A 48,858-nucleotide genomic window follows, 5' to 3' on the forward strand; every position below is an offset into this window, starting at 1 on the left:
AAGATCAGCAGGCGGCTTGAACTCAGGATGGGCAGTAACAGCACGATCCCCGCGAACGGCACCCCCACGCCCACGCCGACACGCCAGACATCTCTCATGCTGCCCCCGATCGATCGTAGTTTCAGTGTGGTGTCCTCCCTTGCGATCTCGTTCCGTTTCCAGTCATGGCACACAGTAGTCTGCCAGTATGCTCTCCATCCGCCCATCCCCATCTCACGCGCCTGAACACCCGATCGCCCAAGGTCCCTTCCCCAATGAAAAGACGCATGTTTCTCGGCCTCACGGCCACGCTGCCCATGCTGGCAACCCGCAGGACAGGAGCCCGTGCAGACGAGGGCACCCCGCTGCATCCCGGCCCCGGCTATGTCGGCCCCACCAACCTCATCACCGATGTCACCGGCCTGACGGTCGGCGAGGCGCATGACACCAGATCCCGCACCGGGGTCACGGTCATCCTGCCCGACCAGCGGGTGGCCTGCGCGGTGGACGTGCGCGGCGGCGGCCCCGGCACGCGCGAGACCGATGCACTCACGGCCGGCAATCTGGTGCGCAGCGTCGACGCCATCGTGCTGTCCGGCGGCTCGGTCTACGGGCTGGGCTCGGCCGACGGCGTCGCCGCCTGGCTGGGCGCGCGCGGACGCGGCTTCTCCATGACGAAGCAACCCGGCGTGCCGCCCTCGCCCATCGTCCCCACCGCGATCCTGTTCGATCTCGCCAACGGCGGCGACAAGCACTGGGGCCTCAATCCGCCCTATCGTGACCTGGCATTGAAGGCCATGGACCACCCGTCCCGCAGCGTCACCCTCGGCACCGCTGGCGCAGGCTATGGGGCGCAGGCCGGCGCGCTCAAGGGGGGCCTGGGCTCGGCCTCATTCGTCACCGCCGACGGGCTGACCATCGGCGCGCTGGTAGCGGTCAACAGCCTCGGCTCGGTGGTCGTACCGGGCACACGCCATTTCTGGGCCGGCCCTTTCGAAATAGGCCGCGAATTCGGCGGATTGGGCGCCAGCGCCGCCCATGTCGATCCCGAGGATTGGGGCCGGGCCAAACTCAACCCGGCTGCCCGCGCCAACACCACCATTGCCTGCATCGCCACCGATGCCGATATCGATGCCGACGACCTCAAGCGCGTAGCCATGATGGCACAGGACGGCCTGGCCCGCGCGATCCGCCCGGTCCACTCCCCCTTCGATGGCGATGTCATTTTCGCGCTGTCCACAGGCCACCACTCGCTTCCCCCCGGCCCGCGTCCGCTCCATGTCGCCCGGCTGGGCGCATTGGCAGCCGATGTGCTGGCCCGCGCAGTCGCACGCGGCGTCTACGAGGCTAACCTGCCCCCAGACATGGACGGACCGACCTGGAAAAGCCTGCCGGGATGAGGAACAGGCAGGCGCTCTCACCCACGGTCACAATCCAAGCTCACTGAGCGACGGATGATCATCGGGCCGCCTGCCGGACGGCCAGTGGAATTTTCGGTCTTCCTCCCGGATAGCCAGATCGTTGATCGAGGCGATCCGCCGACGCATCAACCCGTCCGTGCCGAATTCCCAGTTCTCGTTGCCGTACGAGCGATACCACTGGCCACCGCCATCATGCCACTCATAGGCAAAGCGAACGGCCATCCGGTCGTCGGCATAGGCCCAGACTTCCTTGATCAACCGGTAATCCTGTTCCCTCTCCCACTTGCGCTGCAGGAACACCACGATCTCCTCGCGCCCCTGGATGAATTCGGCCCGGTTCCGCCACCGGCAATCCGGCGCATAAGCCAGCGACACGCGCTGCGGATCCCGACTGTTCCATGCATCTTCGGCCAGTCGGGCCTTCTGCCGCGCCGTTTCGGCCGTAAAGGGAGGAAACGGTGGAAGAGGCATTGCATTTTTCCTGGCAATGAACAGTGATATGTGCCGAATTACGGTACAGAAACCCGCCCAGGAAGCAAGCCTACCGGCGCACGATCCGCCGGAGCATATGTGCACTCACCTGTCCGAACCAACCCGGCACGCCGGGGGCAATATGCAGCATCTCATGCCCTCCCACGTCGCGGTCGAAGGCGCCGACATTGCCGCGCTTCCGCCAGACATGCACCCCGAACCCGCTTTCCTCCAGCCAGTCATGGAACGCCCACATCACGGATGCACGGCGCCGACCGATCGCCCGGATGCGCCACAGATCAATCAAGGGCGCAAAGAAGGGATTGCCCCGTTCATACGCCCAAATCTCCACCCGAATACCCGGCTGCGCGCTGACACCTCGCGCATGAAAGCCGCCTGTGTCGGCGACGATCAACGTATTGGCGGGCACGGCCACGGCGCGCGGGGCCGCGTAGCCCATCGCAGCGATCGCATCTGCGTCGACACGGAAAGATCCGCGTCCGCTCAGACGATCGCCGGAACCTGCCGCCTCCAGGCTCATCCGCTTTTCCCAGGCCTGCCGCGCCGGGTTCAGCCGATGCGATCCGGGAACGTACACAAAGGGGCCACTCTCATCCGCCGTCTCGGTGAGGGTGAACCATGCCTTGACGGTAGGGTGGAACGTATCGGCATGAAACTGAAGCTGCGGATCGGGGTCGCCGGTAACGGCATGAGGCAGAATCGTCTGGACATAATAAAGTGGCTCACAATCCCGGCTGCCAGCCAGCCGGATCAGCCGTCCCAGAAGCGGCAGGTCCAGCAACCGTCGCACGCCGGGCATGCGGGTCAGAACACAGGGTTCCAGCGCGATGCGACGCGTCACCGTATCGCCCTGAATGGTCTCACGCGCTTCCCCGCGATACTGCCGGACATCCTCCAGAATCTGCCTGAACATCTCCGCCGGCAGGAAATCGCGGATAACGACAAATCCGTCGCGATCGAACTCGGCGAGTAGATGCGGAGGAATCCCGCGCTTCAGCCGCCGCCGCCGCCAGGCAGCAGCCCGATGGGCCAGACTCTGGCGCACCACGTGCAGGCCCGTCTCATTCAGCCGGCGGCTAGCGATCAAGGGATTGTCGCGAAAGGATTTCGTGCCGGTGAAAAGCTGAAATACCCACACGGGATAGGTCAGAACAGTCTTGATGATCTTATGCATAATATCCGGTCGGCCATAACGGCGAAGGAACGCTCCCCGTCTCCTGAAGTTGCAGTCTCGCTGCACCACGCAAGATGCAATAGCATCATCAGAATATGATGCAAAATCGTGCGCTAATGCACTTGAATCATGAAAGAAATTTCCACCAGAAAAACGACGCACCCAGGCGCGATCCCGCCCCGTTCCTCCTCACCGACCCTGCATGCCGATCAGGCACCCAGACAGGATAAAAGCTCTTCCACCGGCCGGGGCCGCGCGAACAGATAGCCCTGGACCTCATCGCAGCCCATCCCGGCGAGAAGCCTATGCTGTTCGTCCGTTTCCACCCCTTCAGCCGTGACACACAGTTCCAGAGAATGGGCGAGGCTGAGAATGGTCTGCGTGATCCTGAGAACCTTGTCCTGCGACATCGCCTGGACAAATCCGCAATCGATCTTGATCTTGCTAAACGGAAAGGACCAGAGATATTTCAGCGAGGAATAGCCGGTCCCAAAATCGTCCAGTACCAGTCGGCAACCAATCTCGACCAGCCTGCGCAGCGCGGCCTGATTCGATTTTTCATTTTTCAGGAAAGATGTTTCGGTAATCTCGATTTCCAGCCGATGCGCCGGCAGGCCGGTCTGCTGCAAGATTCTCAACACCATGTCGGGAAAGGCCGCATCGCCGAGTTGGATTGGCGACACGTTCACCGCCACCCTCACGCCGGCAGGCCAGGCTACCGCCTCGCGGCACGCGGCCTGTAGAACCCACTGCCCCAGCGTGTGGATCAGCCCGTTCTGCTCGGCCAGCGCAATGAACTGGTCCGGCATGATCAGCCCATGCACCGGATGCCGCCAGCGTACCAGGGCCTCGCAACTCGTCACCTGGCGGCCCGTGCGATCGTAGATCGGCTGGAAATGCACGGTCAGGGCATCGGTCGCCAGCGCATCGCGCAACTCCCCGGTCAGGATCGCGGCACTTCTCACCTCTTCGCTCAACGCGGCCTGGAACTGGGCGAAGCGGTTCCGCCCCCGGGCCTTCGCGCGATACATCGCCATGTCAGCATGCTGCAGCAGGGTCTCCGCACTGTCGGCATCTTCGGGAAAACGGGCAGACCCGATACTGGCCCCGATCACGATCCGCTTGCCATCCACCTGATAGGGCGCGCTCAGCGACGCCAGGAGCGGCGTCATCCGCCCGTCGATTTCCAACGGCGAGGAGGTATTGGGCCATAGAATGGCGAATTCATCCCCACCAAGACGGGCAATCAGGTCGCCGGGCCGGCTGTGCTCACGCAGACGGCCGGCCACCAGGCGCAGCAGGGCGTCTCCCGCTGCATGACCATGGACATCATTTACGGTCTTGAAATAATCAAGGTCGATATAGAATAGAACGCCCTGCCTGTTTTCGCCGCACAACGCCTCCAGTTGCACGCTGAACAGCCGGCGATTGCACAGGTCGGTCACCTTATCATAATGAGCCAGCCGCTCGATCTGCCGCTCGTTATCGCGGTAAACCGTCACGTCATCAAAAACATACAGATCCCATAACGGCGTCCCCGACTGATCAGCGATCAGCAGGCGATTGATGATCAGGTCCCGCCGGTTTCCCTGCGGGTCGTCCAGGGAACACTCCATGGTCGCCTGCCCGTCACCCGCCGGCACCCCATCCGTCATGCAGGATGCCATACCGATCATCTTTTCAGACAGGGCGGAGTCCCCGAACCGCTTTGCCGCGCGGTTCATCAGAATGACGTCCCCGTCCACAACCGAGCGGACGATCAGCGGCGACGGCACATTCTGGACGATCCGGTCGATGAACAGCTTGTCACGCAGGATCTTCTCATTCGCCTCATGCAACCTGTCCGTCGCCATGCGCAGTTCGGAGAGCGCCGTCTGTTTGGCGGCATGCGCGTGACGAACCAGATCAATAGCCGACCCTACCCCCAGGCAGAACCCGCGTTCGACCACAATGAAGCCCAGCAGAAGTTCCGAGGCGTTCGCCCCCAGTGCCTGCGGTAGAAAGTCCGCCACCAGCACGTCAGCCTCGACGATGGTCGGGCGGGGGTCCATCAGCAGCGTGACCGGGCGCCGATGATAGACCGAATATCCATACTGACCGGCCATCCGCACATGAAAAGTGTGACGGTCGACAAGCCCCAGCGCGCGTCCGCCGTGATCGACGATCACAATATACAGCAGGTCGGGATCACGCTCGAAATACTGCATGACATCCCCGCCAACGGCCGTTTCCGGCAGGATGGGCACCACGGCCGCGATATCGCGCATCGTCTGCGCGGCCACCGCACCATTCTCCTGCATCGTCATCGTGGAACCTTCAAATGCATTCGCAGCGAATTACAGAACACCCTATTTAAAGAAAAAAAATATAGAACCCCGCGCAAACAATTATGCATATCCGACCTGAACAAGAATTTTTTATTTCAGCCAGACTCCCATGATCATCTGGCCGGAACGTCATCCGAACGGGTCAATGCTGTCCTGATTATATATCGCAACTGACGATTTCATTGTCCACTCTCTCATACCCGATCTCCGCCGGTGCCACCTGCACAACAACGCCGCTTACGAGCACATCCCTGTCAGATGCAGCGCCAGATCGCGAGCCTGCTGCCGGATCTCGGGAATCGCCGTTGTTTCGAACAGGGTCCCCGCCCGCATCGGCCCGATCGCATACAGGACGCGCGAACAGGCGCCAGATGCATCCTCAAGCGCGCCGTGCGCATCAGTCGCCAACGTCGCCTCCATATCCCCCGCAACCGCGTATCCTTCAAGGAACAACGTCCGCAGCAAAGGAGATTCGACTCGACGGTAGTCGGTGACCGGCCCCGTGCAGTTAATGACGCACGAGGCAACCAAACTCTCAGTCCCCCGTGATGTCACGATCGTCAGCCGCCCGGCACCGCCCGAGATCACCAGGTCCCGCACATGGCCCCGACGGACGACCAGATGCCCCGATCGCCGTTCCCGCGCCACCTGTTCGGCGATGGATGGCGCCATACGATGCCGCGCGACACTCCAATAATGAAAGAGACGCCGCCTGAACCGCATTTTCTCGCCTGCCGGCAGGCGTGCCCATAGCGTGTTGCTGGTCGCACGCAGGCTGTCGATGGCCGCCCGCCAAGGCACCCCATCCCGCACGGCATCGCGGAACGCCTTGAGATAGGCACGGGCGGAAGGCATCGTCCCTTCCAGCACGACAGGCCGCGCACACGGCTCGCAGGCCGCATGTCCCAGGCTCAACAGACCGTGCCGAGACACCATGGTCACCGGCCCGCGATGCCCCTGCTCCCGCAGGCGCAGCACCATATCCACCGACGTCAACCCGGTCCCGATCAGAACGACCGGCGCATCACGATCGGACGGCAGCAAAAAATCACGCCATGGATCACGATGATAGAGGCCCGCCGACAGTGCTTCGGCACTGATACGCGGCAGGTCGACCGGTGGAAAATGCCCCAGTGCCAGCACAACGCGCTCGGCCCGCACGCTCTCACCATCAGCCAGGACAACCGACGCTGCATCGGCCTCCACCTTCAATCCCACCGCCGCCTGCTGGCAATGAACAGCCCCGGAGCCAGCCACCAGGGAACGGAGATAGCGCCCATACACCATGCGCGGCGCAAAGACACCCGCATCCGCCGACGGATCATCTTCCCCCCGCAACCAGTCCAGAAAATGATCCGGCGCATCGGGAAAGGCACTCATGTTCCCCGCACGCACGTTCAGCAGGTGACTGGGGCTGTGGGTCGCATAGGCAATGCCCAGGCCCAGTTCGGCGCTGGGCTCCATCACCACCAGCCTCGGCGGATTCACCTGTTGCGCCAGATGGGTCGCCACCAACGCGCCACTCGCTCCCCCACCGACGATTGCGACCATCCCTGCCATGGCCGTCCTTCAGCCCTGGCGACTGCGGCAGGGCCAACCGTGCACGGTCGTCTTCATGATGTCATATCTCCGCTCCATTCCAGCCCTTCTTCGCAGATCCGACAGCAGGGCGGAAAGGACGGAGAGGGTAACGAATGATAACAGCGCAAGATCGATCCAGACGTGCCTGAAAAAGGCAACAGACCGTCTGACGCGGTATCCTTGATCCGTACGATCCAGTCCAGGAGCTCGATATGGTCGCCCCCCGTTCCTATTGCCGACAATCCCGTTCGAAATACACACCCGCGCGTCGCGATCATGCCCTGGACGGGCATTATGCCCGCCGCTGCCTCAAAACTTGAGAATCAGATACCCTCTGCCTTGACGGATTATACCCCTCGACACATGTGCCACCAGGCATCGGAAGTTACGGCAGACCCGCCACGTTCAGTTCGCAACACCCGAAGGGAACTATGAGGTTCTTCGCATCGTTTCTCGCATATCCGGTGAAGGGTGGGATCCTCCGGCCACGGCCGCGGTTCGGAGACGAAAAATAAAAAATATATCCGCCACAGTTCAATTGCCGGCAATTTAACAATTTTATTCTTATATATTAACGGTAATGGCAATTATTTCATTATATATTAAAAATACCGTTAAATATTAATTCTACGCTTTATCGAAGACATCCGTTTTTCGAACATTCGGCATTAAATTAATTTTTACTCTTATGACCAAAAAGTGATCTTCTCTACTTTTCCCCAAGAGGGGAATATAAAATTTTATAAATCAACAACTTACTGGAAAACACACTACCATGAAGCGTCTCCTCCATCGAGCGTGCTTCATGCGGAAGGAGGGTGATATGGTAAACATACGCCAAAAAAAGCCAGTATTCAGAATGGTTGTAGCCGGATCTCTGATCGCCGCCCTGGCCAGCCAGACAGCGTTCGCGCAATCAACGCCGGATGCTAGGCGCGAGGCCCTCCGTGTCGGCCCTCATCCGGGCATGATGCCCCATGCGGGCCGGATGTTCCCTGGGCGTTCGCTGGCCGGCGTGCCGGGCTTCCCACTACCGACACTCCACACCCAACGCGCCTATGCGCCGGACGGAACCTTCACGTCGCGCTGGACTCGCGCCGACGCGCTGCAGATCAAGGCACATTCAAGCACATCGGTCCCGGCAGGGCAGAATTCACTCCCTGCACAACTGATCATGCCTGATATTCCAGCAGATTTTCCAACGATCAATCCCGATGTCTGGGTATGGGATACTTGGACCCTGATCGACAGACACGCCAATCAATTCAGCTATAATGGCTGGGAAGTCATCTTCTGCCTGACAGCGGACAAGAATGCCGGCTACGGCTTCGACGATCGCCACACCCATGCCCGCATCGGGTTCTTCTATCGCCGGGCCGGAATCCCGGTTTCCAGGCGGCCCGCAAACGGCGGCTGGATCTATGGCGGGCTTTTGATTCCCGAAGGGGCACAGGAACAGGTCTTTGCCGGCACCACCTATACGCTCACGGCGGAATGGTCGGGCTCGTTGCGCCTGCTGGACCCACACGATAACAGAGTGTCGCTGTTCTATACCGACATGGCTTTCAACCGCGATGCGAACGGCCAGGATATCACCCCTGCCCAGGCGGTCATCACCCAGAGCCTCGGCCAGATCCACGCCGATTTCCGGCACGTCTGGTTCACCGGCTTCACCACCCACACAGCGCTTCTGCGCCCCGATGGTGTGCTTTACCAGAACGGGGAACAGAACCCGTTCTATAATTTCCGCGATCCGTTCACCTTCGAAGATCCCGAACATCCCGGTGTCAACTACATGGTGTTCGAGGGCAATACCGCCGGCCAGAGAGGCACGCCGAACTGTACTACCGAGGATCTGGGCTACCGCCCGAACGATCCGCACGCCGAAACCCTTCAGCAGGTGCTCGATAGCGGCGCCTATTACCAGAAGGCATCGATCGGTCTGGCAGTTGCCGAAAATGCCTCGATGTCCAAGTGGAAGTTCCTATCGCCGCTGATCTCGGCCAACTGCGTCAACGATCAGACCGAACGCCCACAGGTGTACATAAAGAACGGAAAATACTACATCTTCACCATCAGCCACCGCACGACATACGCGGCGGGCGTAGATGGGCCGGACGGCGTATACGGCTTCGTCGGCAACGGTATCCGTAGTGATTTCCAGCCCATGAACTACGGCAGCGGCCTGGTGCTCGGCAACCCAACGGACCTCAACCAGGCACCGGGCACCGATTATGATCCCAATCCACAGCAGAACCCGCGGGCGTTCCAGTCCTATTCTCACTATGTGATGCCAGGCGGCCTGGTCGAATCCTTTATCGACACGGTTGAAACCCGTCGCGGCGGCACGCTGTCACCAACGGTGAAGGTGGCGATCCGCTCCGACGCATCGGTTGTCGATTTGCGCTACGGCAATGGTGGCCTGGGTGGATATGGCGATATCCCTGCCAACCGAGCGGCCATCAATGTCCGTGCCTTCATCTTGGACCTGATCGGGCAGAATATCCCGATTCGATCGAACACCAATGGCCAGATCAACAGTTTCGTCAACACGAACCAATGATCCCAGGCCAGACCGGCTCTTTCCGGGGCGATCCCAGAAGGGGCCGGTCTTCCGGTTCCTGATAGTCATGCCGCAGAAAATGAAAAGCTCCGATCATATAGCCCGGTTGGATACGGCTCGTCGATATCACGGTCTGGCAGCAGCATGCCTTGTTCTGACTCTTTTGCCACACGCACTACAAGCACAGGAACCCGCAACGCCCCAATGGCGGCCTGCACTGCATTTCTCCCCCGCTGAACACTGGATGAACGATCCGAACGGTCCATTCTTCCTCGACGGTACCTATCATCTTTTCTACCAGTACAATCCGGCGGGTATGGTCTGGGGGCCGATGTCCTGGGGGCACGCCACCAGCACCGATCTGCTGCACTGGCACGAGGAAAGCGTGGCTATCCGTTCCACCCCGAACGAAGACATCTTTTCCGGCACGGTCGTCTATGACAGCCAGAATAGATCGGGGTTGGGCAGCAACGCTACGCCGCCGCTGCTGGCCTTCCATACCTCGGTTTTCCACGGCGATCCCGCGCACCCCGATGACACACAGGCCCAGTCCCTATCATACAGTCTGGATGGCGGTGCACACTGGCAAGCCTACGAGCACAATCCGATTCTCACCCTGGAGCCGGAATCCCGGCAGTTCCGCGACCCTTCGGTGGTCTGGTATCCGCAGGGTCAATGCTGGATCATGACGACGGTGGTCGCAGATGCCCAACTCGTGAAGTTCTACCGCTCGACCGACCTGCTGCACTGGTCGTTCCTGAGTGATTTCCAGCCCTCCGGCTATCGCAAGCCCGGCATGTTATGGGAAATGCCGCTGCTGATCCCACTTTCCCTCGACGGCAACCCGCACGATCCACGCTGGGTGATGATCGTCAGCGTCAACCCCTGGAGCATTGCAGGCGGATCCGGCGTGCAATATTTTGTCGGCCGGTTCGACGGCACCCGCTTCACTCCCGACGCCTTGCCTCCCGACGGCTCCGATCCCTCCGCCTATGCCTGGCTGGATCACGGCGCCGACCAGTACGCGACAATCCGTTTCGACAATACCGGAACGGAAGCGCCATTGCTGATCGGATGGATGAACAACTGGGATTACGCTTCCGCGCTCCCCACGGCCCCCTGGCGTGGGCAAGCGACGCTACCGGTCCAACTGGACCTGAAGACGGTCGACGGACGCCCGACACTGACCCAGACTCCAACCCCGACCTATGAAGCTCTGATACGCCGACAAGGCATCGCCGCTTTCGCCGATAGGGACCTCGGTCCCAATCAGACGTGGCGCGCCCCCATGGGCGGCGACGTACTCGACGTCCGCGTCACGTTGCATCGCGGCGACGCGACGCGCGCCGGCATCGCGGTGCGACAGAGTCCGGACGGCAGGACAGCAACCGTCATCAGCTACGATTTCACCTCGGGAAATCTGACACTCGATCGCAGCCGGTCAGGCGAAGTAGGATTTTCCCCTCGTTTCAGTCTGGTGCATATCGCCCACCTGTCCGCACCCGGCGGCGTGCTGTCACTCCATGTGGTGGTCGACCGCAATTCGGTCGAACTCTTCGCCAATCGCGGCACACTCCGCATGACCGACCTAGTATTTCCCCCGGCGGGCAGCGACCGCATGTCGCTATTTTCCAATGGCGGCCACACGTATTTCACCGGAATCCGCATCTCGGCACCAGCCCGATGACAACTCGATCTTCATGGCTGTCCCGGCTGGAACAGACGCCGTGCCCACTTCAGCACCATCGCCTGGTACGATTGGTTCAAAAGAACGGTATGAGAATGATAATTGCCAACCGCCCGCATCAGGTCGCCGCGCGTTTCGTTCAGATACAGGCGCATGATCGCCCCTGCCGCGCTGATATTATAGCAGGGCTGCTCCAGCAGATTCCGATAGACGACCTGCGGGGCGACATGGGTGAACCGGGCGATCGGATCGATCCAGCGCGTGTTGACCTGCATCACCCCCAGATCGTCCGTACCGTTTGCGTTGTGATGCACCAACCCGTTCCGCCCGGCCTCCACCGCCTGGATCGATGGCAGGATGCGCGGAGGCAGATGGTACAGCGACGCCGCAAACACCATGCAGCCGACATATGCAATCGCCATGGCGGGGTCAGCCCCTTCCGTTCCGGATGCCGGCCCTGATGCGACGGCCTCGTTCCATATCACAGCAAAGCGGGTTCAAGATGCCGAAATCTGCTCCCCCATCTCCCTCCCGCCGTGACGAAGGCTTCACCCTTCTCGAACTGCTGGTCGTGATCGCGATCCTCGGCCTGCTGATCGGCCTGGTCGCACCGGCCGCGCTACGCCAGTTGGGCGGCGCGCGCAATTCGGTAGCCCGCCAGTCGATCCAGCGGCTGAGCGAGGTTCTGGACCTGTACCGGCTGGACACAGGCAGCTATCCCGGCACCGAAGACGGATTGCACGCCCTGATCGCCCGACCGGCCAGCGCCGAGAACTGGAACGGCCCCTATGTAAAGGACGGCACTGATCCGCTGGATCCCTGGCATCATCCCTACATCTATCGCAATCCGTCCGATCGACCGGGACATGACTATGATCTGTGCTCGGCAGGCTCCAGCGGCAATACCGCCGATCGGGCCACGATGATCTGCAATCCCTGACGCACCGCCGATGCTGCTCTCCCCCACCCTGCCGCTCGTGCTGGCACCTTTCATCGGGTCGTTCCTGGGCGTACTGGCCTGGCGCCTACCCCGCGCCGAACCCGTGATGCTGGCACGCTCGGCCTGTCCCCGCTGCGGCACCCGACTGAGAGCATGGGAACTGGTGCCCTTGTTCAGTTATCTGGCGCAGAAGGGCCATTGCCGCACATGTCGCGCTCCGATCGACCGTTCCCACCCGACCATGGAAGTCCTCGCCCTGGCAGTTGCCGCCCTGACCGTGCTGGCAACCCGGCAGAACGATGCGATGATGGAGCCATTCGCGGCGGCGACTGTCTGGCGCGGCTGCCTATTCGGCTGGTGGCTACTGGTCCTGGCTGCGATCGACCTCAAGACCTTCTGCCTGCCCGATATCCTGACCTTACCGCTGACGGCAGCGGGACTGATCCTGGCGGTAACGAACGGATGGCCCATGGTCCTGACGCACGCCACGGCAGCCCTGCTCGGCTATGGCGTCTTCACCGGCGTCGCACTGGCCTACCGCCGTCTGCGCGGCCATGAGGGGTTGGGGCTGGGCGACGCGAAACTACTTGCGGCGGGCGGAGCATGGCTGGGGCCGACCGCGCTGCCGATGGTGGTTTTCTCGGCGGCGCTCCTGACGCTGGTCGCCGTCCTCGTCACCACACGTGACAGGATCAACCGCAACACACCAATCCCCTTCGGCCCCGGCCTCGCCGCATCATTATGGGGAACCTGGCTGTGGCAAACGGCTTACCAGATGCATGGATAGCCCCATCAAAGCCGATGCCCTCTCGATGGCCGCACAGATCAACGACCTGGCCGACCTGCTGGTCGCGCGCGGACGCTGCGACCAACGTGCTGTCGAACGCGCCCGCCGCGCGGCGGAACAGAGCGGCGGGCGGCTCGACCAGATCCTGCTGCACCTGGGCCTAGTCTCGGAACAGGAAATGGCACAGGCCTACGCCGACCTACTGCACATCCCTCTGGCAGCACCCGACCACTACCCCGAGGAACCGGTGCTGGCGGACACACTCGGCATGCGCTTCCTGCGCGACGCCCACGCGGTGCCGTTGGCCGTGCATGGCGATATCCTGTTGCTGGCACTGCGAGACCCCCTGGATGGGTTCACGTCGGCTGCGATCGGGGCCGCCACCGGGCTACACGTAGCCTGCCATGTCGGCGTGCCGATCGAACTGGAAGCCGCACTCGACCGGCTCTACCCTCGCGCCGAGGAAAATGCCCCCCCGCCCGAGGATCACGACGCCCCGCTGGAGGACGACGCGGAGCGTCTGAAAGACCTCGCCTCCGAAGCACCGGTCATCCGCCTGGTCAACCAGATCATTGGCCGCGCGGTAGAAAATCACGCCTCCGACATCCATATCGAACCGTTCGAGGACAGGCTGCGCGTGCGCTGCCGCTATGACGGCGTGCTGCGCGAAGTCGAGAGCCCGCCAGCCCAACTTATCCCCGCCATCATCTCGCGTATCAAGATCATGGCCCGCCTGGACATCGCCGAACGACGCCTGCCGCAGGACGGCCGAATCAAGCTGGCCGTCCGCGGTCACGAGATCGATTTCCGCGTCTCCACCATTCCGTCTCTGTACGGCGAGACGGTGGTATTGCGCGTACTCGACCGCTCCAGCGTCCGCTTCGACTACACGACGCTGGGCCTGGCGCCTGATATCGTTACCCGCATGCGTGCCCTGATGGCGCAGCCAAACGGCATCGTGCTGGTCACCGGCCCAACCGGCTCGGGCAAGACCACGACGCTCTATACGGGCCTAGCAGACCTCAATGCCGTCACGCGCAAGGTCGTGACGATCGAAGATCCGATCGAATACCAGCTTGACGGTATCAACCAGGTTCAGGTCCGCCCGCAGATCGGCCTCACCTTCGCCACCCTGCTGCGCGCCATCCTGCGTCAGGACCCCGACGTCATCATGGTGGGCGAAATCCGCGACATCGAAACCGCCCAGATCGCGGTGCAGGCGGCGCTGACAGGGCATCTGGTCCTGTCCACGCTGCACACCAACTCGGCCGCCGCCGCGATCATCCGCCTGCGCGACATGGGGGTGGAGGATTACTTGCTGACGGCAGTACTGCGCGGCGTGCTGGCGCAGCGACTGGTTCGCCGACTGTGCAATGTATGCAAGACGCCCTATACCCCGCCACCCGAACTGGTGGAACGGCTCAACCTGCACCGCCTGGCCGGCGACGCCCCCGTGACCTTGTTCCACGCCGTCGGCTGCGCCCGATGCCGCCATACCGGCTATAGCGGCCGCCAGGCGATCGCCGAACTGCTGGCACCCGACGAGACGATCGAGCGCCTGATCTTCTCGCGCAGCGATCACATGGCGATCGAACGGGCGGCCATCGCCGCCGGCATGGTGCCGATCTTCACCACCGGTCTGACGGCCGCCCTGCACGGCGAAACGACGATCGAGGATGTAACCCGCAGCGTCCGCGCCGGTACCTGACGGAGAGGCAATCGCATGGTCGAATTCGCCTACACCGCCATCGATACGCAGGGCACGGTAATCCGCGGCACACTGGAGGCCGAGAGCGAAGGCGCGGTCCTGACAATCCTGCGCCGCCGGGGGCATATCCCGATGCGGATCGGTGCCCCCACGCATTTCGCCCCGACAAGGCTAATGTGCGGCCTGACACTTCGCCGTCCCGACCTACGCCGCGCCGAACTGGCGGCCATCACGCGCGAACTCGCGGTCATGCTCGGGGCCGGGCAGGATATCGACCGCGCCCTGCGCTTCCTGGCCGAAACCAGCGTCCGCCTGCGGGTGCGCCGCGTAATGGAAGGCGTACGCACGATGGTGCGCGACGGTCGCGCATTGCACGCAGCCATGGGCCACTATCCGGGCAGTTTCCCCCGCCTGTATCTCGGCATGGTCCGCGCGGCCGAAGCCACCGGCGACCTAGCCCCGACCATGGAACGACTGGCGCTGCTGCTGGAACGCGAACGGGCTCTGACCAGCACTGTACAGTCGGCGATGATCTATCCTGCCATCCTCACCCTGGCGGCCATCGGCTCGATCACCCTGCTGCTCACCACCGTCCTCCCCCAGTTCACCCCCCTGTTCACCCAGAACGGCGTTGCGCTACCGGCCTCCACACGGATGCTGATCCAGGCCGGAAACTGGCTGAGTCGTGACGGGCTGGCCATACCGCCGATCCTGCTGGTACTCACCCTGCTCGGCCGCGCACTCATCCACCGCGCACCCCTCCGCTTGAGGGTAGATCGCTGGCTGCTGGCCCTGCCGATCGCGGGCCCGCTGATCGGCGAAATCCTGGCCGCCCGCTTCGCTCGCCTCCTGGGCACGCTGCTGGAAAACGGCGTGCCGATCCTCACGGCGCTGGCCATCATCCGCGAGGCCACCACCAACCGCGCCGCCATCGCCGCGATCGACGCAGCAACGCAGAACGCCAAGGCCGGATATGGGCTGGCCACCACACTGGAAGCCGCAAAGGTCTTTCCCGCCCGCATGGTCCACCTGCTGCGGCTGGGCGAAGAAACGGCGCAACTCGGGCCCATGGCATTGCGAGCCGCCAATATTCACGAGGATCAGGGCCGCATAGCCATCCAGCGGCTGGTCGCGCTTCTGGTACCCGCGATCACCATCATCATGGGCCTGCTGGTAGCCGGGATCGTGTCCTCGCTGCTGCTGGCCATGCTGAGCTTGAACGACCTTGCACAATAAACGTCCCACCCACCCCAGAGAGACCGGCTTCACGCTGATCGAAATGATCGTGGTCGTTCTGATCCTTGGCCTGATCGGCGCAATCATGATCGGGCATGGACCGTTTCATTCGGTCACGCTGGACCTACGCGGCACGGCACAGCAGATCGCATCCGCCATGCGTGAGGCACGGATGCTGGCCATCTATTCCGGCACGACGCAGATCTTCGTCCTTGATTCGGCCCATCGGAATTACGGGCTGCAACAGGGCATCCGCCATGCCCTGCCCGCGGAGGTGTCGATCGCCGATCCGTCCCGTTTCGCCTTCTACCCCGACGGCAGCGCAAATGGCTCCACAACCACGCTGCTCGAAAGCAACCGGTATGTCGTGTTGCGGGTCAACTGGCTGACCGGCGCCATCAGCGTGGAGGGGCCATGACCGCCCTCCGCCAGTCCGACCGTCAAGCCGGCTTTACCCTGATCGAGGTCTTGGTCGCCTTCGCCATCGTGACGCTGGCACTGACAGTCGCCTATCGGGGCATGCTGGACGGTGTCACTGCCACGCAATTGTCCAACCACACGCAGGATGCTCTCTCTCGCGCCCAATCGCACATGGCAGCAATCGGCCACGGCATGCAACTCGCGCCACTGGAGCAGGGTGGCGACGACGGCAGCACCTTTCGCTGGCATGTCCGGATCACGCCCGCACAGACGGCAACCGGCATATCTTCCAGCTTGGTCCTGTATCATGTGCAGGTCACCGAATCCTGGTCAGATCCCACGGCCGGTTCCGGTCGACGGGCAGTCGTCCTCAAATCCCTGCGACTGGCCGCACGGGCGGCCGGTCCATGACCGTCCTCCGCAGGCAGGCAGGCTTCACCCTGCTTGAAATCCTGATCGCTCTGGTGGTGTTCTCATTGGTACTGCTGGTCCTGCAACAGGGGTTCAGGACGGCAACAATGCTGTTCGAACGCCAGCACGGCTTGCTGGCTTCCCAAGCCGAACTTGGCGCCGTCGATCGCCTACTACGCGGGTTGGTCACGCGCGCCGATCCCGGAGCGGGCCGGGAAGGCCCCCTCTTCGTCGGACAATCACACGGGCTGGTACTGCGCGGCACGCTACCAATCCCCCTGAGCGGACAGCCCGACATAGAGGCCGACATCCGCCTATCGGTCGATGACCGGCATCGTCTGCTCCTGATCTGGCTCCCTTATCGCCATGTGATCGCCCCTCCTGCACAGGAACGGCAGCAAACACTGCTGACAAACGTTGCGGATCTGGAGTGCACCTATTTCTCGAACGGACACTGGAACACGACATGGGAAGCCGACCGCCTTCCGATCTTGGTGCGTATCCGCATCCGCTTCCCCGACGGCGATCCCCGGCGCTGGCCGGACATCGTCGCATCCCCCCTGCTGGACCCAATGCCGCAATAGCGGCCACCATTCTGAAGCACCCCTCATGATCGGCAGAATTCTGCTCGCCTGGTGGTGGCGACAGATCCTCAGTCTGATCCCGGAACGAATTCGGCAGGCACGACTATCGTCCCGCCCCCGACTGGTCGCCGCATGGAACGGACACATGCTGGTCCTCTCGCTGGAGCGGCAGGGCAATCACACAGCGCTGGGCACCCTCGGCCTGTCCGAAGCCGAAGATACCGAAACACAGGTCGCCTGCCAGGCCCTCCTGTCAGGCCGGGGCAACCCGCATGAGACGATCCTGTACCTGCCGCCCGGAATGGTCATGCAGCGCGAACTCACCCTACCCGCCGCAGCCGAACCCGATCTCGACGGTGTCCTGACCTATGAGATGGACCGACTGACCCCCTTTTCCGCCGATGCGATCTTCTACAGCCACACCATCCTCCGGCGGGATACCGCGTTGAATCAACTGCGCGTCCTGCTGTCGCTCACACTCCGTGCCCCCATCGCCCCGGCCCTGCGCCTGCTCGCGCCGCTCGGCATCCAGCCGAACCATTTGGAAGACGCAACCCGCTCCATACGCATCCCGCTGAGGACCAACAGATCATCCTGGCAGAACCTGAAAGACTCCCGGATCTTGGCAGCAACAGGTGTCGCCCTTCTAACGGCGATGGTGATCGCACTTGTGTTCTGGCGCCAATCCACCGAACAGGCGGCCCTGTCAGCCCGGATCACAGCCCTGCGCCCGGCGGCAACGGAGGCAACCATACTGCGCCGCCAAGCCGAGGATCGCCAAGCAGGCGAGAGGGTCATCGCCACCACACGCCGGCAATGGGGCGACCCAATGGCGGTACTGGCGGCAACCACGCAGATGCTGCCCGACAACAGTTTCCTGACCGACCTGAGCCTCCGTCAGGGGCAACTGATCATCAGTGGCCAGTCGCCCGAGGCGACAGGACTGATCCAGGTCCTTAGCCGTACACCGGTTTTTCGCAACCCCGCCTTCGTCGCACCGGTCATCCGCGTGACCGGCCGGGATGCCAGCGTGTTCTCCATTCGCGTCGATGTCGGACAATGAACGGGCCGAGCATGAACCATGAAACGACATCCCTGCCGACGCTGGCACGCACCCTCCCCGAAGGCCGATGGGGGCAGGCGCTGGCGCTAGGCATGCTGGGCCTTGCGCTAGGGCTGGCATGGCTTCTGGTGCTGGATCCAGTCTGGAACCTCTATGCCGACCGCGTACAGAGGCTGGACCTGCAACGCGCCACACTCACCCGCATGGAGCGGTTAGCCAGCGCCCTGCCAGCGCTGCGGCAGACGACCGCCACATCTTCCCCAAATCCCTCGCAACTGATCGACGGCACGACCGACGCCATCGCCAGCGCCAACCTGCAAGACATCCTGCAAACGATCGCTACCACCACGGAAACCGAAATCACGAGCGTCGAGAACGTGCCTTCGGCAGCGGCCGGGCGCTACCGGCGCATCGGGCTGCATGTCGTCGTCACCGCTCCGTTCCCCACGCTTATCCGGCTGCTCACCCGGCTGGAACAATCCACGCCGGCAATCGTGATCGACGGGCTCCATCTGCGCAGCGCCGAAGACACAAACAGCGCATCCGCCCCCCCTGGATTGCGACATGATCCTCCACGCCTTCCGGCGGACGGACGCCCCATGACTGGCACCCCCCATCTCCACCCTACCCTCACCGCCTGCCTGACGACGATGATGCTCAGCCTCGGCACAATGCCGACACTCGCGGCTCCGCCTCAGCAGGACCGCAGCCAAATCGACTCATGGCAGCAGACGATCTTGGCGCGCCCTCTGTTCAGTCCTACCCGCCGCCCGACCAACATGCCCGGCACGGGCGACACCATGCCCCGTCTGACGGGCATTGTCGTCGGCAGCAGCCGGCGGCGCGCCATCTTCATGATTCCGGGGCAGGATCGCGGGCGGATCGCCGATGTGGGCGACCTCATCGGCCCTTGGCGGATCGTCGCGATCGAGAACGACACGATCCGGGTCCGTGACATGGCGGGCGAACATATCATGCGCCCAGACCGCAACCGCCTGACCGACACCCGGATGGGTGCCCCCCAGGCCACGCCCGCCCCTGCCCGCTCAGAAGAGCAATAACGAGGTCCCATGCGATGCATATCCTGATCCGCATCCTCGAAGGTATGGCGACGTCCCGCCGCAGGCCCAAAGGCACGATACCTCGCGGTATAACGCCCTTTCGGGCGATGCTAGCCCTGTGCCTTTCAGCGGCGGGATGTGACAATAGTCCACAACGGGTCAGGCCGTTGCCCGGCGCCTTCCCCCTGGCCACCCCCGCTCCCGATAGCGCCCAGGGACGGATCGGCACGACCGACGCGTCCGGCCAGGTGCAGTACAGTTACGGCCGCAATACCATACCATCGTTGCGTCCTTCGGGTGTTGCGGCCGACGAAGGTCAGATCTCGCTGAATTTTGTCGACACCGACATCCGCGATGCCACGGCTCAGATCCTAAACGATATCCTGCATGTAAACTACACGATCGATCCAGCGGTGCACGGAACGGTCACCCTGCATACTTCCGCCCCACTCACAAACACACAGGTACTCCCAGCCTTGCAGATGATCCTGGCCCAGGTCCAAGCCGTTCTGTTGCACAGCGATGGGCTTTACCGCATCGTCCCCAGCCAAGGCCAACCGGCCGGATCCCAACCCGGCAACCCTCAGTCTGGCGTAGCCGGAATGACCGACAACCCTGCACTGGGCGGCAATATCCTGGTCCCGCTGCGCTACGCCGAGGCCGCCAGCCTGACACGCGCCTTGCAACCTTTCGTCCAGTCCGGCGCCCGCCTCACCCCGATCGACAGTAGTAACGCGGTTATCGTCAGCGGCGATCCGGCAGCACGCAACGCACTGGTCGAGGTCATCCGCGCATTCGATGTGGACTGGCTCAGCAGTCAGTCCTACGCACTGCTTCCGGTCGAATCGGGAACAGCCAAGGATATGGCATCGGTCCTGCAGACAGCCCTGCACGGCAGCGGCGGCTCCCTGGCGCAGATCGTGCAGGTCCTGCCGCTCACCCGCGTCAACGCGGTGCTGATCGTGGCACGCAATACGCGCTATATCGACGACGCACGCCGCCTGTTCGCGCTGATCGAACGCAACCGCCGCACCACGATCCGGTCCTGGCACATCTTCTACGTGCAGAATTCCAACGTGAACGACGTCACCTACACGCTGCAACAGGCCTTCACGCCGGACAACATCACCGCGCTCCCTCCCGGCAATGCTTCCGGCACAGCCTCGCAACTGGCCCAGACCGGCTTCACCGGCGGCATGAGCAACGCCATGGGCAATCTGGGCGGCGGCGCCACAGGCGCGACGACAGGCATGGGCGGCGGTATGGGTGGTCTGGGTGGCAACACGGGCATGGCAGGCGGACTGGGCGCCAACGCCTCGACCGGCCTTCCCCAGACAGGCGCACAGGGCGCAAGCCAAGCCACAACAAGCACCGGTCAGCAGGCAGCGCCCTTCAACAACCCCCTGCTGGGTGGACTGGACAGTTCCGCGAACACCGAATCCCGCCCCCAGGGGATGCGGATCATCTCCAACGGCCAGCACAATGCAATCCTCATCTACGCCACCGATCAGGAAAGCGACAATGTAGAGTTGATGCTGAACCGCATCGACGTCATGCCCCTCCAGGTGCGGATCGACGCCGTGGTGGCAGAGGTCCAGCTCAACGACGCACTGCAATACGGCACGCAGTTCTTCTTCAAATCCGGCGGCATCAATGGTGTGCTCAGCACCAACAGTCAGACGATCACCACCGGTACACTGGCCACTGCCGCCTTCAGCCACACCCTGCCCGGGTTCATCATCGGCGGCGCCAGCGGCGGCGGCGCGCCGTTCGCAATCGACGCGCTGCAGAACGTCACCACGGTGCACGTTCTGTCCTCGCCCCAGCTGATGGTGCAGGACAACCATCCAGCCCGGTTGCAGGTCGGGCAACTGGTACCGGTCCAGATCGGCTCGCAATCCAGCACCATCGGCACATCGATCTACAATCAGTTCACCTACCAGCCGACGGGCGTGATCATGGAAGTGACCCCCCATGTCAGCCATGCCGGCCTCGTCACTCTGGACATCGCGCAGGAAGTCAGTTCGGTCAGCAACACGTCGCCGGTCACGACCACCAGCACCAGCACCAATCCGACCTTCAACGACCGCTCGGTCAGTTCACGCGTCGTGGTGCAGGACGGGCAAACCGTCGGGCTGGCCGGACTGATCACCGAGAACTCCAGCCGCGCCAACAGCGGCATTCCCTGGCTGAAGAACATTCCGATCCTGGGTTTCCTGGCCGGCAACCAGAACAACAGCCGCCAGCGCACCGAACTGCTGATCCTGATCACCCCCCACGTCATCCATGATGAGCGGGATGCGGTCAGCCTGATGGAAGATCTGCGCGACACGCACCCCAACGCCGCAAACGTGCCCGATGAACTGACACCGATGCACACGACCGGCAGTGCAGACCCCCTGCGGCCGCTCCGCCGACGGGTCGGGCTGGATCGGTGACCAGCCGCGTCCACGCACGGAGCAGACACACCCGTCAGGGCGGCTTCGCCCTGCTGATCGTGCTGTGGACGCTGGCAGGGCTGTCGCTGCTCGTCTCCATCGTCATCGCGACAGCCGGCACCGAACTCCGCGGCGTCCGTGCGCTGAGGCTTTCGGCCCAGATGCAGGAAGCCGCGGATGGAGCCGTCTGGCAGGCGATCTTTCATGCCATGGACCGCTCCGCCGCTCGCTGGGCCCTGGACGGCCGCGCCTATGTCACGCAGATGGAGGGGCTGACTTTCACCACGCGGCTGCACAGCGAAGCCGGCCTGATCAATCCCAACACCGCTCCCCGCCCCCTGCTGGCCGCCCTGATCGAGGCATGCGGCGGCACCGCCACCCAGGCGGCATCAATCGCAGCCAGCATGGTGGAATGGCGCAGCAGTGCGCAGGGAAACGTCGCGGCCATGCGCGCCCGCTATCTGGCTGCGGGGCTGACCTACCGTCCGCCGCAGGCCGCCTTCCAGACGATCGGCGAAATCGGGCTGGTTCTGGGCATGAATCCGGACCTGCTGCGTGCGCTCACGCCCCATCTTTCCGTCACGCAGCCAAACGATCCGGACATCACACAGGCCGACGCCACAGTGCGACAGGCCCTGCGCAGGTCAGGCGAGTTCCCGCCCCCGTCGCCCTCAGGCGACAAGAACCGCCCCAATAGTTTCCGGGTCGAGATTACCGTCCAGGACGGCCATGGTGGCCGCGCCGCCCGTCAGGCGGTCATCCTGCTCACCCCGGCGACACAACCCGGCACCCCTCTCACCGATATGGTGCATATCGTGCAGCTACAGCAGGAGAAGTAAGAGAATACTGAACAATCTCTTATTCAGACAGTCAGATTGCATATTCTATCGGTGGCAGACTCTGGTCCATCGTCAGTGAGGGCAAACCCCGATGCGGCGCACCGACAACCCGTGCAGGATTGCCCACCACGGTCGTAAACGGTGCAACGGGCTTGAGCACGATCGACCCCGCACCAACCTTGGCACCCTCGCCGATTTCGATATTGCCCAGCACTTTGGCCCCGGTTCCAATCAACGCGCCCCGTCGCACCTTGGGATGCCGATCGCCGGCTTCCTTCCCGGTTCCACCCAGCGTGACGTTCTGCAACAGGGCCGCGTCATCCTCGATCACTGCCGTCTCACCCACAACGATGCCGGTTCCGTGGTCGAACATGATCCGCTGCCCCAGCCGCGCCGCAGGATGAATATCCACGGCAAAGACTTCCGACGCCCGCCCCTGAATGTAATGCGCCAGCGGCCGACGGTTCTCATGCCATAGCCAATGCGAGACCCGATAGGACTGGATCGCATGAAAGCCCTTGAAGAACAGGAACGGCACAAGCAGCCCGCTCGCTGCCGGATCGCGCTCGCGGAGCGATGCCAGATCGGCAACTGCCATGTCGACAGACAGCGGATGGCTGATCTGAAAATCCCTGATCAGCGCAAAGAGCGTCGCCTTGCGCACCAGATCGTTGCTGAGCTTGCGCGAGAGCAGATAGGCCAGCGCAGCCGCGAAATCCGGCTGGTCAAGAATACTCGGCCGCGTCAGGTCCCGCAAAACCGGGTCGCGATGCGCCCGGGCCTCACCGCGGATCAATTCCCATAAACCCGCCGGCGAAACGGAGGGAGCGACGGCATTCACCGCCGCCGCATCCACCCCGCCCCGCTCGAAATAGGCATGCAGGCTGGTGACATCCGCATCCGTCTCCTGTCCCCGCTCCAGGGACGGAAGAGATCGCATCCGGATCACCGCGCCTGAGCCAACCCGTCCGCATGGGCGCGACGGAACTGCCACACCACCTGCCGTGTCAGTTCGTCCGGCTCGGCCAGAACGCGATTATGAAGCGGGCGTACGCTGTCATGCGCGGCATAGAAGCGCCGCGTCTTGCGGTCAGCTTCCACGATCAGCGCCCCCAGAAACGTGCCTTCGATTTCGACGATCCGTGATTCAAACATTTCCTGCTGCCTTGTCGTTCCGCTTGCGCGGGTCCGCCGGCAGCATTCACCGCCGGCGCGTTATCGGGCGGGCGCCGGTCCCATACGACCGGCCAATTCCCCACTACATCGGTCATTGCGATACATTCGCGCATTCATGAGCGTCATCGGACTCCACACTCCGGATGATCGCGCCATATCCCTATGGCGACAGAGGAAACGATACTGGCTTCCTGCTTCCCGTCAAGGTTAAAACACCACATATTCGTATGATAAATTATACCACAAAATTTTATGACATTAATAATGTCACCCCCAAAACAACCCATACATCTAATTGTTTTACATATATTTTTAATATCCTTCACTATCTTGCCCGAACACAAAAGGCAGCCCCTTCATACCCCCACCCAAGGAACGGCATTACCCCGCACATTGATTGAGGTTCCTATAATACCAAATTTTACGTTGAATATCCCATATAACGATATATGCTCGTTATCGACACCCATCAGATCGGGGTCAGGCTGGAAGGATAACGGCATCATGGGCATTCATCTCGGCGACGTCGCACCGGATTTCGAGCAGGAAACGACCATCGGGCCAATCAGCTTCCACAAATGGCTGGGAAACTCATGGGGTATCCTGTTCAGCCACCCCAAGGATTTCACCCCGGTCTGCACCACCGAACTTGGCGCCGTCGCAAAGCTCGCTCCTGAATGGGCGAAGCGAAACACCAAGGTCATCGGTCTGTCCGTCGATCCGGTAGGCAGTCACGCCGAATGGGAGGCTGACATCGCCGAGACCCAGGGCGCAAAAGTCGATTTTCCGATCATCGCGGATTCCGACGGCAAGGTCGCAGCCCTCTACGACATGATCCACCCGGCGGCAGACCCCAAGGTGACCGTCCGCACGGTGTTCATCATCGACCCCGCGAAGAAGGTCCGGCTGACCCTGACCTATCCGCCATCGGCAGGCCGCAATTTCGATGAAATCCTGCGTGTGCTGGACAGCCTGCAACTGACGGATCGCCACAAGGTCACAACCCCCGCCAACTGGCACGAGGGCGACGACGTGATCATCGCCCCCTCGGTCACGGATGAGCAGGCCCGCGCCCTTTTCCCCAATGGCTGGAAGACTCTGCGCCCCTATCTGCGCCTGGTCCCCCAGCCTCGCTGAACAGGAGACCCCGCGATGACGCTGTTCCCAGGGCGGCAGGTCCCTGACTTCACGGCACAGACGACGGCGGGCCAGATCCATTTACATGCCTGGCTGCGCGGAAGTTGGGGCATCGTCATCACCCACCCGGCCGATTACGATCTGGATGGCCTGCGCCGCGCCGGTGCATGGGCGCTTACCCGCGCCCAACCGGTCCGACTGCTCGGTCTTTCTCCCTGCCATCACGACGACAGTCCGCACGCCCCAGGCTTCACGATCGTCAGCCGGCAGGATGCAAGCCGTGTCGCCAGGAACTGGCAGGGTAAGGCACCGGATATCGGCGACACCCTTCCCGCCGCACCGATGGCAGAGCGCGCGGTGTATGTGATCGGTCCCGACCTGACGATCCGCACCGTCCTGTCCCATCCGCCCGCGCGCGGCAGGCATTTCACCGACATCATTCAGGCGGCAGAAGCCTTCGGGCTGGACGATATCCCCCTCCGCCCAGTCCGGGCGGCCTGAATCACCCGCTGCCTTACCGCGTTTCACTCACAGGAAAAGGGACAAGATCCGCGGCAGGTTCCCTGAAAAGCATATAGCCATCACGACCGGCCGCCTTTGTCGCATAGAGGGCGGTATCGGCGCGATGGATCAGTTCATCGGCGGTGATGCGGTCCATTCCGGTCATCACCGCACCGATGCTCGCCGTAACCGACCGCGTGACGCCTGCAATGCAGTAAGGCGTCCGCAGCGCATCCGAGACCATGACGCACAGTGCCTCACATTCCACGGCGGAAAACGCACCTGGAATGAATGCGGCAAACTCATCGCCGCCAAACCGGCCGACACAGCCGCCACGCCACGTCACAAGGTCGCGCAGCCGGACACTGAACGCCTTGAGGAATGCATCTCCCGCCTGATGCCCCAGACTGTCATTGACCCCCTTGAAATCGTCGATGTCGATGAACAGAACCACACCCGGCTGCAGCGCCTCGACCACCGACTTCAGCACCGCCTCGAATTTCTGGCGATTCATGGTCGATGTCAGCATGTCATGGGTCGCGGCATGTTCCAGATTGGCCTTCATCATCATCAGCCGCCGGGTATCACGCCGCTTTTCACCTACCGCATTGTTGATCGGCAGCACGACCAGCAGCAGCGAGAACAGGTACGGCTGCATCATGCCCTCACGCATCAGGCTGCCGTCCGGCGACAGTCGGGCGATCGGCCCCAGTCCCCACGCCGTCAGGGCCGAGGCAAAGGTCGAGACGAAGAAAACCGCCGTCAGGCTCCACGCCGGTCTGGCATGAAAGGCGAGCATCGCCAGCGCTGGATAGAGAAACAGAAACAGCGGAGAACGTCCCCAGGCGAAGCTGAGGATCGTCAACACGATACACGACACCAGCAGGGCAACGTTCTCTTTCTCGACCCGCCAGACCACCTGCCCCGGGCGTGCATAGCGGAGTAGCGTCAGAACGGCGGGCGTAGCCAGCAGCAGCCCCAACGCATCGCACAGAACCCATTGCATCCATTCACGGACTGGTGGCGTGGCGTCACCCAGCAGCATATACTCGATAGCGACTCCAATCGCCGCCTCAATGGCCGCAGACAGCAGCGCGATGATGGTAAACGCCGCAAACCGGCGCGGTCGGGTGAGATCGATCGTCGCCCCGCAGAATCGGCGCGTCATCGGTGCCGCGACAAGCACCTGCACGACATTGAGCGCACAGGCAAGAAAGCTCTCGGTTGGCGACAAGCCGCCGGCAAAACTGTTGATCTCGAAATTAAGAGCAAGACACGCCACCAGCACCAAAGCGGCCATACGCGGGCGCAAGCTCAACAGAGCGACCAACATCGCCGCATTCGGTGGCCAGAAGGAAGAATAGCCGAATGCATCCGTGACGAAGAAACGGGAGATCAGGCAACTTAGGCCAAAAACCGCCACAAGCATCGCGGCCGTTGCACTACCGCGCCTGATTTCCGCTGAACGATAAGGTCTCCAGCCCAATCCCCCCCCCACGCGCAGCGTGTCTGGTACAAATAGTACCCCGATAAGCATCAAAAATAAATGCTATTCAACACACGCGCGATTCCGCTTGTCATCCGCTTCCCAGATCAGGCGTTCAGATGGTCGCGCCTTCCCCGCCGATGGCAGGATCGGTGCGGCTGGGCCGCCCGCTCTCGCAATGACCGGCGAAGCGGAAAACACGGCCGCCCCCTGGCTCCAATTCCACCGTCAGGTCATACCAATGGTCGCTCCGGCCGATATCGATCGTGACATCGACCGATCCCTGAGGGGGTACCACGATCTCCCGCCGCATTTCCCCGTATGCGTCCGCGATCACAACTTTACCCGCAACGCCGACATGCTGGCCCAACCGCAGCACGACGACATTCGAAGATACCCCCACTTCCAAAATCGCAGCAAACCCGACACAGACCGCAAAGCGACGATAGAAGCCGTTAGGGCCATGTATCGTCACCGGTTCGTTTCCCGTGCACGCAAAGACATGGCTGTCCCCGGCCCCGACCGTGTAATGGCGCACGCCCGCGCCATCACGTACCCGGAACACAGCCCCCTGGTGACCGGCACAGCCCAGCCGAATCCTGCCATCAGCTTCCAGATCGGCATGAAGATCGTAAGGGAGGGGCCGAGCCGGGCGTGACCCGACTTCCTGCCGGGGCAGAACCTGCGGATCGGGAATGCCTGGCGGTGCTAGGCCACACGAAGCCCGGGTTCGAGCCGGATAGGAAGCCGTATCCGGTAGGGCCTCTGGCCATACCGGATCCCGACGTGTGAAGTCGAAGGCCGAAGTCAGGTCTCCACAGACCGCGCGACGCCAGGGCGTGATGTTCGGCGCAGTGACACCGAACCGCACCTCCAGAAAGCGCAGAACCGAGGTATGATCGAAGACCTGCGAATTAACCCAACCTCCCGTAATCCAGGGCGAGATCAGAAGAGCCGGCACCCTGGGGCCAAGGCCGACCGGTACGCCATCATACACCTCACCCGTCAGCGGAACGCTACTCGCTCCCCGCGCCTCCCCCACGGCTGGAACAGGAGGCGGAACATGGTCAAAAAAACCGTCATTTTCATCATAATTCAGGATAAAAACCGTCTTCGCCCATACATCCGGATGCCGCACGAAAACATCCATCAAGTGCGAAATCAGGACTTCCCCATAGCCGGGCGGCGCGTCGGGGTGTTCCGAGAGAGCCGTAGGCGGCACGATCCACGACACTTGCGGCAGGCGGCCGCTCGACACATCCCGCTCGAACGCCTCGACCAGGTACCGGCCCTCCGAACTGTTCATGTTCGCTCGATTGGACCCGGGAACGATCTGCCGCGCGCACTGATATTGCCAAGAACGCAGGTCCAGGTCACGAAAGGCGGCGAACGAGGCAATCGGGTTGTCACCGAAATTGTCGTATTCCTGATAAACCCGCCACGAGACCCCGGCGGCCTGCAGCCGTTCAGGATAGGTCTCCCAGCGGAACGGCACAAAAGATGCGCGGTCATGCGCCATGTCGGCGGTCCAGTTGCCGTCATCGACATTCTCGATCGTCTGTCGCCCCTGATCGCCCACGGCCAGCCCATTGGTACCGCTAAACAAATAGAGCCGGTTCGGATTGGTGGGCCCGAAGATCGAGGCATGGTAGGCGTCGCAGATCGTGAATGCATCTGCCAACGCGTAGTAATAGGGAATGTCCGCTCGAGTGAAATGGCCCATCGTCATGGCCGTCTTGCGCGGTACCCAGATATTCCAGTCGTCCCATGCCGACTGCGTACCTTTCCAGCTATGGTCAAGGCTGGCAAGGCACGCGCTGGACGTATGATCCGTATCGAAACGAAAGGGCAGTACGCGGCCGCCCTTCCCATCCGGCTGGGCGAAGACCGAACTCCCGTCCATCAGGCGCTCGGCCTTGGGATCGCCGTAGCCACGCACCCCGTTCAGGCAGCCGAAATAATGATCAAACGAGCGGTTCTCCTGCATCAGGATCACCACATGCTCCACATCCGCGATCGTGCCAGTCACATTATGCGGGGGAACGGCCATGGCCCGACGAAGGTTGTCGGGCAAAGCTTCCCCGGCCGCTAGGCCTGCACTGCATTGCAGAAAACGGCGGCGTCCGAGGGTAAGTGCCATCAATCTGTCAGAAATGCTTACGCAGGGTAAAGAACACCATGCGCGGCGCACCCGCCTGCAACGTGGCAAATGTATGCGCGGGATCCGAGAACACGAACCCGTTGGTGCCCACTGATGCCACATAACGCTTGTCGAACAGATTGCTCACATTCACCTGCGCATCCACGCCACGCAACACCCAGTTGTTGCTATGGAAACGATAGCCCACATTCAGGTTGAACACGTCATTCGCCGGCACCCATGCATCGTTCAGATACGTATAAGACCGCTTGTCCTGAAACTGCATATTGATGTTACCCCAGATCGACCCGTCATCATAGCCGATCTGCACATTCGCCAGGTTGCGCGGCATGCCCACCACGTCCTTGCCCCTGGTGGCGTAAATGGTCCCACCGCTATTGACGTTGTCGTTATATTTCGAGTCGTTGAAAGCATAGGAGGCATAAATCGACCAATTGGGCGCGAACTGGTAGTTGAAGGCGAGATCGACGCCGCGTGCGGTCACACCACCGACATTGGCCAGAGCCGAGGCGTTGCCCTGCACGCCAGTGCCCTGAGTGATAGTCAGCAGCCGGTTTTCGAACTCGACATAATAGCCCGTGATCGAGGCCTGGATATTATGGTCGTGATAGCGATAACCGATTTCCTCGGAATAGGACATTTCCGGCTTAAGCTTGTTCCTGATCGCTTCATAGCCTGCGATCGTCGTGGCGAACGGACTGGTCGCCCCGGTGTTAGAATTGTCGAACGCCGCCATGTTGCGCGCGAAATCCGCGAACACCTCATTATGCGCATTGACGCGATAATTGGCACCGACCTGCGGCAGAAACCCGTTACTCGCCTCTATCGAACCAGACGGATAGCCGTCATCCCCCTTCACACCAAAGATATTGCTCCCGATCTGGCGCGCCTTGTTGTCCACGATCAGCGACCGGAAACCGTAATTCAGTTTCAAGGCCGGCGTGATCTGCCACGTATCCTGTAGGTGGACCTGATAGGTCTTGGTATTGAATGCGCCCTGCCACTGGGTGGCAAACCAGTTATTCTGGTACCAATAGGTGCTGCTTGGCGTTCCATCCAGACCCAGAGGATAGAAGCGGCGGGCCTGTTCGAAATCGTTATTCTCGAACCAGAATCCACCTTCGATCGTATGATGGCCAGCCTTGTATGTCAGGCCGCCGAGAAAACCTTCACGATGGATATCATACTCGGTGGTCCGCACCGAAAGCGGCGAGCCACCCAATGCCGCCGGCGTCGCCTGATACGGTGTTGCCCACACGCCTTCACCGCTATTGGTATGGCCATAAACCGACGCAAACCCGGTGAGGTTGGGGGCTAGGTCGAAATCCAACCGTCCATAACCCATCGCGTCCTGACGCAGCCCCGCCGCATTGTAATAGACAAAATCCGGATAGCTGCCGTAATTGGTATTACCGATTCCCGCCGGATAAGGCGTACCGTTTTGGTAAGCATAACCGATCTGCTTGGCCAGATTATAATTTCCGGTAATATTGTCGACTCGGTATCCGTATTTCGCAATCGTCGCCAATGACAGGTCCTGATAATCGTTTTCCTGTCGCAGCGACCAGTCCCCGAACAGCGTCAGCTTCACATGCTCACCGAACGGCTGGATGAACTTGGCGTTGGCCTGCTGCTGGCGCTGGATACCATCGCCCTTCCACTTGTTGGCATCCTGATAATCATAGGAGACATAGAACTTCCCGCCACCGGGCAGCATGCCGCTATTGACCCGCATGAACGTGCGCCAGGTTCCGGCGGAGCCAACCGTTCCCGCCACATCCACGCCAAACTTGCTGGTCGGGTCGATCGAGGTGAATTCCAGCGCACCACCTAGGTTGTTCGAAGCCGCTACACCCACCGACCCGGCTCCCTGGGTCAGAGTTGCACGCCCGTTATTCTCGGTCTGGAGCGCCCGGCCGATCGACAACCCGTTATCATTCCCATAAGCCAGATTACCCAGCGGCACGCCATCCATCGTGAAGCCCAGCCGGCTCTGGTCGAACCCGCGGATAATGATCTGCTGCGACCATTCATAAGACCCCAGAGGGTCCGACGAAGTGAACATGACGCCCGGCAGTTTCGAAAGTGCCTTGAAAGGGCTGGTGCCCGGCACATATTGCTGGATAGCCAGATGCGACACAGTCTGCGTTTCACGCGCGGCCCCCGCCCCCAGCACCACGATCGCCTCGTTCCCGCTGGCCACATGCGCTACCGGGGCCGGCACGGCGGCGAGACGCGCCACCGCAACCGGCGCCGCAGCTTTCGGCGCGGCCTGGGTCTGCACGGGAATTGCCCGCGCATGCGTGATGGGCTTGCGAACCTTGTTTTTCTGGCTCGCAGTGGCCGCTGTCGCCCCCTGATGAATCATCGTGGCGGCAAGGCAGGTGGTCACGAAAAGGACTGCGCTCTTGTTCATATCGCTCCATCCAACTGGCTGCGCCTCGTCAGGAAGCGGCCTCCGGCTGATAATGGCTTAATATGATTGGCGCCCGAGCAGGTCTCGTTATGATTTCATGACAATCATTTCTTTTCCATCCGACTTATTTGTGTAACATTATATTCAGAACAGGTAAAAATAAGAACAAACTCATCGAGATGACGGGCAACGAAACGAAACAGGATCGCGACGTTTGCATTTCCCCTGCTGATCGGATCAGCAACCCATACGCCTTTCCAGGCAATTGATTGGCTTCCGAGAAAAAGGGGTGCGGACGCTTGGTTTGGTCTCAAGCACGTCCAGAAGTATCCTGATGCCCGCACCCGGAAAACAATCGGATAGCCACCCTCTTGACCGGCCTGTCTGGCAGGCCCTGATAGCTCGTCAGAGCAGTCTCGCCATCACCTGCGGTGAGGTCCTACGATTCGATCCCGCCAATGGCCCGTTCGCGGCGGCCTGCGACGGAGTCTGCAGCTGCTCTGCGCGATCTGGCCCATCTGGCGGCGGAGGGAGAAATCTGGCTGCTGGAAAAACACCGCCCCTGGCCATCCCCGGACAGACCCTGCTCGAGCGGGCCGACTCCACGCAGATAATGGCCTGCATGACCACTACTGCCCCACGCCGCTTTCAGATCTTGGAAGAGGGCATCGACGAGGCGGAGGAAATGCTGGCGCTGGTAACAATGACGACACAACCCGGCGCCTATCGCCCCCGCACACACGCACCAGGCCATTTCATGGGTATCCGCGACAAAGGCCGCCTGGTAGCGATGGTCGGCGAACGCACGTAACCGGCAGAATTTGCCGAAGTCAGCGGCGTATGCACCTATCCCGAGCATCGCGGGCGCGGTTATGCCGGATTCCTGATGCGGGAAGTCGCTACCCGCATCCTGGCGCGTGGAACCACGTCCTTCCTGCATTGCTACGCAACCAATGCCGGCACGATCACCCTGTACGAATCCCTGGGATTCGCGCCCTTCCAGACTGTCGCCGCCGCCGTCTTCTCGTCCGCCTGACTGGTGGGCCTAATATTTTTCCACGGCACGGACGTGAAAAAGGCGGGGCGACAAGATCACCCCGCCCCTCTGGCTTCCCCGTCCGTTATCGCGCGCTAGCGCCGGTTCTGTACCGGTGCCGTTCCGGTAGTGAGTGCCGGGGCCCCGCCGCTCAGATTGTCGAACGGTGTCTCGTCCCGCACGCTGTCGATGCCACCGGCCGGAGCGGGATGATGCAGCCCGTCATATTGCAGCACCGAGAACGTCATCGTCTGGTCCGGCGTCGGCAGCAGCCGGTCGTTCCAGCCACCGCCAAGCGCGCGGATCAGCCCGATTTCCGCCTGGAAATAGCGTGTCTCGACCTGCACCTGCGCAATCTGGGCCTCCAGTGCCGCTTCCTGGGCGATGATCGCGTCCAGATAGGCGGACACTCCCCCCTTATAGAGGGTCATGGTCATGGTCTGCATATCCAGCGCCGCAGACGTTGCCGCCTTCAGGCGGTCATTCTCGGCCCACAGCCGGTTGGTGCGCGAAAGCCCGTCTTCCACCTCGCGGAACGCCGCGAGAACCGAAGACCGGTAATGATCGCGCGTCTCGCGATAGCTGGCCCAGGATGCCTGCAAGGCCGCGCGGCGCATGCCGCCCTCGAAGATCGGCATCGAGGCGGAAGCACCATAGGACCACATGCTGTTTGCCAGATTGGCCAGATCGAACCCATTGGCATCGAACCCGCCATTGGCATGGAGCGAGATATGCGGATAGAACGCCGCCCGCGAAACCCCGATGGCGCGATTGGCCTGTGCCATCTCGCGTTCCGCCGAAGCGACGTCCGGGCGCCTCTGCAACAGGTCGGAGGGCACACCGACCGGGATATGGGCGCGCACGAACGTCAATGTATCGGTCGGCGCGATGTGGAAATCGGACGGTGCGCTGTTGGTCAGTACCGCGATCGCATGTTCCGTCACCTCACGCTCGGCCTGGATGTCCAGTTCCGCCGCCTGGGTCACATACAGGCGGTTCTGGGCACGGGCGAGGTCGAGACGCGGCGCCGCCTGGTTGACGAGCTGCGTCTGCGTCACCTTCAGGGCCTGCTGGTAATAGGCGATGGATTTGCGATAGATCGCATCCTGCGCGTCATAGCCACGCAATGCGACGTAATCGCTGGCCAGTTCCGACTGCAGGCTCAGTCGCGCACCGGCGTAATCGGCTGCCTTCTCCTGGGCGGAAAACTTCGCCATGCGCACCTGGTTGCGGATCTCCGACCAGAAATCCGGCTCCCACGACGCCAGGCCGCCATAGAACTCGTCGGTCTGCGTCAACGCTCCCTTGTAACGGAACAGCCGGTCGGCCGACTGCTTGTTGTCCGACGCCCCGAAGGCCAGACCGAAATGCGGCAGCAGGTCCGCGCGCGCGCTCATGACCATGGCCCGCGCCTGGACGAAGCGCTCGGCCGCCGCCTGCAAATCCGCGTTCGCGGCAACGGCCCTGTCTTCCAGAGCGTCGAGCTGCGGATCATGCAGCAGCGTCCACCAGTCGGAAGGCAGTTGCGTGTCCGCCGGCGTCGCTGTGGCGAACGCCCCCTGACCATGCCAGCTTGCGGGCACGATATAGGTCGGGGGATGGTAGGCGGGCGCCAGATCGCAGGCGGACAGCGCCGCCAGCGACAGCATCGCCCCGCCGGACAGCATGGTCCGGCGCAGAGACCGCATGATCATCCCTCGATTTCCTCGTCTTCCTGGTCGTACCCCTTGGCCGGCTGGACGACATGCACCTTCTGCCCCTCCAGCAGGTCCGCCGGCGGGTTGTTGATGATCCGGTCAGAGGGCGAGACCCCCGACGTCACGTCGGTCTCGGCATCGGCCATCCGCCCCACCTGGATGTTGTGGTAATGCACCACATCGTTGGCATCCAGCACCGCGACCTGCATGCCCTTCTCTTCGAACACGAGGGCGGCCGTCGGAATCTGGAACACGCCTGGCGTCGAGGGTGCGGTCATCTTCACCGACGCGAAGGTGCCCGGCCACAGCTCATGCCTGTCGTTATCTATGGTAAATTCCGTAATCGCCGTGCGGGTGTTGGGATCATATCCCCGCGCGATGGTCAGGAAATCGGCCTTGAAGGTCCGGTTTGCAAACTGCGGAACGCTGACCTCCGCCGTCATGCCCGGCTTGAGAATATAGGAGAACGTCTCGGGCACCGACACGAACAGGCGCATCTTGTGCATGTCCGATACGGTGAAGAGCTGGCTGGCATCGCCGTTGCTGCCATGCTCCCCTGCCCCGCTGCTGACATAGTCGCCCACATTGATGTCGCGCGACGTCACCACACCGTCGAAGGGGGCTACGATGGTCTTGAAGCGTTCCAGCGCCTCGAACTGATCGACCTTGTGCTCGGCCGCCTGCATCTGCGCCAGCCCGGCCTTCTCGTTCGCATCGGCCACCGAGACCGACTGGCCCGACACCGCCTGCGACTTGCCCATGGCCCGCCAGCGGTTGGCACTGACCACGGTGAGGTTGTACTTGGCCTGGGCTTCCGCCAGATCGGCCTTGGCCTGGGCGTATTGGGCGTCCAGGCTGGGCGCGTTGATTTCGGCCAGTACGTCGCCGGTCTTCACCTCGGCGCCGTAATCCTTGTACCACATCTTCACATAGCCCGATGCCTGCGGGAAAAGCGGGGCCTGATACCAGGCATCGATATTCCCCGGCAGCGTCAGGGTGACGGTCTTCGGCGAAGGCTTCGCCTGGATCACCGCGACATCGGGCAGCGCATTGCGCACTGTCTCGGCGCGCAGTTCCGTCACCGCATGAACCCGGGTGACCACCTGATAGCCGACCAGCCCGACCAGGACACATGCCCCGGTGGCCAGAAGGGTGTTGCGTGACAGGGAAGCCATCAGACGGTCTCCTTCCGGCTCGACGAGCGGTTGTAGATAATCGCGTATACACAAGGGACGAACAGAAGCGTGGAGATGGTGGCGACGATCAGCCCGCCGATCACCGCCTTGCCCAGCGGCGCGTTCTGCGAGTTGCTGATCGACATCGGCACCATGCCCACGATCATGGCGGCGGCCGTCATCAGCACGGGGCGTATGCGCCCGTATCCGGCCTCCAGCGCCGCCTTCAGCGCATCGCCGTGCACCTCCATCCGCTCGCTGGCATAGGACACGACCAGGATCGAGTTCGCGGTGGCTGTGCCCATGCACATGATGGCGCCGGTCAAGGCAGGCACGGACAGATGCGTATGCGTCAGGAACAGGCTCCAGGCGATGCCTGCCAGGGCCCCCGGCAGAGCCGAGATGATGATGAACGGATCGAGCCAGGACTGGAAATTGACGACGATCAGCAGGTAGATCAGCGCGATCGAGATCGCCAGCCCGCCGATAAGCTGCGCATAGGCGCTGCGCATCGTCGTCGCCTGGCCTTCCACATCCACCGCTGCCCCGCGCGGCACGTCACCCGCCGTCTGGGCAATCACCTTGTTCACGCCCGAGAGCACGGTGCCCAGATCGGTGCCTTCGGCCGACACATAGATGTCGAACGCCGGCATCGAGTTGAAGTGCGAGACCTGTCCCGGCGTGCCGGTGGCGCTGATGGTGCTGACGGCGCCCAGCAACTGCATGCCCTTGCCGGTCGGATTGCCGTCTCCCTTGTCGACCGGGATCGACAGCAGGTCGTTGAAGTGGGTCAGTTGGTTCTGCGTCACGTAGGTGTTCAGCAGGAAGGTCACGCCCCAGACCGGATCGTACCAATATTGCGGATCGACGGTCGAACTGCCCGACAGCGTCATCAGCTCATTGTCGGCCAGGTCGGCGGCATCGATGCCGGTGGCCTGGCTGAAGGTCCGGTCCCCCTTCACGAACAGGGTCGGCGTCTTCATCGTCTGTTGCAGTGACACGTCGGTGGCACCGGGGACAAGGCGCAGCTTGTTCGTCAGTTGGAGTGCGTAATGATAGCTCTTGCTGAGTTCCGGCCCCGTGATCTTGATATCGATCGGCGAAGGCGAGCCGAAATTGAGGATCTTGGCCGTCAGGTCGGCCGGCTGGAAGGTAAAGACCGTGCCGGGGAAACTGGCCGACAGCCCCTTGCGCAGCACGGCACGATAATCCCACACCGGCGCTTCCGCCTCGGTCAGCGTGATCGTCAGGTCGCAATCCTGCGTGCCGATGCTCGGCGTTGGAATGAAGGCCTGGTTATGCGGTGCCTCGGCCAGGCCGCAATTGCTGACCACGTCATCCACCTTGCCTGGCAGCAGCTCATGAATCCGGTCGCTGACCAATGTCGCGATCCGGCCTGCCACCTCGATCCGGGTGCCCAGCGGCGCGCGCATGTGCATCTGCAACTGGTCGGACTTGATCTCGGGGAAGAAGTCGCGCCCGGCCACCAGATACAGCCCCATCGACAGCACCGACACGCCAAGGAAGATCGAGGCGAACCGCACCCGGTTGGCAATGGCGCGCCCCAGGAACGCGCCATAGGCCTCGCGGAAGCTGGTGAAGCGGCGCTCGAACCCGCGCTGGAAGCGCGAGAAGATATTGCCGCCCTGCAGATGGTCCGCATGCGTGTCATGTCCGTGCGCGCCATGGGTTTGCCCTGCCAGCAGGAACTTTGCCATGGTCGGCACAAGAGTGCGCGACAGGATGAAGGAGGCGATCATCGCGAAGATGATGGCTTCGGCCATCGGCATGAACAGCCAGCCGGCAACGCCGCCCAATTCGAACAGCGGCAGCCAGACGATGCAGATGCACGTCGTGGAAACGAAGGTCGCAATCACGATCTGGTTGGCCGCGTCGATGATCGCGACCTCCAGTTCCTTGCCCATTTCCAGATGGGTATCGATGTTCTCGATCATCACGGTGGCATCATCGACCAGGATGCCGACCGCCAGCGCGAGGCCGCCCAAGGTCATGACATTGATCGTCTGCCCGGCCCAGCCCAGACCGATGACCGCGCACAGGATCGCCAGCGGGATCGAAGTGGCGATGATGACCGTCGAGCGCCACGAGCCCAGGAACAGCAGCACCACCAGCCCGGTCAGGAATGCCGCCGTCACCATCTCGCGCAGCACGTCCGTAATCGAATCCTTCACGAAACCGGAAGCATCGTTGAGGATCGAGAGATGCGCGCTCGCCGGGATCACCTTCTGCAGCCGCGGCATCAGCGCCTTCACGCCCGACACCACGTCCAGAGTGGATGCCTCGCCACTCTTCATCACCACCATCACGACCGCCTGCCGGCCCTTGACGAGCACGAGGTTGGTCTGCGGATGGCCGCCGCGATAAACCTGCCCCAGATCGTGCATGTAGACGACCGAATTGCCGACGCGCTTGATGGGGATGTTGCTCAGTTCCTCCATCGTGCGTGGCTGGGCGTTGGTCGCCACCATCCAGTCCGTGGCGCCAATTTTCTGGTCGCCGGCCGGACGCACGATGTTCTGCTTGTCCAGGACGTTCTGCACGTCCATCGCCGAGAGATGGTGCGCCTGCAACTGCTTCTGGTCGAGCGCGAACATCACGAAGGCGTCCATGCCGCCATAGGGATGCGGCACGATGGCGCCGGGCACCGTCACCAGCAGGGTACGGATACGGATCTGCGCCAGCTTGAACAGGTCTGACGGCGTCATGGTCGGCGAGGTCAGTTCCAGCGTGATGACGGGAACCGAGGACGCTTCCAGCTTCATGATCATCGGTGCCGGAATCTTCTCCGGCAACTGCATCAGCACGGTCTGCGAGATCGCGGTCACATCCGCCTCGGCCGACCCGATATCCGTGCCGGGCTGGAAGAAGATCTTCACGATGCCACGGCCGTAATAGGAATCGGACTCCATGTGCTCGATTCCCTCGACCGTCGAGGTCACGCCCTGTTCGTAATTGTACATGACGCGCGCGGCGAATTCGTCGGGCAACAGACCGGCATAGGTCCATACCACGGCGATCGCCGGAATCTTGATATTGGGAAAGACGTCTGTCGGCGTCTTGAGGGCGGACATGACGCCGAACAAGACGATCAGGATCGACAGAACGACAAAGGTGTACGGCCGCCGCAGCGCCGTCACGACGATTGCATTCATATGTGAGCTTTTCCCCGTCCAGGGCTTTTACCAGCATCAGGAAGAAACAGGCCGCACGACCGCATCCGGAAGACGGGATGTGCCAAATTATTTCTTATCAGAAACAATTATCGGCGCACCTGCTGCCGCCAGGGCCGCGTCGGCCAGGTCGCCGCGCCGGGCGCGGGACAAGTTTCCTGCTTAGATCAGGGATTATGCAGTGTGATAGTCATCTCGAGCTCCCCGTGCGTGCGTGCCCGCAAGAGCGACGCTGTCTCTCAACAGCCTATACATAGGTATATTTCAAAACATGTATGAAAAAATGTCCATGTTCTGAAAACAAATTTCATGAAACCCGCGTCATCACACGGATAGGGCCAATTTATGCCCAACTCTTCATCATTTTATGGAAATTTATTGCGCAACGTAACATAAAACAGACATCATTACGTTGTAATGACAAGAAAGCGGCCGAGTTTCCCCGGCCGCTTTCTTTACCCGACATATTATCCGCGGCGGCGAAGCTGCCCCACATCGCGCACCGCGCCGCGCGCGGCGCTGGTGGTCAGCGCGGCATAGGCCTGCAACGCGACCGACACGGAGCGTGTGCGATCGGGCTGCCAGGCGGCCTCGCCCGTTTCTTCCATCTGCAACCGGCGCGCGGAGAGTTCCGCGTCCGGCAGGTCGACGCGCAGGACCCGGCCGGGAATGTCGATCTCGATCACATCCCCTTCGCGCAGCAGGCCGATCGCGCCGCCCTCAGCAGCCTCGGGCGAGATATGGCCGATGGACAGGCCCGAACTGCCGCCCGAGAAGCGGCCATCGGTGATCAAAGCGCAGGATTCGGCCAGCCCCTTCGATTTCAGGTAGCTGGTCGGATACAGCATTTCCTGCATGCCGGGACCGCCCTTGGGGCCTTCATAGCGGATCACGACCACATCGCCTGCCACGATCCGGTTGCCCAGGATGGCCGACACGGCGTCGTCCTGGCTCTCGAAGATCCGCGCCGGACCCTTGAAGCGCAGCAGGCCCGCCGCCACGCCGGCCGTCTTCACGATCGCACCGTCTTCGGCGATGTTGCCGTACAGCACTGCCAACCCGCCATCCTGGCTGAAGGCGTGCGCGCCATCGCGAATCGCACCGTCCGCCCGGTCGAGGTCGAGCGCGTGGTATCGGCTGGCCTGCGAGAATGCCTGCGTGGTGCGCACCCCGCCCGGTGCCGCGCGGAACAGGGTCTTCGCCACATCGGCCGCGTCAGGCGCCGTCACGTCCCACTGTTCCAGTGCCTGAGCCAGCGAGGGTGCATGCACCATCGACACCTCGCGATGCAGCAGACCCAGCCGGTTCAGCTCGCCCATGATGGCGAAGATACCGCCCGCATGATGTACGTCTTCCATATGCACGTCGGCCTTCGACGGCGCGACCTTGCACAGATGCGGCACCCGACGCGACAGCCGGTCGATATCGGCCATGGTGAACGGCACCCCGCCCTCATGAGCGGCAGCCAGCAGATGCAGCACGGTGTTGGTCGAGCCGCCCATGGCGATATCGACCGTCATCGCGTTCTCAAACGCTTCCATGGTGGCGATGCCGCGCGGCAGGGCACTTGCATCGTCCTGTTCGTACCAGCGGCGGGCCAGCCCGACGATCTGCCGCCCGGCCTCCAGGAACAGGTCGCGCCGGTCGGCATGGGTCGCCACCAGACTGCCATTGCCCGGGAGCGCCAGGCCCAGCGCCTCGGTCAGGCAGTTCATCGAATTGGCGGTGAACATGCCCGAGCACGATCCGCAGGTCGGGCAGGCCGACCGTTCGATCGACTGGGATTCGGCATCGCTGACGCGCGGATCGGCCGCCGAGACCATCGACGTCACCAGGTCCACATGGCGTTCGATGCCATCTTCCGTTATCCGTCCGGCCTCCATCGGGCCGCCCGAGACGAAGATGGTGGGGATGTTCAGCCGCATCGCGGCCATCAGCATGCCGGGCGTGATCTTGTCGCAATTGCTGATGCACACCAGCGCGTCGGCGCAATGGGCGTTGCACATATATTCCACCGCATCGGCGATCAACTCGCGCGAAGGCAGGCTGTACAACATGCCGCCATGCCCCATGGCGATACCGTCATCGACCGCGATCGTATTGAATTCACGACCGATTCCACCCGCTTCGGCAACTGCGCCGGCGACAAGCTGGCCCAGATCCTTCAGGTGGACATGCCCCGGCACGAACTGGGTGAAGGAATTGGCGATGGCGATGATCGGCTTGCCGAAATCGGAATCCTGCATGCCCGTGGCACGCCACAGGCTGCGGGCCCCGGCCATGTTGCGGCCATGCGTGGTGGTGCGGGAGCGATAGGCGGGCATGATATGTAAAGCCTTTCCGGACAGGGGCGGATCGTTGCGGGGATACGGCCCCGGTGCGCCGCGTCCCGGCGCGCCCCCTTATATGAGACGTTTCCCCCCGCCGTGAAGCACCACGCTATCCCCGCCCTGTTCTCACGCCGTCATGAACGGATGCAGCCATTGTTCCGCGGCCGGCAACCCCCATGTGCAGACGGCTGCACCACGCCCCCCATGAAGCGTGGACCCAAAAGGAGGAAATACCCCGTGAGCATCCCCGTACTGCATATCCTCAACGACAAGGGCCCTGCCGTCATCACCGTCGGTGTCGAGGAACCCGTCACGGCGATCGCCCGCCTGCTGGCCGAACGCCATATCGGCGCCGTACCGGTCGTCGACGCGGCGGGGCACCTTGCCGGCATGGTCTCGGAGCGCTCGATCGTCGATGCCCTGGCGCATCACGGCGCGCAGATCGAGGGCCTGACGGCGCGCGACATCATGACCCGCGAGGTCCCTACCGCGACCCGATCGGAGGATATTCACTCGGTTGCCCGCAAGATGACGCGCCGCCATAGCCGCCATGTGCCCGTCCTGGATGGCAGCGGCCATCTGGTCGGGCTGGTCAGCATCGGCGACATCGTGAAAATGCGGCTGGAGGAAGCCGAGAGTCTGGCCCGCGAGATGCGCGCCTACGTCATGCAGGAGGGCGGCCACGCCTCGGTGCCGCCCCAGCCGTTCGCCTCCTGAAACCCTGAACGCGGGCACGCGGACCGCCGGCAAATAGCATCCCGCCGCCGGACCATGGTATGCACCCTTCCTCGCAGAGAGGAAGGATGCTCCCCTTGGCCGATCCCCGGCGCGGGCCTGCCCCGGTCCGTTCCCCCCAGGGCTTTTCCGGCCAGTTGGCCGAAGTCGATCTGCGCCTGCTGCGTGTATTCCGCACCGTGGCGACGCTTGGCGGTTTCGCCGCCGCCGAACTGGCGCTGGGCAAGAGCAAGTCGTCGATCAGCATCGATATTTCGTCCCTGGAGCAGCGGCTGCGCATGCGCCTGTGCCGCCGGGGCCGTGGCGGATTCTCCCTGACGCCGGAAGGCCGCGAGGTGCTGCGCGCGACCGACGACCTGCTGCGCGACATCGACCGCTTCCGCGACCGGATCAACATCGCCAGCGGCGTGCTGTCCGGCCGTTTCGCGCTCTATGTCATCGATAACATACTGATCTATGGCGAAACCGGCATCATCCATGCGCTGGAGATGTTCGGCCGCCAGCATCCAGAGGTCTTTATCAGCATGACCTCCGCCTCGGCGGCCGATATCGAGCATGCGCTGCTCGACGGACGTGCGACAGCCGCGCTGACCCTGCTGCCGGATGCCCAGCCGGGCCTGAGCGCGAGCATACTGATCTCGGAAACGCTGCATCTTTATTGCGGTCGCCGGCACGCCCTGTTCGACCATGATGGCCCGTTGACGCTGCCGATGCTCGAAGAGGAACGGCTGATCGACGCCTCCGATGCCGCCACGGCATCCGACTGGCCCGCCATCCGCCGCTTGACATTCTCCGCCTCGGCCGAAACCATTGATTCGCGCGCGATGCTGATCCTGACCGGCGCCTATCTCGGCGTCCTGCCCGAAGCATTCGCCGCCCCGATGGTCCAAGACGGTCAATTGCGTCAATTGCGTCAATTGTCCTGCGTCGATCTGCCCCGCTGATGACCCAATGACATTGCGTCGTTAAAAAGAACGCGGAAGCAGCCTGATGGCCGACGCGTTCCGCACGGCCCTGCATGCGGTATCCGACAACGACGCCTGACCTCTATCTATCCTCAAGACATAAAAACGAAGGGCTCGCGGATAGCATTCCGCAAGCCCTTCATTCCGTCAGCACGGTCAGGAGAGGCGATGCGCAGTCGAACGCGCACCGCCCTCTGTTCTTTTAGAACGTTGCCTGCACGCGGGCTTCAACCGAGTCACCCGTACGACCGAGCGTGTTGGTCGCCTGCTGGTTACGCGACACGATGAAGTGGCTGTAGTCCGCCTTAATCGCAAAATGACGGTTCGGGTACCAGTTCAGACCACCCTGCCAGACCGTCTGCTGACCGCCATTGACACCATAGAGATTGGCCGTGCCGACGGCCCGCGGATCATGCTCGTTGGAATTCAGGTCGATCACGCTGTAGTGGCCGACAACTTCCAGCGCACCCCACTTGTCGTGAGCCGGATCGAACTCCTCCGTCTCCTTGACACCAGGGGCGCCCCAGGCACCTGCCTTGTAGTTATACATACGCGGCGTACCGAAGATGGTGTAGGCAGCCGAACCATACCAACCCTGGAAGTTCAACGTCGGCAGAGTAGCCTGCGACCGCTCGATACCAACATTGTAGAATTCGCCCTTCACGAGCAGGCGACGCCAGCGAACACCGAGTTCCGGACCGGCCGCCCAGACATGCGAGACGTACGGGATGGTACCGGTAGCAGCCAGGCTGCCTTCACCGATATCAAATTCCGGACGCTGACCGAACGACGCCGTGCGGTTGTTGGTGCCAGTCCCCTGGACCTTGAACGCCGACATCGCCGAGATGCCCATATGCACGTCCCAATCCTTCGTCGCGACCGGACGACCGGCAACGCGGAAGACGCCGCCCGTCTGGCTATCGACGATCGAACCGCTACCACCGCCATAATAGGTGGCTCCGTTGTCGGACGGATTACGATGACCCCATTCCTGCCCGGTGAAGTAGCCAGCGATCCACCAACGCTTTTCGTAATGCATGGCCCCTACGCTGAAGCGCGCATCGCCTGCGGCGATATTGCGCACCATGTCGGTGATGCTCGGGCGCTCAAGCGTCATGAAGTCGTTGGAGCTTTCCGCGTCCTCTTCGGTCACGCGCGGCTGGAAGTAACCAACCGTCAGCACCGTGTTACGCAGACCGGTATAGTTCAGGTTACCCTCATACAGGCCGACGTAACCATCATTATGGTTGGCACCGAAATCAGGCGTAACTGCTGCGACCCAGTTCTTGTAGCGGAACATGAACGGAATACGCAGGCGGCGCTGATTGGTCGTGAACGCGTTGAACGCGCCCTTCGCCTCGTGGATATTTCCACTGCTGCGCGGATTGTTGGTGATGAACCCACCGAAATCCTCATGGAAGGCCAGACCGATCGACAGCGCATATTCGCCATCCTTCGACTGGACCGTGAAGCGCCCGTTGGGGAAGCCGATCTTCATGCCGCCGACCGCGACTTCCTCATCGCTCTTCGTTGCGGCCTGGAAATCCTTCCAGGATTCCACCACGGCGCGATCGGACGGCGGCGTGCCGGCACCGCTCGCGTTCAGCACACCGACGCTCGGCCGGACGGCGTCGCCAATGTTGATGTCGTGCGCCATACGGTTGGACATTTCGGAACGATGTGCCGCAGCGGCCACCCGGGCTGTCCGGGTATTCGTGGTCTCGGGCTCGTTCAAGCGAGATTTCAGAGCCTTGATCTGGCTCCGCATCTCCAGCATTTCCCGACGCAGTTCGCGCAATTGCGCGTCCTGCGAGTCGGCTGCCGCAGCGGGATGCATAAGAGAGACGGTGCCCAGCAATGCTGTGGTGCAGAACAAGGCAGAAAGAGAGGATCGCAGACGCATGTCATCCGTTCCGAAGGAGAAGATGACGACTTCGTAAACTGGCCTGCTTTTTTTCGGTGTGATGATTTTATAACTGACTCATGACAGAACGATGACAAAGCACCATAAGTCATTGAAATTAAATGATACACACACTGTTGCAAACACACAACACCGCTGGCGGAACAAGCCGCACCCGATGAGACATTTGAAGTATGACAGAAATATTTAAAAGCCACGGAGTACAAATGGATAAAAAATAATCCTCTCCCGGACAGGAGAGGACCAATAAAAAAGGCGGGGACCGAGATCCCCGCCTTTTCCACATTTAAGAACCCTGCCTGTTACCAGGCTGCGCGCACAGCGGCCTTCACCGAAGCCGGCAGGACGACATAATCCAGGCGGCGGGCAGCCGAATCGCCATTATCGAAGGCCCAGCCGAAGAATTTCCGCACCGCAGCGCCCTTGTCCGCATCTTTCGGCGGCTTCGGCACCAGCACGTAGGTCGCGGAAACGATCGGCCAGGCGCCTTGGCCCGGCGTGTCCAGCAGGTCGACCGCGAAGTTCGTCGCGCCCTTCCAGTCGGCGGCGCCGGCGGCCTTGGCAAAGCTGTCGAGGTTGGCGGTGACGAAATCACCGGCCTTGCTCTTGAGCTGCACCGTCGTCATGTGGTTGCGGCTGGCATAGGCGTATTCGACATAGCCAATGCCGCCTTCGGTGTTGCGGACGGAAGCCGCCACGCCGTCATTGCCACGGGCGCCCACGCCACCCGGCCAGGCGATCGAGCTGCCGGCACCGGCGGCATCGTGCCAGGACTGCGATTCACGCGACAGATAGGAGGTGAACACGAAGGTCGTGCCCGAACCATCCGCGCGATGAACCGTCGCGATGGGCAGGTCCGGCAGCTTCAGCCCCGGGTTCAGTGCCGTGATCTTCGGGTCGTTCCAGGAGGAAATCGTGCCTGCATAGATGCCGGCCAGCACATCGCCCGTCAGGCGCAGCGCATTGGCGTTCACACCCGGGATGTTCACCACGGGCACGATGCCGCCCATCACGGTGGGGAACTGGAACAGCGAGCCTTTTTCCAGCTTGGCGGCATCCATCGGGGCGTCGGACGCACCGAAATCGACCGTGCCGGCCAGGACCTGGTTCTGGCCCGCGCTGGAACCGACGCTCTGATAGTTCACGGCAACGCCGGTGGCGTTCTTGGCGGCCGCGCCCCAGGCTTCATAGATCGGGGCGGCGAAACTGGAGCCGGCTCCGGTGATGTCGGCGGCGTGCGCGACGGAAAGGGCAGCCGGACCGGCCGCAACCATAAGAGCGGCAAGGAATTTGACAGGACGACGCATCGGGTTCCGTTCCTGGACGAGCGTGGCAGACAAACCCGGCAGCGGCGACAAGGCGTTGTGGCACGCTTCTCCCGGGTGCCCCCTCCTAGCCCGGATCAGCAGGCTGAGGGAATGATGTGTCCATGACAGTTTCATGACGTTTCGGAGACACGCCATCGCCGAACGGAAACCAGACGGTAAAGGCCGTTCCCTTCCCTACCGTGCTGTCCACCGTCAGCCGCCCCTCGTGCCGGTCGATGATATGCTTGACGATCGCCAGGCCCAGCCCGGTCCCGGTCCGCCGGGGCGAGTTGCCCTCCACACGGTAAAAGCGTTCGGTCAGGCGGGGCAGATGGCGTGCCTCGATCCCCGGCCCGTTGTCGGTTACCGTAAAGGCGATTCCCTGCCTGACCCCGCCACCTGGGGCCGCCCCCTGGATCTTGCCCGCGCCCACCACGCCCATCAGCGCCGCCGGCACCGTCTGGCGCACGCGCAGGCCGATCGTCACCGCACGATCGCGTTCATCCGATCCATATTTGATCGCATTCTCGATCAGGTTCAGCAGCACCTGCACCACCTGATCGGCATCGCCGGCAAAATCCGGAAGGCCGGCGGGCAGATCGACGTTCAGGGTGGCCGGCCCCCCATCCAGCAGGGGCGCGGCTTCGTCGCGCACCCGGGAGACGATCGCGGCCGGGCTGACCGTGCCGCGCGGCTTGCGATGCTCGATCATCTGCACGCGCGACAGCATCAGCAACCGGTCCAGCAGGCGCTGCATGCGGGCCGCCTGCCCGGCCATGACCCCAAGAAAGCGCTGCTGTGCCTGCGGGTCGTCGGCGGCCGGGCCGCGCAGCGTCTCGATAAACCCCGTCAACGCCGCCAGAGGGGTGCGCAGTTCGTGGCTGGCATAGGCCACGAAATCGGTCCGCATGCGTTCCAGCGCATCGCGTTCGCTGCCGTCCTGAAGGGTTGCCAGCACGACCGACTGGCCCGCCCCGATACTGATCCGGCGGAACTGCCCGCGCACCGCGCGGCGGATCGGCACATCCAGCATCATGTCCACTTCGACCCGCTCACCGTCCCGCAATTCGAGCACAGCGGAGAGCGGAGCCGGATGGCGCATGATCGCGCCGAGACTGTCGCCGAACAATTCCCACGCGCCCGGCCCGGCATGCAGGATTCGCCCCCCCGCATCCAGAACGAGGACGGCCGCCGGCACCAGGTCCAGCGTCTCGATCATGCGTGACAGGACATCGGCCGAGGGCGGCACCGCACGCACGGAATCCCCCCTGGCCACCGACATGGTGGCGGCCCGCCGGCTGGCGATCATGCGCCACCCCATGACGGCCGCCGTCAGCACGCCCATGCCCGCCACGATATTCTCGGCCACGATTGCGGACATGGTTCAGCTCCCGACGCGCGAAGGCCCCGCAATCAGGGGCGCGGGTCGTCCAGGGCATAGCCCGCGGCCCGGACGGTCCGGACGATATCGCCCTCGCCCGGCCCGTTCAGGATAAGCCGCAGGCGCCGGATATGCACGTCGACCGTCCGCAATTCCACATGCACCCCACGTTCCCATACCCGTTGCAACAGATCCTCACGCGAGAAGACCTGGCGCGGATTGCGCAGGAAGAACTCCAGTATCCGATATTCGGTCGGCCCCAGCGCCAGGGCGCGGCCGTTGCGCTCGGCCCGATGGGCGACGGTATCCATCGTCACGTCGCCAAAACGCAGAACCTGCTCCAGCGGCGGCGCACGGCGCAGCAACGCGCGGATACGCGCCTGCAACGCCTCGATACTGACAGGCTTGACGACATAATCGTCGGCACCGACATCGAGCCCGCGAATATTGTCGGCCTCGCCGGCCCGGGCGGTGAGCATCAGGATCGGCAGCGCGCGGGTGGCCTCCTGCTCGCGCAGGCGGCGGCACACATCCAGCCCCGAGAGGCCCGGCAGCATCCAGTCCAGAATCATCAGGTCGGGCCGGCGTTCCGCGACCCGCGCCAGCGCCTGGTGCCCGTCCTCGGCCACGCCGACCTCGTATCCCATCTTTTCCAGATTATACCGCACCAGCATCAGCAGCGCGTCGTCATCCTCGACCACCAGGACATATGTCCGCCGGCCGCCGCCCGCGGTGCCTTCACCCGTATCCGTCATCGTACCCGACATCATTTCGCTTCCGTCACACCACCGGGAGACCACGCGGCCTCGCCACCGGCAGTTGCTCGCCTGTCGCGGCGAAATAGACCCGCTCGGCGATATTGGTGGCATGATCGCCGATCCGCTCCAGGTTCTTGGCGATGAACAGCAGATGGGTGCAGGACCGGATGGTGCGCGGGTCCTCCATCATGTAGGTCACCAGCTCGCGGAACATGGCGGTATAAAGCTCGTCCACCGCCGCGTCGGACTGCCAGACTTCGACCGCGCGCTCGCTGTCCTGCTGGCTCATCGCGTCGATCGCCCGGCGCAGGTTCTCCTGCACCAGGCGCCCCATGGTGCGCAGGCCACCCGGCGAAAGCCTGGCATCCCCGGCTTCCAGCCGCAGAGTGCGGCGCGCGATGCTGGCGGCGCAATCGCCGATGCGCTCCAGATCGCCCGAGATCTTCATCGCCGCCACGATCTCGCGCAGGTCGCCCGCCATCGGCGCCCGCAGCGCCAGCAGGCGGATCGACAGGGTTTCGATCTCGCGCTCCAGTTCGTCCACCTGCGGGTCGCGTTCCGATGCCTCCACCGCCGCGTCCTCGTCGCGATCGACGATCGCGGCCATCGCCATCGCCATCTGGCTTTCGACGATTCCCCCCATGCGGACCAGCATGCCCCGGACCTGATCCAGTTCCTGCTCGTAGCTGCTGACGGTGTGCGCCTGTTCCTTCACCATGCTGCCTTTCCCCCTGCCCGCCGAACTCAGCCGAACCGGCCGGTGATGTAATC

General features: G+C 62.5%; 39 protein-coding genes and 1 pseudogene (1 of these 40 cut by a window edge). 20 read left to right on the forward strand and 20 right to left on the reverse strand.

The window, feature by feature from the left end:
* Positions 1–98, reverse strand: the beginning of a protein-coding gene (locus C7453_RS18925) for a DUF3311 domain-containing protein (protein WP_170143179.1). 106 nt of this gene lie to the left of the window's left edge; only the first 98 of its 204 coding nucleotides appear in the window; it begins with the start codon at positions 96–98; the stop codon falls past the left edge of the window.
* A 168-nt stretch (positions 99–266) separates the two neighbouring features.
* Between C7453_RS18925 and C7453_RS09590 the strand changes: the two genes are divergently transcribed.
* Entirely contained in the window at positions 267–1,379 is a 1,113-nt protein-coding gene (locus C7453_RS09590) for a P1 family peptidase (RefSeq protein ID WP_211311043.1), read from the forward strand.
* Positions 1,380–1,406: 27 nt separating this feature from the next.
* Here C7453_RS09590 and C7453_RS09595 read toward each other — a convergent pair whose 3' ends face one another.
* The 4 genes from C7453_RS09595 to C7453_RS09610 form a co-directional block, all read right to left on the reverse strand.
* Complete coding sequence (locus C7453_RS09595; protein ID WP_114727311.1) at positions 1,407–1,871, reverse strand: nuclear transport factor 2 family protein; 465 nt, start codon at positions 1,869–1,871, stop codon at positions 1,407–1,409.
* Positions 1,872–1,941: 70 nt separating this feature from the next.
* Positions 1,942–3,066 (reverse strand): phytanoyl-CoA dioxygenase family protein, encoded by a 1,125-nt coding sequence (locus C7453_RS09600; RefSeq protein ID WP_114727312.1) that lies wholly within the window; start codon positions 3,064–3,066, stop codon positions 1,942–1,944.
* Between the two features lie 209 nt (positions 3,067–3,275).
* Positions 3,276–5,372, reverse strand: a complete 2,097-nt coding sequence (locus tag C7453_RS09605) for a putative bifunctional diguanylate cyclase/phosphodiesterase (RefSeq protein WP_245948950.1) — start codon at positions 5,370–5,372, stop codon at positions 3,276–3,278.
* A gap of 258 nt (positions 5,373–5,630) precedes the next feature.
* The gene (locus tag C7453_RS09610; protein ID WP_114727313.1) at positions 5,631–6,953 is read right to left on the reverse strand and encodes an FAD/NAD(P)-binding protein; all 1,323 of its coding nucleotides are present in this window, start codon (positions 6,951–6,953) and stop codon (positions 5,631–5,633) included.
* 844 nt (positions 6,954–7,797) lie between these two features.
* Between C7453_RS09610 and C7453_RS09615 the strand changes: the two genes are divergently transcribed.
* The gene (locus tag C7453_RS09615; RefSeq protein ID WP_114727314.1) at positions 7,798–9,537 is read left to right on the forward strand and encodes a glycoside hydrolase family 68 protein; all 1,740 of its coding nucleotides are present in this window, start codon (positions 7,798–7,800) and stop codon (positions 9,535–9,537) included.
* 79 nt (positions 9,538–9,616) lie between these two features.
* Complete coding sequence (locus tag C7453_RS09620) at positions 9,617–11,224, forward strand: glycoside hydrolase family 32 protein (protein WP_114727374.1); 1,608 nt, start codon at positions 9,617–9,619, stop codon at positions 11,222–11,224.
* A gap of 11 nt (positions 11,225–11,235) precedes the next feature.
* Here the strand turns inward: C7453_RS09620 and C7453_RS09625 are convergent, their stop codons facing one another.
* On the reverse strand, positions 11,236–11,646 hold the full coding sequence (locus tag C7453_RS09625; protein ID WP_114727315.1) for a lytic transglycosylase domain-containing protein: 411 nt from the start codon (positions 11,644–11,646) through the stop codon (positions 11,236–11,238).
* A gap of 80 nt (positions 11,647–11,726) precedes the next feature.
* Here C7453_RS09625 and gspG point away from each other — a divergent pair, with 80 nt between their 5' ends.
* The 11 genes from gspG (at position 11,727) to C7453_RS09685 (ending at position 22,711) form a co-directional block, all read left to right on the forward strand.
* Positions 11,727–12,164 (forward strand): type II secretion system major pseudopilin GspG, encoded by a 438-nt coding sequence (gene gspG / locus C7453_RS09630; RefSeq protein WP_114727316.1) that lies wholly within the window; start codon positions 11,727–11,729, stop codon positions 12,162–12,164.
* Between the two features lie 10 nt (positions 12,165–12,174).
* A complete protein-coding gene (locus tag C7453_RS09635) occupies positions 12,175–12,951 on the forward strand; it encodes a prepilin peptidase (RefSeq protein ID WP_114727317.1) in 777 nt (258 codons plus the stop codon).
* Complete coding sequence (locus tag C7453_RS09640; RefSeq protein ID WP_114727318.1) at positions 12,944–14,659, forward strand: GspE/PulE family protein; 1,716 nt, start codon at positions 12,944–12,946, stop codon at positions 14,657–14,659. The genes C7453_RS09635 and C7453_RS09640 overlap by 8 nt, the downstream gene beginning before the upstream one ends.
* A gap of 15 nt (positions 14,660–14,674) precedes the next feature.
* Complete coding sequence (locus C7453_RS09645) at positions 14,675–15,895, forward strand: type II secretion system F family protein (protein ID WP_114727319.1); 1,221 nt, start codon at positions 14,675–14,677, stop codon at positions 15,893–15,895.
* Positions 15,885–16,313, forward strand: coding sequence for a prepilin-type N-terminal cleavage/methylation domain-containing protein (locus tag C7453_RS09650; protein WP_245948952.1), 429 nt, complete (start codon positions 15,885–15,887; stop codon positions 16,311–16,313). The genes C7453_RS09645 and C7453_RS09650 overlap by 11 nt, the downstream gene beginning before the upstream one ends.
* On the forward strand, positions 16,310–16,726 hold the full coding sequence (locus tag C7453_RS09655; protein WP_114727321.1) for a type IV pilus modification PilV family protein: 417 nt from the start codon (positions 16,310–16,312) through the stop codon (positions 16,724–16,726). Before C7453_RS09650 ends, C7453_RS09655 begins: the two co-directional genes overlap by 4 nt.
* Positions 16,723–17,310 carry a prepilin-type N-terminal cleavage/methylation domain-containing protein gene (locus C7453_RS09660; protein WP_114727322.1) on the forward strand — a complete coding sequence of 196 codons (588 nt, stop codon included), beginning with the start codon at positions 16,723–16,725 and terminating at the stop codon, positions 17,308–17,310. The genes C7453_RS09655 and C7453_RS09660 overlap by 4 nt, the downstream gene beginning before the upstream one ends.
* Before the next feature lie 25 nt (positions 17,311–17,335).
* Positions 17,336–18,373: a PilN domain-containing protein gene (locus C7453_RS09665; RefSeq protein ID WP_114727323.1), complete on the forward strand. Its 1,038-nt coding sequence runs from the start codon at positions 17,336–17,338 to the stop codon at positions 18,371–18,373.
* 11 nt (positions 18,374–18,384) lie between these two features.
* The gene (gene gspM, locus C7453_RS19355) at positions 18,385–19,434 is read left to right on the forward strand and encodes a type II secretion system protein GspM (protein WP_245948953.1); all 1,050 of its coding nucleotides are present in this window, start codon (positions 18,385–18,387) and stop codon (positions 19,432–19,434) included.
* Positions 19,435–19,601: 167 nt separating this feature from the next.
* A complete protein-coding gene (gene gspD, locus C7453_RS09680; protein ID WP_245948954.1) occupies positions 19,602–21,872 on the forward strand; it encodes a type II secretion system secretin GspD in 2,271 nt (756 codons plus the stop codon).
* Positions 21,869–22,711, forward strand: a complete 843-nt coding sequence (locus C7453_RS09685; RefSeq protein WP_114727325.1) for a type II secretion system minor pseudopilin — start codon at positions 21,869–21,871, stop codon at positions 22,709–22,711. The genes gspD and C7453_RS09685 overlap by 4 nt, the downstream gene beginning before the upstream one ends.
* A 31-nt stretch (positions 22,712–22,742) precedes the next feature.
* Here the strand turns inward: C7453_RS09685 and cysE are convergent, their stop codons facing one another.
* Positions 22,743–23,651 carry a serine O-acetyltransferase gene (cysE, locus tag C7453_RS09690; RefSeq protein WP_114727326.1) on the reverse strand — a complete coding sequence of 303 codons (909 nt, stop codon included), beginning with the start codon at positions 23,649–23,651 and terminating at the stop codon, positions 22,743–22,745.
* A 5-nt stretch (positions 23,652–23,656) separates the two neighbouring features.
* Positions 23,657–23,866 (reverse strand): hypothetical protein, encoded by a 210-nt coding sequence (locus C7453_RS09695; protein WP_114727327.1) that lies wholly within the window; start codon positions 23,864–23,866, stop codon positions 23,657–23,659.
* Between the two features lie 525 nt (positions 23,867–24,391).
* Here C7453_RS09695 and C7453_RS09700 point away from each other — a divergent pair.
* Both C7453_RS09700 and C7453_RS09705 read left to right on the forward strand, forming a co-directional pair.
* On the forward strand, positions 24,392–25,024 hold the full coding sequence (locus tag C7453_RS09700) for a peroxiredoxin (RefSeq protein ID WP_114727328.1): 633 nt from the start codon (positions 24,392–24,394) through the stop codon (positions 25,022–25,024).
* Between the two features lie 15 nt (positions 25,025–25,039).
* Positions 25,040–25,525 carry a thioredoxin domain-containing protein gene (locus C7453_RS09705; RefSeq protein ID WP_114727329.1) on the forward strand — a complete coding sequence of 162 codons (486 nt, stop codon included), beginning with the start codon at positions 25,040–25,042 and terminating at the stop codon, positions 25,523–25,525.
* A 13-nt stretch (positions 25,526–25,538) separates the two neighbouring features.
* Here C7453_RS09705 and C7453_RS09710 read toward each other — a convergent pair whose 3' ends face one another.
* The 3 genes from C7453_RS09710 to C7453_RS09720 form a co-directional block, all read right to left on the reverse strand.
* Positions 25,539–27,062 carry a sensor domain-containing diguanylate cyclase gene (locus C7453_RS09710; RefSeq protein ID WP_114727330.1) on the reverse strand — a complete coding sequence of 508 codons (1,524 nt, stop codon included), beginning with the start codon at positions 27,060–27,062 and terminating at the stop codon, positions 25,539–25,541.
* A gap of 64 nt (positions 27,063–27,126) precedes the next feature.
* Entirely contained in the window at positions 27,127–29,151 is a 2,025-nt protein-coding gene (locus C7453_RS09715; RefSeq protein ID WP_114727331.1) for a phosphocholine-specific phospholipase C, read from the reverse strand.
* A gap of 7 nt (positions 29,152–29,158) precedes the next feature.
* Positions 29,159–31,588: a TonB-dependent receptor gene (locus C7453_RS09720; RefSeq protein WP_114727332.1), complete on the reverse strand. Its 2,430-nt coding sequence runs from the start codon at positions 31,586–31,588 to the stop codon at positions 29,159–29,161.
* Positions 31,589–32,210: 622 nt separating this feature from the next.
* Here C7453_RS09720 and C7453_RS19360 point away from each other — a divergent pair.
* Positions 32,211–32,399: a hypothetical protein gene (locus tag C7453_RS19360; protein ID WP_245948955.1), complete on the forward strand. Its 189-nt coding sequence runs from the start codon at positions 32,211–32,213 to the stop codon at positions 32,397–32,399.
* Positions 32,400–32,420: 21 nt separating this feature from the next.
* A pseudogene (locus C7453_RS19365) lies at positions 32,421–32,624 on the forward strand (GNAT family N-acetyltransferase); the annotation flags it as partial.
* Positions 32,625–32,719: 95 nt separating this feature from the next.
* Here the strand turns inward: C7453_RS19365 and C7453_RS09730 are convergent.
* From C7453_RS09730 to ilvD, 4 genes are all read right to left on the reverse strand, one after another.
* Complete coding sequence (locus C7453_RS09730) at positions 32,720–34,318, reverse strand: efflux transporter outer membrane subunit (protein WP_114727333.1); 1,599 nt, start codon at positions 34,316–34,318, stop codon at positions 32,720–32,722.
* The gene (locus C7453_RS09735; RefSeq protein ID WP_114727334.1) at positions 34,315–35,496 is read right to left on the reverse strand and encodes an efflux RND transporter periplasmic adaptor subunit; all 1,182 of its coding nucleotides are present in this window, start codon (positions 35,494–35,496) and stop codon (positions 34,315–34,317) included. The genes C7453_RS09730 and C7453_RS09735 overlap by 4 nt, the downstream gene beginning before the upstream one ends.
* Complete coding sequence (locus C7453_RS09740; protein WP_114727335.1) at positions 35,496–38,669, reverse strand: efflux RND transporter permease subunit; 3,174 nt, start codon at positions 38,667–38,669, stop codon at positions 35,496–35,498. The genes C7453_RS09735 and C7453_RS09740 overlap by 1 nt, the downstream gene beginning before the upstream one ends.
* 485 nt (positions 38,670–39,154) lie before the next feature.
* Positions 39,155–41,011 carry a dihydroxy-acid dehydratase gene (gene ilvD, locus C7453_RS09745; RefSeq protein ID WP_114727336.1) on the reverse strand — a complete coding sequence of 619 codons (1,857 nt, stop codon included), beginning with the start codon at positions 41,009–41,011 and terminating at the stop codon, positions 39,155–39,157.
* Positions 41,012–41,254: 243 nt separating this feature from the next.
* Here ilvD and C7453_RS09750 point away from each other — a divergent pair, with 243 nt between their 5' ends.
* The gene (locus tag C7453_RS09750; protein WP_114727337.1) at positions 41,255–41,734 is read left to right on the forward strand and encodes a CBS domain-containing protein; all 480 of its coding nucleotides are present in this window, start codon (positions 41,255–41,257) and stop codon (positions 41,732–41,734) included.
* 95 nt (positions 41,735–41,829) lie between these two features.
* Positions 41,830–42,696 (forward strand): LysR family transcriptional regulator, encoded by an 867-nt coding sequence (locus C7453_RS09755; protein WP_245948956.1) that lies wholly within the window; start codon positions 41,830–41,832, stop codon positions 42,694–42,696.
* A 223-nt stretch (positions 42,697–42,919) separates the two neighbouring features.
* Here the strand turns inward: C7453_RS09755 and C7453_RS09760 are convergent, their stop codons facing one another.
* The 5 genes from C7453_RS09760 to phoU all read right to left on the reverse strand — a co-directional run bounded on the left by C7453_RS09760 (position 42,920) and on the right by phoU (position 48,805).
* On the reverse strand, positions 42,920–44,620 hold the full coding sequence (locus C7453_RS09760) for an OprO/OprP family phosphate-selective porin (protein WP_114727338.1): 1,701 nt from the start codon (positions 44,618–44,620) through the stop codon (positions 42,920–42,922).
* A 323-nt stretch (positions 44,621–44,943) separates the two neighbouring features.
* Positions 44,944–45,948: a phosphate ABC transporter substrate-binding protein PstS gene (pstS, locus tag C7453_RS09765; protein ID WP_114727339.1), complete on the reverse strand. Its 1,005-nt coding sequence runs from the start codon at positions 45,946–45,948 to the stop codon at positions 44,944–44,946.
* 85 nt (positions 45,949–46,033) lie between these two features.
* Positions 46,034–47,329, reverse strand: coding sequence for an ATP-binding protein (locus C7453_RS09770; protein ID WP_114727340.1), 1,296 nt, complete (start codon positions 47,327–47,329; stop codon positions 46,034–46,036).
* A gap of 32 nt (positions 47,330–47,361) precedes the next feature.
* A complete protein-coding gene (gene phoB, locus C7453_RS09775) occupies positions 47,362–48,084 on the reverse strand; it encodes a phosphate regulon transcriptional regulator PhoB (protein WP_114727376.1) in 723 nt (240 codons plus the stop codon).
* A gap of 25 nt (positions 48,085–48,109) precedes the next feature.
* Positions 48,110–48,805 carry a phosphate signaling complex protein PhoU gene (phoU, locus tag C7453_RS09780; protein ID WP_114727341.1) on the reverse strand — a complete coding sequence of 232 codons (696 nt, stop codon included), beginning with the start codon at positions 48,803–48,805 and terminating at the stop codon, positions 48,110–48,112.
* Positions 48,806–48,858 lie beyond the last annotated feature (53 nt).

Source organism: Gluconacetobacter liquefaciens (assembly GCF_003350405.1).
GTDB classification, from domain to species: Bacteria; Pseudomonadota; Alphaproteobacteria; order Acetobacterales; family Acetobacteraceae; genus Gluconacetobacter; species Gluconacetobacter liquefaciens.

What these genes read in the sequence shown, in the direction of transcription:
- C7453_RS09595 (WP_114727311.1), bottom strand. Translation starts at nt 1,871, where the DNA reads ATGCCTCTTCCACCGTTTCCTCCCTTTACGGCCGAAACGGCGCGGCAG.
- C7453_RS09640 (WP_114727318.1), top strand. Translation starts at nt 12,944, where the DNA reads ATGGATAGCCCCATCAAAGCCGATGCCCTCTCGATGGCCGCACAGATC.
- C7453_RS09645 (WP_114727319.1), top strand. Translation starts at nt 14,675, where the DNA reads ATGGTCGAATTCGCCTACACCGCCATCGATACGCAGGGCACGGTAATC.
- C7453_RS09610 (WP_114727313.1), bottom strand. Translation starts at nt 6,953, where the DNA reads ATGGCAGGGATGGTCGCAATCGTCGGTGGGGGAGCGAGTGGCGCGTTG.
- C7453_RS09635 (WP_114727317.1), top strand. Translation starts at nt 12,175, where the DNA reads ATGCTGCTCTCCCCCACCCTGCCGCTCGTGCTGGCACCTTTCATCGGG.
- C7453_RS09770 (WP_114727340.1), bottom strand. Translation starts at nt 47,329, where the DNA reads ATGTCCGCAATCGTGGCCGAGAATATCGTGGCGGGCATGGGCGTGCTG.
- gspG (WP_114727316.1), top strand. Translation starts at nt 11,727, where the DNA reads ATGCCGAAATCTGCTCCCCCATCTCCCTCCCGCCGTGACGAAGGCTTC.
- C7453_RS09700 (WP_114727328.1), top strand. Translation starts at nt 24,392, where the DNA reads ATGGGCATTCATCTCGGCGACGTCGCACCGGATTTCGAGCAGGAAACG.
- C7453_RS09710 (WP_114727330.1), bottom strand. Translation starts at nt 27,062, where the DNA reads ATGCTTATCGGGGTACTATTTGTACCAGACACGCTGCGCGTGGGGGGG.
- C7453_RS09705 (WP_114727329.1), top strand. Translation starts at nt 25,040, where the DNA reads ATGACGCTGTTCCCAGGGCGGCAGGTCCCTGACTTCACGGCACAGACG.
- C7453_RS09620 (WP_114727374.1), top strand. Translation starts at nt 9,617, where the DNA reads ATGAAAAGCTCCGATCATATAGCCCGGTTGGATACGGCTCGTCGATAT.
- C7453_RS09660 (WP_114727322.1), top strand. Translation starts at nt 16,723, where the DNA reads ATGACCGTCCTCCGCAGGCAGGCAGGCTTCACCCTGCTTGAAATCCTG.
- pstS (WP_114727339.1), bottom strand. Translation starts at nt 45,948, where the DNA reads ATGCGTCGTCCTGTCAAATTCCTTGCCGCTCTTATGGTTGCGGCCGGT.
- C7453_RS09605 (WP_245948950.1), bottom strand. Translation starts at nt 5,372, where the DNA reads ATGACGATGCAGGAGAATGGTGCGGTGGCCGCGCAGACGATGCGCGAT.
- C7453_RS09730 (WP_114727333.1), bottom strand. Translation starts at nt 34,318, where the DNA reads ATGATCATGCGGTCTCTGCGCCGGACCATGCTGTCCGGCGGGGCGATG.
- C7453_RS09695 (WP_114727327.1), bottom strand. Translation starts at nt 23,866, where the DNA reads ATGTTTGAATCACGGATCGTCGAAATCGAAGGCACGTTTCTGGGGGCG.
- C7453_RS19360 (WP_245948955.1), top strand. Translation starts at nt 32,211, where the DNA reads ATGACCACTACTGCCCCACGCCGCTTTCAGATCTTGGAAGAGGGCATC.
- phoB (WP_114727376.1), bottom strand. Translation starts at nt 48,084, where the DNA reads ATGACGGATACGGGTGAAGGCACCGCGGGCGGCGGCCGGCGGACATAT.
- C7453_RS09615 (WP_114727314.1), top strand. Translation starts at nt 7,798, where the DNA reads ATGGTAAACATACGCCAAAAAAAGCCAGTATTCAGAATGGTTGTAGCC.
- C7453_RS09740 (WP_114727335.1), bottom strand. Translation starts at nt 38,669, where the DNA reads ATGAATGCAATCGTCGTGACGGCGCTGCGGCGGCCGTACACCTTTGTC.
- gspM (WP_245948953.1), top strand. Translation starts at nt 18,385, where the DNA reads ATGAACCATGAAACGACATCCCTGCCGACGCTGGCACGCACCCTCCCC.
- C7453_RS09655 (WP_114727321.1), top strand. Translation starts at nt 16,310, where the DNA reads ATGACCGCCCTCCGCCAGTCCGACCGTCAAGCCGGCTTTACCCTGATC.
- C7453_RS09760 (WP_114727338.1), bottom strand. Translation starts at nt 44,620, where the DNA reads ATGCGTCTGCGATCCTCTCTTTCTGCCTTGTTCTGCACCACAGCATTG.
- C7453_RS09720 (WP_114727332.1), bottom strand. Translation starts at nt 31,588, where the DNA reads ATGAACAAGAGCGCAGTCCTTTTCGTGACCACCTGCCTTGCCGCCACG.
- C7453_RS09665 (WP_114727323.1), top strand. Translation starts at nt 17,336, where the DNA reads ATGATCGGCAGAATTCTGCTCGCCTGGTGGTGGCGACAGATCCTCAGT.
- ilvD (WP_114727336.1), bottom strand. Translation starts at nt 41,011, where the DNA reads ATGCCCGCCTATCGCTCCCGCACCACCACGCATGGCCGCAACATGGCC.
- C7453_RS09600 (WP_114727312.1), bottom strand. Translation starts at nt 3,066, where the DNA reads ATGCATAAGATCATCAAGACTGTTCTGACCTATCCCGTGTGGGTATTT.
- C7453_RS09625 (WP_114727315.1), bottom strand. Translation starts at nt 11,646, where the DNA reads ATGGCGATTGCATATGTCGGCTGCATGGTGTTTGCGGCGTCGCTGTAC.
- phoU (WP_114727341.1), bottom strand. Translation starts at nt 48,805, where the DNA reads ATGGTGAAGGAACAGGCGCACACCGTCAGCAGCTACGAGCAGGAACTG.
- C7453_RS09715 (WP_114727331.1), bottom strand. Translation starts at nt 29,151, where the DNA reads ATGGCACTTACCCTCGGACGCCGCCGTTTTCTGCAATGCAGTGCAGGC.
- C7453_RS09735 (WP_114727334.1), bottom strand. Translation starts at nt 35,496, where the DNA reads ATGGCTTCCCTGTCACGCAACACCCTTCTGGCCACCGGGGCATGTGTC.
- cysE (WP_114727326.1), bottom strand. Translation starts at nt 23,651, where the DNA reads ATGCGATCTCTTCCGTCCCTGGAGCGGGGACAGGAGACGGATGCGGAT.
- C7453_RS09590 (WP_211311043.1), top strand. Translation starts at nt 267, where the DNA reads ATGTTTCTCGGCCTCACGGCCACGCTGCCCATGCTGGCAACCCGCAGG.